Genomic DNA, 40,749 nt, shown 5'->3' on the forward strand with positions numbered 1-40,749 from the left:
GCGGTATCCTTGAAAAAAGGAACAGCATGAGAGTTGTTGTAACAGGATGCGAAGACTGGAAAGCGCCCGCTTGGGAACAGTCGACCAAGTCAACGGTCAAAAGACTCCTGCAATTGAGCTAATGCCTTACGCAGAGATCACGAAGGCAAGCTCAAGGCTTCTTGAGCTTGCTTTAATCCCCATCGAAGCAGTTCTTCGGCGCGGCTGTCGTTGGATGCCTCTGCGTAACAGCGCAGTTCCGGTGCATTGCCAGACGCACGATAGTGGACCACTTCGCCGGTCGAGAGCACCACGCGCACGCCGTCAATCGCGTCACTTGCCCTAATCGTGCCAACCTGCGCGAAGAAGGCATCGCGTCGCGCACTATCAAGCAAGCCTTGCAGAAACGGATCGCTGGCCGTTGATGAGATATGTTCCAGACGACCACTGCGGGTAAAGCGGGACGGCAGGTCGTGTAGCAGCGCGGATATTGGAACGTCTTTGCTGGCCGCCATCCCGAGAACACTCAGGATGGGAAGCATCGCGTCGCGCGTTGGTAATGCATCCAATGTTCCCCCTTCAGTAGTCACAGGAGAGCCCAACAGAACTCCGCCATTGGCTTCAAAGCCAACAATTCGCTTCAATCCGTCCGCCCGGGCCTGTTCCATGCCCTCGATCACATAGGGTGATCCGACGCGCGTCCGATAGACTTTTGTAAAGAGATTGCTCAGTTCAATGGCAGTATTCGAGGTTACCGGTGTAACGACGGCATCTGCGTTGAGAAAATGTGCGGTCAACAGGCCAACACTGTCACCGCGGATGAAAACGCCATTCTCATCAGCGACAAGCGGCCGATCGGCATCGCCATCAGTCGAAACCAGCGCATCAAGCTTGTACTTTTTACACGCATCTTCAGCGAAGGCGACATCCTCGGGACGAAGAGCTTCGGTATCAACAGGCACGAATATGTCGGAGTGACCAAGCGCAATAGCGTCAGCTCCCAAGTTTTGCAGAATGGTGACGATCAAATCGCCTGCAACTGAGCTATGCTGATAAACGCCGATCCTCTTTCCGGCCAGCGCCCTTGGCTTGAGCACGGCAATGCTTCGATTGATATAATTTTGCAAGGCATCTGGCATGATCGTGGTCGGTTCATCCGGCGTGATCGGATGTTCCATGGCGAGATCAAGAACCGCCAGAATACCGGCTTCGTCAATCTTGTCGATTTCGCCATCCGGGCGATAGAATTTCAAGCCATTTCGATCTGCAGGAATATGGCTGCCTGTGACCATAATTGCCGGGGCCTTCAAGGTAAGGGCCCTCAATGCCAGCGCCGGTGTTGGCAAAGGACCACAATTTTCCACCTTCATGCCGAAAGCTTGCGCTGCAGAAATACAAGCTGCGGCTATGCGCGGACTGCTTGAACGCAGATCGTAACCGAGGAGCAAAGTGCTGTCCGATGTAACACCGGTCACCTTCTGCATATGTGTGAGGAACGCGAGAGTATAGGCTTTGCAGACACCGTCGGGTAGTTCTGTCACCAGACCACGCAGGCCGCTTGTTCCGAATTTCAGACTGCTCATTGCAATGTCACAACCATTGAAGCTGATGCTACGAAATGCTGTCGTAAGGTGTCAGCCGCGCAATGTCGAAAGTCAATAACGATCGACGCGGCGGTGTTAAATGAGGTGGTTTACTGATGTGAAAAAATGGCTGGGGAACCTGGATTCGAACCAGGACTAACGGAGTCAGAGTCCGTGGGTCTACCGTTAACCTATTCCCCAACAACCGCTTTGAAATGCGGTGGCTGATTAAGCCGGTGGGGGGTCATATAGTCCAATTCATTCAGGAAGAAAACCCCTGTTCGGACGGTTTTTGCACCGCACCCCATTTTATCTTCCAGCGATCATTTGAATGCGCGCAAATGACGGATCATTGCCGGATTTTGTTATCAGGCTATCGAAAATGCGTTTCAAAGCTATTTGACCGCTGGCAATCCGGTCTGCCAGGCCTATAAATGTTTAGAGCAGTGATTTGCACTTCACGCCAAAGAGAAAGTAGACGCGGTGGCGGATCGATCATCACCACTGGCCCCGTTTAGGCACGACATATTCCGCACCATCTGGATCGCGAGTCTGGTCTCCAATTTTGGCTCGCTGATTCAGGCGGTCGGTGCTGCCTGGATGATGACGTCGATTACCGATTCGGTGAATATGGTGGCCCTTGTTCAGGCTTCCACGGCGCTGCCCATCATGATTTTTTCGCTTGTATCAGGAGCGCTTGCCGACAATTTTGACCGGCGTAAAGTGATGCTCGTGGCGCAATGGTTCATGCTGATTGTGTCAGCGCTGTTGACGGTATTTGCCTATCTCGGCCTTATAACGCCGTGGCTTCTGCTGGCCTTCACATTTCTTCTGGGCTGCGGAACAGCATTGAACAACCCGTCCTGGCAAGCCTCCGTGGGGGATATGGTCCCCCGCGAAGACCTTCCCAATGCCGTGGCGCTGAACAGTATGGGGTTCAACATTACGCGCAGCGTCGGTCCGGCCATCGGCGGTCTTATCGTTGCCATAGCCGGTGCAGCTGCAACCTTTGCGGTGAATGCGGTCAGCTATTTTGCAGTTATCTACGCATTGATGCGGTGGCAGCCGAAAATTGACCCCAGCCCCTTGCCGCGCGAATCGTTGGGGCGAGCCATATCGGCGGGCCTGCGTTATGTGGCGATGTCACCCAATATAGGCAAAGTGGTGATTCGTGGTTTTGTGTTTGGTCTTTCGGCAAGCGCCATTCTGGCACTGTTGCCGCTTGTCGCGCGTGATCTCGTTCATGGCGGGCCTCTGACATATGGCGTCATGCTCGGTTCATTCGGTATTGGAGCTATTGGCGGCGCTTTGCTTAGCGCACGCTTGCGTGAGTCTCTCTCAAGCGAAGCTATTGTGCGTGTTGCATTTGCAGGATTTGCCGTGAGTGCGGTCATTACAGCGATAAGCACGTCTGTCTGGCCAACCAATATTGCTTTGTTGCTGGCCGGGGCGTGCTGGGTGCTCGCCCTTTCCCTGTTCAATGTAACGGTACAACTGTCGACGCCGCGCTGGGTTGTCGGACGCGCCTTGTCGCTCTATCAGACGACGACATTTGCAGGCATCGCCGCAGGAAGCTGGGTCTGGGGTGCGGCAGCGGAGCAATATGGGGCGGACAAGGCGCTGATCGCATCGGGTGCCTTGATGCTTGTGGGGGCTGTGATTGGACTTCGCTATGCCCTGCCCGAATTCAAATCGCTCAATCTTGATCCGCTCAACCGGTTCAGCGAGCCGCTTCTGGCACTTGATCTGAAGCCACGCAGCGGTCCGATTGTTATCATGATCGATTATGTGATTGCCGAAGAAGACATTCCCGAATTCCTCGCATTGATGTCAGACCGTCGCCGTGTGCGGATTCGCGATGGAGCAGGGCAGTGGGCGCTGATGCGCGATCTGGAAAAGCCGGAAATCTGGACGGAAAGTTATCACACGCCCACTTGGATTGAATATGTTCGCCATAATCAACGGCGAACACAGGCCGATGCGGCGATTGGTGACCGCATTCGCGAGCTACATCGCGGTGGCGAAATCCACGTTCACCGCATGATCGAGCGGCAAACAATTTTGCCGCACGATATTGCTGCTCACAAGACGCCGCTGGATATGCATTAAAACCGTTACTTCTTGCGCAAGGCATCCGCGAGTGCAGCGCCAAAAGCGCCCTGCGGTGATGAAGTCTGCGGCTTGTTCGGTGCGGCTGGCTTTGGTCTGTAGCTGTTATTGTCAGCCTTTTGCTCTTTTGGCACAGGTGCGCCACCATCCTTGCGCATGGTCAGGCTGATGCGGTTGCGTTTTACGTCTATATCAACGACTCGAACCTTCACCACATCCCCCGCCTTGACGACTTCGTGCGCGTCCTTGACGAAACGATCTGCCAGCTGCGAGAGATGGACCAGACCGTCCTGATGGACGCCGATATCGACAAAGGCGCCGAAGGCCGCCACGTTGGTGACAGTTCCTTCAAGCATCATTCCCGGTTTCAGGTCCTTGATATTGTCGATGCCGTCGGCAAAGGCAGCCGTCTTGAATTGTGGGCGAGGATCGCGGCCGGGTTTTTCAAGCTCGGCAATGATATCGCGAACCGTAGGCAGACCAAAACGCTCATCAACGAAAAGACGCGGGTCGAGCGCCTTCAAAGCAGAGCCATCATTCATCAGCGAGCGTACATCGCGGCCACAGGCGCTGACGATTTTCTTGGCGACGCCATAAGCTTCCGGATGGACGGCGGATGCGTCCAGCGGCTCTGTGCCGTCAGCAATGCGCAGGAATCCTGCGCATTGCTCGAAGGCACGCGGTCCTAGCCGTGCGACTTTCAGAAGATCGCGCCGGGTTTTGAACGGACCAACCTCATTGCGGTAAGCGATCACCGCTTCCGCCAGCGAGCTGCCCAGGCCTGAAATGCGAGCGAGCAGCGGTGCCGATGCGGTGTTGAGGTCAACGCCCACCGCATTCACAGCATCTTCGACAACGCCGTCGAGCGAGCGGGCCAAGCGATACTGGTCAACATCATGCTGGTACTGGCCGACGCCGATGGATTTTGGCTCGATCTTGACGAGTTCTGCCAGCGGGTCCTGCAGGCGCCGGGCAATGGAAACAGCGCCTCTAAGCGAAACATCGAGATCGGGGAATTCCGCCGCTGCTGTTGCAGATGCTGAGTAAACCGACGCACCGGCTTCGCTAACGATCACCTTCAACGGCTTCGGCGACGGCATATCGCCAAGCATATCTGCAACGAGGCGCTCGGTCTCGCGACTGCCAGTCCCGTTGCCGATCGCGATCAGCTCAATTTTGTGTTTAACAATCAGGCGGGCCAGTTCGGCTTGCGTCCCGCGGACATCATTGCGCGGTGGAAAAGGATAGACTGTTGTGGTGTCGAGTACCTTGCCTGTGCCATCGACAATGGCGACTTTGACGCCGGTACGAATGCCCGGATCAAGTCCCATCGTTGCACGCGATCCCGCCGGTGCTGCCAAAAGCAAATCCTTCAGGTTGCGGGCAAAAACGTGAATGGCCTCTTCTTCGGCTTTTTCGCGCATCTGCGTCATCAGATCGATGGACAGGTTGAGAGACAGTCGCGCACGCCAGGCCCAGCGGACAACCTCCATCAACCAGCGATCGGCGGCTGTCCCGTTCGAAGAGATTGAGTAGGCGCTGGCGACCATACGCTCAACAGGTTTGACGGGCGACGTGTCGTCAGCATCAACCTCAATGTCGAGCGACAGCACATCTTCATTGCGCCCGCGCAGCATGGCGAGTGCGCGATGGCTGGGGATCGTTGCCCAGCGCTCGAAATGGTTGAAATAGTCAGAAAATTTCGCGCCCGCTTCCTGTTTGCCATCGGCAACCTTGGCCCGTAGAACGGCCTTATCCTTCATATGGTTGCGCAGACAGCCGACAAGATCGGCATTTTCCGAGAAAGTCTCGACCAGAATATCGCGAGCGCCGTCGAGAGCCGTTTTTACGTCAGGTACATCTGCCGTCAGAAAGGTCTGAGCAAGTTCGGATGGAACAGTGCGGCGGTCAGATAGAATTGTTTCGGCGAGTGGACCCAACCCGCGCTCGCGGGCAATTTCAGCCCGTGTTCGCCGCTTGGGTTTGTAGGGTAGATAGATGTCTTCAAGTTCAGCTTTGGTGACTGATGACAGGATTTTATTTTCCAACTCATCGGTCAGTTTACCCTGACTGCGGATCGACTCGATGATCGTATCGCGGCGCGCATCGAGTTCGCGCAAATACACCAGCCTCTCATCCAACAGTCGCAACTGTGTATCATCAAGCCCCCCGGTTACCTCCTTGCGGTAACGGGCAATGAACGGAACTGTCGCGCCGCCATCCAGTAGATCAATGGCAGCATTGGCCTGTTCAGGTCTGGCGTTGATCTCGGTGGCAATGATACGCGCAATACGGGCAGTTGTGGCAGTCATACTGGTCTCATCAATCATAATCGGAGGGTGACCATAGGGCTGCCAGTGCCAATCGGCAATCATTTGATCCTGCCACGCACAAAGCGTTCCACGGAAAATTCGAAGGTCTGCCCTTGGCTTGACGGATCAGATGAAACGTTTCCTTATCGCTGCACATCTCTGCTGATTCAGCCAAAATGGGTAATATGACTATGCAGGCAAATACGAAGCCAAGGATTCTGTGTGTTGGTGCGCTGACGATGGACACGATCTTTCGGTTGGATATGTTGCCGCCCGGTCCCGGTAAATTCATCCCGCAGGAGGCTGTGGAGATTGCGGCTGGAATGGCATCAAGTCAGGCGGCCAGCATTGCGAGACTCGGTGGTGCAGCATTTCTTTGGGCCTCAGCCGGGTTAGACCATATCGGTGATCGCGTGGTTGCCGAGTTGACAGATGAAGGTGTCAACTGCTCGTTCGTCCGGCGCATCGAGGGAGCACGTTCGGCCTTCTCGTCGATTTTCGTCGACAGAGTGGGCGAGCGCATGATTGTGCCGTTTTATGACAAGACTCTTTTGAGCGCGCCGGAGCAAATCCCGCCTATTGAAAGCGGCGCATTCGATGTGGTGATGACGGATGTCCGCTGGCCGCTGGCCGCAGCACCTGCGCTCAAGGCGGCGCGGGAGGCAGGCGTTCCCGGCGTCCTCGATGCGGACGTTGCGCCGCTTGAGACACTTGAACGGCTGTTGCCTTTAGCCTCGCACATTGTCGCCTCGGAACCGGCGGCGGAAATCGTCACGGGTGAAACGGATATCGAGCATGCAGTGATTGCTTTGGCGGTACGCTATCGCGGTTTTGTCGCTGTAACCGGTGGGAATAAGGGCTGCTTCTGGTCGGAAGGTGAAGCGGGCATCGTGAACCATATGCCTGCTTTTCCAGTAGATGTCGTGGACACGCTTGCGGCTGGGGATGTCTTTCATGGAGCCTTTGCGCTTGGTTTGGCCGAAGGGCGGCCCATGGAAGAGATCATGCAGTTTGCCAGCGCTGCCGCCGCAATCAAGTGCGCACGGTTTGGTGGACGCGCCGGTGCGCCAACGCGAAATGAAGTTGAACAGTTTCTCCTAGGTTAGCAACATCTGTATTCACAATGATAAAAAAGTGCGTGACAACTTATTGACTCATAACTAACATGTTAGTAGTCTTTATTTATTGAGAGAGTGGGAGGAAAATCATTGTCTCGGGTTGAACGGTTTGGACTTTCTGCGGCGTTGACGATGCCGTTTGATGCAGCATTGGCAATTGATCTGCGTGCCGCGATCGATCATGCAAAGTCCTGTTTGCAGCGTGGTTGCAGCAGTGTGACGTTGTTTGGAACAACGGGTGAGGGCTCGTCTATCGGTGCTCTGGAGCGTCAGGCGGTCATCAAGGAATTCATTGCGGCAGGAATTGAACCATCGCAAATCGTTGTCGGCATCATGGCAAATTCCCACGTCGATGCTGCTGAGCAGGCGCGGTTTGCACTTGATGCGGGATGCAGGGGCATTCTTCTTGCGCCGCCATCCTACTTCAAGAATGTCAGTGATGACGGATTGTTTGACTGGCATTCGGCAACATTCAGGGCAGTCGGACCAGATGTGCGTGGAGTTATTCTTTATAATCTCCCGTCTGTTACGGCGGTTGAGATTTCCATTGATCTTGTCACGCGCTTGCGGGAGGCCTTCCCCAACGCCATTGCAGGAGTAAAGGACTCCTCCGGCAACTGGAACTATACGGAAAAAATGCTGGCGCGGCACAATGATCTTGCCATTCTGATTGGTGACGAGCGAAGCCTTGCAGGCGGCGTGCGGCTTGGCGGGCAGGGCGCGATTTCAGGGCTGGCCAATCTTTATCCCGAACGTCTTCTGCGCATGATTGATGAAGGGCGTGACGATGAAGAGGTGGTTGCAGCTGTCAACGAACTGGTGAAGTATCCGGTGATTCCTGCGGTCAAGGCGATGGTTGCGCATCATCGTGGTGAAGACGGTTGGCGGCGCACACGCGGCCCGCTGGAAGCTTTGCCAGAGGGTGATTTCAAGCATCTGACGACGATCTTTGATCGTTTGTTCGTAGCGGCAGCGGCCTGACGGGGAATCGTAAAGGCGTCCTGAGGAGGAACAGGCATGGATGATAGTGGCGAGCCGGTAAGACTGCGTGAAAAAGCCTATGCCAGTTTCACAGAGCATCTTCTGGCCCGTGATTTTCATCCGGGACAGTTCGTATCGCAGCGCCAGCTCGTGGCCATGACCGGTATGCCTCTCGGCGCGATCCGCGAAGTTGTCCCGAGGCTTGAAGCCGAAGGGTTGGTGAAGACGGTTCCGCAGCGCGGGATACAGATTGCACATATAGATATCAACCTGATCCGCGAGGCGTTCCAGTTTCGCGTGTTTATGGAAAAGGAGGCGATAGCGCTGTTTTGCGTTTCCGCATCTGATGATCTGTTGGCAAAGCTGCGGCGCGAACACGAAGAGACATTGGAAATGGCTTTGAGGGATGGTGAAACACCGGAACTTGAGCTGCACGCACAGGCAATTGACTGGTCACTGCACGATACGATCATTGATTCCCTTGGTAACGGGATCATTTCGAAAGCCTATCGGATCAATGCCATCAAGATGCGGCTGATCAACCAGGAGCGGTTTCGCATTACAGGCCGGGTCATTCCGGTGATGCGTGAGCATCTGGCGGTAATAGCAGCCATCGAGTCACGCGAACCACAGGCGGCGATGGATGCCATCGCTGAACACATAAACAATGCAAGGAACCTTGCTCTGAAAGTCTGAATGCGCCAGTGCCGGAAATGGGAGTTACGGCACTGAAATAATCATGGGAGGATGATAAGCATGCAACGGATTCAACCGACACGCCGGCAATTTCTGGCCGGATCAGCAGCACTAGGCGCTGCCAGCTTTGCCGGATTAAAACCGGCATTCGCCAATGTCGACTGGAAGAAATATGCGGGCACGACGCTTGAGGTGAACCTGATCAAGAGTCCGCGTGGCGATATCCTGCAAAAGTATCAGAAAGAATTCGAAGAACTCACCGGGATCAAGGTCAATTCCGAGCAGACACCCGAACAGCAGCAGCGCCAGAAAGCCGTGATTGAACTGACATCCGGCAAGCCGAGCTTTGACGTCATCCATATCAGCTATCATGTGCAGAAACGGCAGTTCGAAAAGGGCGGCTGGCTTGCCGACCTGACGCCATTTCTGAAGGACCCAAGCCTCACCGAACCTTCACTCGTGGAAAGCGATTTCGCTGAAGCCGGGCTAGCTTTTGCCAAGGACAAGAATGGTCGTTTCGGCGGTCTTCCTTTCTCAGTGGATTACTGGATACTCTATTGGAACAAGGAACTCTTTGCTGCCAAGGGCGTCGAATATCCAAAATCCTTTGACGAGCTTGTAAACGCAGCAGAGAAACTTACCGATACAAGCAAGGGCACTTACGGCTTCGTCGCGCGCGGCATGAAGAACGCCAATACGCCTGTCTGGGCCAGTCTCATGCTTGGTTATGGCAAGAGCACGATTGATGACGGTAATCTCCAGACCGACACGCCTGAGGCTATCGAAGCGGCAACGCTCTACCAGCGGCTGATGACGAAATCCGCGCCTCCGGGCGTGACCGGTTTCAACTGGGCCGAATGCCAATCAAACTTCCTGCAGGGCAAGGTTGCCATGTGGCTTGACGGTATCGGCTTTGCACCCCCACTGGAAAACCCGGAGAAATCACGGGTCGTTGGCAAGGTCGGCTATGGTGTTATGCCGAAGGGACCAGCCACGCAGGCTGCGCCAACATTTGGTGATGGCATCGGGGTGACGGAAGGGTCATCAAAGAAGGAAGCGGCCTATCTCTATTGCCAGTGGGCAATCTCCAAGGAGATGGGCGCACGCCTGCTGCAAACCGGTTCGGGTGTACCGTTCCGCAATTCAATCCTCAACGATCCCGAAGTCCGCAAAGGTGTAACCATGCCGTCCGAATGGGTTGATGTGTTGACGGCATCGGCCAAGGTCAGCCAGCTATGCCTGCCTGTTATCGTCCCGGTCACAGAGTTCCGCGATGTGATGGGTGTCGGGCTGACCAATCTTCTCGGCGGTGCTGATCCTGCAACGGAAATGAAACGGGCAACCGAAGAGTTCCGTCCCATCCTTGCGCGCAGCGAGGGCAAATGACAATCGCCGCTCCGACCATGACCAGTGAAGCACAAAACACCAAGGCCAGAACGGGCAAACGCCGGCTCAAGCCAAGCTATTGGCCGTTTGTTATTCCGGCGCTGGTTATTGTCGGGGCGGTTATTCTATTCCCGTGGGCATTCACGCTGTGGATGAGTGTCAATGAATGGCATCTCGGCGGCGAACAGAGTTTTGTCGGGCTCGCTAATTTTACCCGCTTGGCCAGTGATGTCCGCTTCTGGCAATCCATGGGGCACACGGTGCTCTATACGCTTCTCTCGGTTATAGCTCCGTTGTTTTTCGGAACAATTGCAGCTCTGATCTTTGACAGCAAACTGCCGATGCGCGGGCTGCTCCGCGGAATCTTCGTCATGCCCATGATGGCAACGCCCGTGGCGATAGCGCTTGTCTGGACCATGATGTACCACCCGCAGCTTGGAGTTCTCAATTATCTGTTGTCGCTGGTTGGTATCGGTCCGCAGGAATGGATATTCAATCAGAAGACCGTCATACCGTCACTCGTGCTCGTTGAAACGTGGCAATGGACGCCGCTGGTCATGCTGATTGTGCTTGGTGGCCTTGCTTCCATGCCGCGTGATCCATTTGAAAGTGCAGAAATTGACGGCGCCAATGGTTGGCAGAAATTTCGCTATATCACACTGCCGATGATCCTGCCGTTCATGATGGTTGCCGTAATCATCCGCTCTATCGACGCATTGAAGAGTTTTGACATCATCTTCGCCATGACCCAGGGCGGCCCCGGAACGGCATCCGAAACGATCAATATCTATCTCTATAACGTCGCTTTTTCCTACTACGACATTGGCTATGGCTCGGCGATTGCCGTGGTCTTCTTCATTGTCATCATCACCATGTCTCTGGCGCTGCTTTATCTGCGCCAGCGGACCAAGTGGAACAGTTGAGGGAGACGCTGATGGCCCGCCGTAGTCCGCTGAAATCACTGGGCACAGCCTTTGTTGTGTTCGTGATTGTTTCGCCCGCCATTTTCTTCTTTCTCTGGATGCTGTCGCTTTCGTTGAAATACGAGATTGACAATGGCGCCTATCCGCCGATCTTCATTCCCGAGCGTTTCGCCTGGTCGAACTATACCCAGATTTTTGCAACCAATGATTTCCTCCACTACTTCTGGAACAGCCTCATCGTAACAGGCATATCGACACTGCTTGCATTGCTTGTCGGCGTGCCTGCCGGCTACGGTATTGCGCGTTTGCGTGCTGATAAGGCGGCCATCGTGGTTATGATCGCGCGTATGACGCCCGGCCTTTCCTACCTCATTCCCCTGTTTCTGCTTTTCCAGACAATGGGATTGTTGGGAACGCTGTGGCCGCAGATCATCATCCATCTGGTTGTAACAGTGCCCATCGTGATCTGGATCATGATCGGCTATTTCGAGACGACGCCGATGGAACTGGAAGAGGCAGCGATGATTGACGGTGCAACCTCGTGGCAGGTTTTTGTCAAGGTGGCGCTGCCGATTGCCAAACCGGGTATTGTTGTGTCGCTGATACTGGCGGTGATCTTTTCCTGGAATAATTTCGTCTTTGGCATTGTGCTTGCCAGTCGCGAGACCCGGACGCTGCCGGTTGCCGTTTATAATATGCTGTCCTTTGAACAGGTCAGTTGGGGTCCACTGGCCGCTGCCGCGCTGGTCGTCACGCTGCCTGTACTGTTGCTGACAGTCTTCGCGCAGCGCCAGATCATCGCGGGTCTCACCGCCGGTGCCGTCAAGGGCGGCTAGTATAATATTAGGGAACAGGGAGAACGTGATGGCTTCGGTCTCGATCAAGGATGTCACCAAGAAATATGGTACTGTCAATGTAATGCACGGTGTCTCCGTCGATATTGAAGATGGCGAATTCGTTATTCTCGTTGGACCCTCGGGCTGCGGAAAATCGACGTTGCTGCGCATGATCGCAGGGCTTGAAGAGATCACCACAGGCGAGATTGCGATTGGCAGTCGCGTGGTCAACGATCTGCCCGCCAAGGAACGCGACATTGCCATGGTATTCCAGAATTATGCGCTCTATCCGCATATGACTGTTGCCGACAATATGGGCTTCGCGCTCATGCTCAAGAATGCGCCGAAGCAGGAAAAGGAAAGCAGGGTTGGCCGGGCGGCGGAAATCCTTGGTCTTGAAAAACTGCTCGACCGGTTTCCCCGGCAATTGTCAGGCGGTCAGCGGCAGCGTGTTGCCATGGGCCGTGCCATTGTCCGCGATCCGCAGGTCTTCCTGTTTGATGAGCCACTTTCCAATCTTGATGCCAAACTGCGGGTGCAGATGCGCAGCGAAATCAAGGGACTGCACCAGCGGCTCGGGACGACTATTGTCTACGTGACCCACGATCAGATCGAAGCCATGACCATGGCGGACAAGATCGTTGTGATGAAGGATGGTCTGGTTGAACAGATCGGTACGCCGCTCGACCTCTATGACTATCCGGCCAATCTGTTTGTTGCCGGGTTTATCGGATCACCGTCGATGAATTTCATCCGGGGCAGTCTGGCCGGAGCAAGCCAATTTCAAACGGTGGAGGGGATCAAGCTGCCTGTACCGCAAACGATTCAGTCGGCAGGATCGAGTGAAGTGATCTATGGCGTACGTCCCGAACACATAAAAATTGCGGAAGGTGGCATTCCCGTCGACGTCAGTGTTGTCGAACCAACTGGATCGGAAATCATGGTGGTCGGCAAATTGGGCGATCAGGAGATCATGTGCCTCTTCCGCGAGCGGCTCTCGATAAAATCAGGCGACAGAATTCATATAGGGATTGATCCTGCTCACAGCCATCTGTTTGATGGCGCGAGTGGAAAGCGTCTCGCCAGTAAAACTGCCACGCATTGATCACCATAATACCAAGACTTCCAGGAGCATTGCCCGTGACCACATCGACAGAGACTTTCAAGACCGGAACATTTGCTGGCCGTGTCTGGCGCCCTGATGTGCAGGGTCCCTCAATCGTTGTGATCCGGGACGGAGTTCTGTTCGATATTACATCCAAGGAGGTTGCAACCATGCGCGATCTTCTGGAACTGGATGACCCGGCTGCTTATGCGAAAGCACAGGGTGGTGCAAAACTGGGATCGCTGGACGAGATTTTCGGGGCATCTGTTGAAAGTGAGGGGGATGCATCGCGGCTTCGGCTGCTCGCGCCCTGCGATCTTCAGGCAGTGAAAGCCTGCGGTGTCACTTTTGCCCGCTCCATGATCGAACGCGTTATTGAGGAAAAGGCGGCGGGCAATCCCACGCTTGCGCTCAAGATTCGCGAACGCGTGATGCCGATCATTGGCGATAGTTTGAGGGACCTCAAAGCCGGTTCGCCGGAGGCTGCCAAAGTCAAGGCTGCCTTGATAGAGGAGGGTGTCTGGTCGCAATATCTGGAAGTCGGTATCGGCCCGGATGCGGAAGTGTTTTCCAAAGCGCAGGTGCTCTCATCGGTCGGCTGGGGCGCGGCGGTTGGCCTGCATCCCATATCGAGCTGGAACAATCCGGAGCCGGAGATCGTCCTTGCCGTCAACAGCAAGGGTAAGGTGAAGGGTGCAACACTTGGCAATGATGTGAATCTGCGCGATGTCGAAGGTCGTTCTGCCCTGCTGCTTGGCAAGGCCAAGGACAACAATGCCTCATCCTCCATTGGCCCATTCATCCGGCTTTTTGACGAGACCTATTCCATAGATGATGTACGCAATGCCGATCTTGATCTCATGGTTGAGGGCAAGGATGGTTATGTCCTCAGGGGCAGCAGCACCATGCGGGAGATCAGCCGCGATCCATTGGATCTGGTTGCGCAAACCACCGGTCGCCATCATCAGTATCCCGATGGGTTCATGCTGTTCATGGGAACGCTCTTTGCACCGGTTGAAGACCGTGACACACCGGGGCAGGGGTTCACCCATAAGATCGGCGATGTCGTGACCATATCGAACCCGCAATTGGGTGCGCTTACCAATACGGTGCGGTTGTCAACCGAATGTCCCGAATGGACCTTTGGCACGTCGGCGCTTATGCGCAATCTTGCGGCGCGTGGCTTGCTGTAGCCAGCGACTTCTCGCCCGCCATTCAATCTGGCCCACACGGCCAGGCTGAACAATTGTCATAATAGTTTCGTCTAAGTTCGATCAAACTTTCACACAGCCCGTTCAGAGTTGAATGCGAGCGAGGCAGCTGGAATTGTCCAGAACTGCCCCGAGATCATTTTCTCAATTGCCGTATTCAGGGGGCTTTAATGCAGGGTTTTGGTGCGAAAATAGGGTTGGCCGCAGGGCTGTTGGTCGCTGGCTTTAGCGCGACGCCGGCGATGGCCGAAAAGGTCAAGTTTGAATTCTGGTATGGCCTTAGTGGTGATCTCGGCGAACGCGTGCAGGACGCCTGCAAGAAGTTCAATGACTCGCAGGCCAATTTTGAAATCGTCTGCACCAGCCAGAATGGCTATCCTGAAACCGTCCAGAATGCCATTGCCGCCTACCGCGCCAAGAAGCACCCAGCTGTCGTGCAGGTATTCGATGGCGGCACGTTGGACCTGATGCTGTCAGGCGCTTTCGTCCCAGCCAAGAAGCTGATGGAAGACAATGGCTACAAGATCGACTGGAGCAATTATTTTCCGGGCATCGCCAATTATTACGCCACTGCAAAGGGCGAGTTGAACTCATTCCCGTTCAATTCCTCCACTGCAATGTTCTATTACAATGTTGACGCCTTCACCAAAGCAGGCATCCAGAATGCGCCGGAAACGTGGGAAGATGTTGAAGCGGCTGCACGCAAGTTGAAGGCTGCCGGTTATGCTTGTCCGCTTGGCTTCAGCTTTGACAGCTGGGCGACCGTCGAACAGTTTTCTGCCATTCACAACCAGCCTATTGCCACCAAGAACAATGGGTACGACGGGCTTGATACAGAGCTTATGCTGAACAAGACCAAGCTGGTCGACCATCTGACATTCTTCAAGAAGATGACCGATGAAGGTCTGTTTGTGGTCAAGACAAAGCAGCTCGGCATGGATGTTGTTCCGGCCTTCACATCCGAAACCTGCCAGATGATCCAGTCCTCGATTGCCGATCACGGCACAATCGGCAAGACGATCAAGCAGGGTGCAAAGTGGGACGTCACCATGCTTCCGGTCTGGAAGGGCACAGCCCGCCAGAACTCAATGGTTGGCGGCGCATCGCTTTGGGTTCTGAACAACCGTCCGGAAGCTGAATATAAGGGCGCTGCCGCGTTCCTGAACTTCATCGCCCAGCCTGACATGGTTGAATGGTGGTCGACAGTGACAGGCTATATTCCTGTTACCAAGACAGGTTTTGAAGCCATGAAAGCCAAGGGCTTTTATGACCAGCCAGCCTTTAAGGGCCGTGAAAAGGCGATTGCCAGCCTGACATTCACGCCAACATCAGCCAATACCCGTGGCATCCGTCTTGGTGGCTTCCCGCAGATCCGCAAGGAAATCTCCGATGCAATGGAAGGCATCTTCTTTGGCAAGCTGACTGTTCAGGCTGGTCTCGACCAGGCAGTTGAGCGTGGCAATGTCATTCTGCGCCGTTTTGAAAAGACCTATGCCGGTAAAGCACTGAACTAATTACAGGCTTTCAAATGGTCCGGAGCATCGCTGCACCGGGCCATTTCATTTTCGCCCATAGGCAGAATTGATTAATCTCATGAACAAGCGCGCTGTTTTCAAAAGCTGGTGGTTGCCCCTCCTTTTTGCCTTGCCGCAACTCCTGCTCATTTTGTTCTTTTTTTACTGGCCGGCCATATCGGTTTTCAACTGGGCATTTACGCTGGAACCCGCCTTTGGTGGTGCTGGCGAACGTCTCTTTGTTGGCCTCGACAATTTCCGCGATGTTTTTGCCGATAGTGAATATTGGCGTTCCGTTTCACTCAGCCTGTTCTTTGCATTCACCGCAACCGGGTTGTCGATGCTGATTGCCTTTGTTCTGGCGATCTGCGTTGACCGCCAGTTGAAGGGATCGGGTCTTTTTCGCTTTTTCTACATCTGGCCCTATGCAATTGCCGCGCCCGCCGTGGGTTTGGCTTTCCGCTTCATCTTTGCGCCGGAAAGCGGGCTGATTGCAGTGGTGAATACGTGGTCGCCCGATCTTTGGAATCCCGCTAAATATGGCAGCCACGCGATGATCCTCATCATCATCTGTTTTGCGTGGAAATGGATCGGCTACAATTTCATTTTCATGACCGCCGGGTTGCAATCCATACCGCGCAGTCTGCTCGAAGCCTCGTCCATGGATGGCTCAGGACCGCTTCGCCGCGCGCTTGATATCCAGATTCCGCTGCTGGCCCCGACCCTGTTCTTTCTTCTCGTCCTTAATCTGACCGAGAGTTTCGTTGGCCCCGATACGTTCGGTATTGTCGATTTGACCACGGAAGGCGGGCCGAACAAGGCGACTGACGTCATGGTCTACCGCATCGTCAGCGAGGCCTTTCGCGGCCTGAACTATTCCGGTGCGGCGGCGCAGAGCCTCGTCCTCATCGCGCTCATCATGGTGTTTACGTTCATCCAGTTCCGCTTTGTCGAGCGGCGCGTGCATTACAAGTAGGACTACGGCGATGATCGAACGCACCCCCATACTCAACGCCATCACCTACCTCATCATGATATTGGGATTGGTCCTTATTCTTGGGCCATTCTGGATGATCTTCACGGCCGCGACGCAGTCCCTGCAAGAGGTCACGGCTGTGCCGTTCAACATGACACCCGGCGGTGACTTTCTCAAAAATGTTCACGCCGCATGGGATCGTGCCAATCTCGGTCCGGCATTGCTCAACAGTCTCATTACATCCCTGCTCGTCATGACAGGCAAAATAGCTTTGGCAGCGTTGAGTGCCTTTGCCATCGTGTATTTCAAGAGCCCGCTGCGTCACGTCTTCTTCTGGATGGTTTTCATGACGCTGATGCTGCCGCTCGAAGTGCGCGTGATCCCCACCTACAACATCGCTGCTGATGTGTTTGAACCGGTTCGCTGGATCATCCAGACTGTCACCGGCATTGAACTGTCGTTGCAGTGGAATCTCCTGAACTCCTATTCCGGTCTGGTCCTTCCGCTGATTGCAACAGCGACAGGCACATTCCTTTACCGGCAATTCTACATGACGCTTCCCGATGAACTGGCGGAAGCCGCCAAGATGGATGGTGCGCGGCCTCTGCGCTTCTTCATCGATATTCTGCTGCCACTCTCGCGCACCAATATGCTGGCATTGGCAACGATCATGTTCGTCTATGCGTGGAACCAGTATCTCTGGCCCAAGCTGATGACCACTGATGTCAGCTACCAGACGGCCATGGTTGCCATGCGTGCGCTTGTACCATCCGTCAACGCCTTGCCCGAATGGAATGTCTCCATGGCAGGCGCTCTTATTATCATGCTGCCGCCCCTTATCGTCGTCGCCGTCCTGCAACGCTGGTTTGTTCGTGGTCTGGTCTCGACAGAGAAATAAAGGAAAAAGCAATGGCCGAAATTGGCATCAAAGAAGTGCGCAAGACCTATGGAAGCACGCCGATTCTGCACGGCGTTGATCTGAACTTCAAATCCGGTGAATTCGTTGTCATTCTCGGGCCATCCGGTTGCGGCAAGTCCACGCTGCTGCGCATGATTGCTGGTCTTGAAGAGATTACCTCGGGCGAGATTTCGATCGATGGCAAAGTGGTCAATAATCTTGAGCCGAGAGATCGCGGCTGTTCGATGGTTTTCCAGAATTATGCGCTCTACCCGCATATGAATGTTGCTGCCAATATCGGCTATGCGTTGAAGGTTGCTGGCGTTCCGCGTGCCGAACGCGACCGGCGCATTGCGGAAACAGCCAAGATTGTCGGCCTTGAAGAACTGCTTGATCGCAAACCGGCGCAGCTGTCAGGTGGCCAGCGCCAGCGCGTTGCCATGGGGCGCGCCATCATTCGCGAGCCGAAAGTATTCCTGTTCGACGAACCATTGTCCAATCTTGATGCAAAACTGCGTGTCCAGATGCGGGTGGAAATCCGACGGCTGCACAAGCGGCTTTCGGCGACATCAGTCTTTGTCACGCACGATCAGGTAGAGGCCATGACGCTTGCCGACAAACTGATCGTCATGAACAAGGGCCATGTGGAACAGGTCGGCACACCGCTTGAAATTTATCATCGGCCACGCACGCGCTTTGTCGGAACGTTTATCGGTTCGCCTGCCATGAACTTCTTCGACACGATAATTGCACCGAGTGGTGATCATGTACTGCTTGATGGTATCAAGCAGGCGATTGATCCGGTTCTGGGTGGTAAGAATGTGGGTGCCGCTGTTTCTGTCGGTATCCGTCCTGAACATTGCCGTCTCGTTCCGGCTGGTACAGTCAACAGCGTTCCCGCAAATGTCGATTTTGTTGAAGAGCTTGGCTCCGGCCGTATCGTGCATGTCGAAATTGACGGAATGAGCTTTGCGGTCTCTGTTGAGGAAGACCAATTCTTCGAGCAGGGCGCGGTTGCAGGCCTGCAATTGCCCTCTGAACATATTCATCTGTTTTCGTTGGAAAGCGGTTTGCGTCTTGATGACGCCGCGATCACAATACGCCAACCCGCAGCGAAAACGGTAGCCGCTTAACCCGTCTTGAAAGGACCAGACATGAGCTTGGACTCAACCATTTCTGCCGTTGGCTTTTGCACCTACACCGGTAACGGTAATTTTGACACGCTTGAGAAAGCTTTGCGCACGATCGCTGATCTGGGCGCCAATGCTGCCGAACTGTCGCTTTATGGCGAAGAGATCATTTCCGGTGGCCGGATTATTCCGGGTCGCGCCGAACGCCTGACTGAAATTACAAGCAAGTTTGATCTACGTTACAGCGTGCATGGCCAGATCGTGTCCAACTTCATGGACCGCGAGCATCTGGAATACCAGAAGGCCGTTGTTCGCGCGATGCTGGAACTCTGCAACCGCGTTGAAGCTGGAATCCTCGTGCATCATAGTGGCAATGCCAAAATGCCAGCCCAGTCGCGGATCGCCGATCTCGACAAGATGGAGCGTGATACGCTTGCGGAAATGGCTGAGATCGCCAAGGGATATGGTGTACGGATCGCACTCGAAAACATCTTTGCTGTCACCGATGCAGAATATCGCCAGACGCCCGCACAGGTTGGTGAGACGGTGCGGTCAATCGGCAGCGCCAATGTCTGCGGCCTGATTGATTTCAGCCATGCCTATATTGAAAGTACACGACTTGGTCTTGACTGGCGCGACCAGATCAAAGCCATGGCGCCTGTTACGGGTCATCTGCATGTGCATGACAGCTTTGGCCGCCCCTACAGCATGACCAAGTTCTATCACCCAGCCGAAGCAACGGCACTTGGCATCGGCGATCTGCATCTGCCGATTGGGTGGGGTGACATTCCGTGGGAAGAAATCTTTGAAGAGCTGACCTTCTTGCCGGATACGATGCTGATTATGGAAATCACCGGAGAACGGTCTGCAAACGAACAGGCCGAGTGCCTCGAACGCGCTTTGAAACTGGCCGAGATCGCCAATAGCCGCCGTCTGGCAGCATAATAACAGTGGCGCGGTCGATATGCTTGACCGCGCCGCTTCCCTCCGTTCACAATGTCGACTAAACCGAGATACGACTTTTGGTCGATGTGTTGATGTTGGGAACTATGCGAATGGCTGACGATATTCTGTTTGTTTCAAAAGACGCTTCTGAATGGACGAAGACTGAGCCCGGTGTCAGCCGCCGGATTATGGCCTACCTGCCCGAAATGATGCTGGTTGAAGTGCAGTTTGAAAAGGACGCCGTTGGGTCGCTCCATTCCCATCCGCATATTCAGGCGAGTTATGTTGCCGAAGGACGCTTTGAAGTCACCATTGACGGCGTCAGCCAGGTGCTGGAGCAGGGCGGTAGCTTCATTGTTCCATCCAATCTTATTCATGGGGTCAAGGCGCTCGAAAAGGGACGGCTGATCGACAGCTTCTCACCACACCGCGCCGAGTTTCTCTCCTAACAATCAATCCTTCTACGAGCGTATACCCGCTTGACAGCTTTCTCTTGATGGGCAAAAATGAAACCGGTTTCACTTTGCGCTGGACTAATGTTTGACCTTTGATCTGACCATACTGGCTCCGCATATTCCTTTTCTGCTGAAAGGTGCGGTTCTGACGGCCGAAGCCTGCGTTCTGGCGCTGGCTGGCAGCCTGTGCATTGGTATGATCGTTGCAGCGCTCGTTACATCAGCTTCGCCGATCCTTTCCCGTATCGCCTATATCTATGTGGATCTGTTCCGGAACATACCGTTTATCGTCCAGCTGTTCTTTTTCTTCTATGGCCTGCCGGAAATAGGCATTTATCTTGATGCTTTTGCCACCGGCGTCATTGCCCTCTCCATAGCGGGCGGTGCTTTTACGTCGGATGTGATCCGTTCGGGCATTCTTTCGATTGATACGGGCATTCTGGAAGCCGCCGAGGTTAGCGGGCTTTCAAAACCGACCATCTTCCGCAAGATCGTGATGCCGATTGCCTTGAGGACATCAGTACGTCCGCTTGGCTCGGTCTTCATCAACCTTATCCTGACATCGTCGATCCTTTCGACCATCACACTCAATGAATTGACGGGTTCAGCAAAGATTGTCGCCTCGGATACATTCCGGCCTTTCGAGATCTATGCGGTGCTACTCGTCGCCTATGCCAGCCTGACCTATCTGGTTTCGCTCGCCATCGGCGCATTGCATCGCTATCTCAATCGTGATCAGAGCGGGGTCGCGTGATGCGTTATACATCGTTCACCTCCTACGACATTGTTCTGCTGGTGCAGGGCCTCGGAGTTTCCCTCGCGCTCTTTCTGGCGACGACAATCATCGGTCTTTTGCTTGGTTCTCTCTGGGCGGTTATCCGGTTTTATCGTGTGCCTGTACTCACACAGATCGTGACGGTATTCGCCGAGCTTTTGAAAAACTCACCGGTTCTGGTTCAGCTGTTTCTCGTGTTCTTTGGGTTGCCGGCTTTCGCCAAAATGAACGTTACCCCAGTTGAGGCTGCCGTCATCACGCTCTCCGGCAATACCGCCGCTTTTGTCTATGTCATTGCAGTGTCTGCCATTGAGTCCATTGGCCGTGACCAGATCGAGGCTGCCCGTGTTTTTGGTCTGTCACGCTGGCAGGTGCTTCGTCACATTATCGCACCGCAGGCTATGGCCTTTGCCATTGGGCCGCTGACTGGCCTTCTGGTCAACCAGTTGCAGGTGACATCGTTGATATCGGTGATCGGTGTGGTCGACCTGACAAAGATCGGCAACATCCTCAATCTGCGTACGCTCAAGCCCTTCATTGTCTGGGCAATTGTCGGCGCACTTTACTACGTCATGGCCAAGCTCGTCGCCTATGGCGGCGCAACACTGGAAAAGCGGCTGAGGGCGCATACCGCATGGAAAGGTCTGTGAAATGATCAGCGTGAGAGGCGTGCGCAAAGCTTTCGGCGCTGCAACCGTACTCGATGGAATAGACCTCGATGTCCATGGCGGTGAGGTCGTGTCCATCCTCGGTTCCAGCGGCTCGGGCAAATCGACCCTGATCCGTTGCATGAACGGTCTGGAAAAGCTTGATGGCGGCCGCATCACTATTGATGATTTTGATGTGTCCCGCCCGAAGGAACTGACCGAAGCGCGCAAGCGGTCTGCTACTGTCTTCCAGCTTTTCAATCTTTATCCGCACATGACAGCCGTTCAGAACATCGCGCTGGCTCCGGTTGAGGTGTTGAAAATCCCGCGCAAACAGGCGGAAGCGGACGCACGCGCGCTGTTGGAATCCGTGGGTCTGAGCGCGCGGGCTGACGCGTTTCCGTCGCAATTGTCCGGCGGTCAACGGCAGCGCGTTGGTATCTGCCGGGCCCTTGCCATGAAGCCGCGCTATCTGCTGCTCGACGAAATCACCAGCGCGCTTGATCCGGAGATGACATCGGACGTCCTGGCCATTCTTGCCAAACTCGCGCGTGACGGAACGACCATGGTTTTCGTGACCCACGAAATCGAGTTTGCCCGAACGATCTCATCGCGGGTTGTTTTTCTCGATAAAGGGCAACTTGTCGTTGATCTGCCAACAGCTGAGTTCTTTGCCGCCGATGGCGGTATGGCCAAGCCGCGTATCGCCCAGTTCCTCTCCAAAATGCGTAAAGACTGACAATGATCCTGATAGCAAATACGGAAGCCTGGCCGGGTTTCGCCAAGAGTATCGAACTCCTCAAGCAGCAGGCGCATGGCATCGACGCCATGGTGGCTGGTATCAGCGAGGTGGAGCGCGAAGTGAAGGTTCGCAGTGTCGGCTATGGTGGCTGGCCGAATATGCTTGGGCGTATGGAATTTGACGCTGGCGTGATGGATGGCACGACGCGGGATGTTGGAGCCGTCGGCGCCGTTCCCGATACACTCCCCGTAGCGGCATTGGCCCACGAGGTGATGAAACGTTTACCGCATGTGATGCTGACGGGCGACGGCGCCCGCCGCTTTGCCACGGAAATCGGGTTTCCCGTTGATGAAACGTTATATGAAGAGAGTCAGCGCGTCTGGTGGGAGCGGCTTCAAAAGGAATTGACGCCGGAAGAACTGACCGCTTTTCCCGATATCCCTTTGGCCCCTCTCAGCCGTACAATTACCGATCCGGAGCGGGTGCGCGATACGACGGTGTTTCTGTCAAAAGATTCTGCAAATGGTATTCATGCGGTAACTTCCACCTCAGGTTGGGCGTGGAAATATCCGGGGCGTTTGGGCGACTCGCCTATAGCAGGGGCGGGGTTCTATGCGGATAGCCGTTATGGCGCGGCCGCTTGCACGCATACTGGGGAAATGACAATCCGCTGTGGTACCGCACGCAGTATCGTGCTTGCCATGCGTTTCGGCCATTCATTACGCGAAGCCGTCGATATGGCGATGGAGGATCTCGCGCAATTGACCACCGGATTTCTGGCTGGTGTGGTCATTCATGCGATTGACGCCAAGGGCAATCATGAAGTGGCCAGTTTCCGTTGCCACGAAGAAATCAAATACTGGTTCTGGGAAGCAGGAATGAATGCAGCCGAGCACCGGCTAGCAAGACAATTTGAGATGCAATAAACAACATAAAGGGGAAATTCATGAGAGTACAAATCGGAAAATTGGCAGCACTGGCGCTGACCGCCGCACTTGCCTTTACAGGCGCAGCCCAAGCCGGGAAGATTGACGACATTCGCGCTGCCGGAACAGTCCGTATTGGTGTTTCGCTTGGCGGCGAGCCCATCGGTTTCCGCGACGACAAGAACAATCCCGTTGGCTATGACGTTGATGTGGCAACGATGCTGGCGGCCAAGCTCGGTGTTCCCGTTGAATTTACTGATGTCTCCGGTGATGCGCGCGTTTCCATGCTCGTTTCCGGACAGCTCGATATTGTGGTTGCCAATACATCGGCAACGCTTGAGCGCGCTAAGACTGTCAATTTCTCGATCCCTTACAACCGTGCTGGCCTGCGGGTTATCGTGCAAAAGGATGCTGGTATTACCAAGCTCGAAGATCTGGCTGGCAAGAAAGTGGTTGTCGGTCGCGGTACGACAGGCGAGAGCTTTTTGAAGAAGAGTGTGCCAACGGCTGAGCTTGTCTACACCGACAATTTCTCACCAGATGGCGTACTGCTCTTGCAGCAGAAGCGCGTTGATGCGGCTATCGAAGATTCATCCTTGCTCGATTATCTCGCCACCAAGAATGATGGCCTTGTCACCTTGCCGGGCCTCTATTCCAACGATCCGATTGGCATTGCAGTTGCCAAAGGTGATCCGGAATTCGTCCGCTGGCTGGATATGTTCGTCTCAGACTATATTCAGTCAGGCGCTTATGATGCGAATTACAAGAAGTGGTGGGGCGAAAAGTCCAATCCACCGGCACTAACGCCGCTTTGGTAATTTGATTGATAAGGCCGGGTATATCCCGGCCTTTTCTCTTCCGGTCAGGAACTGGACCGCGAAACGAAATAGGTTGGTACCTGTATCAGTTTCTCTCCTGAACTGAACAAGGCAGGTTCCTTTAAGAACTTCAGTATTTCGTTGATATAGGCAGTTTTGTCATAGCCTATCGAGGAGATGGGATAGGCCTCATATTCGGTCAGGGTTACGTCATCGAAACCATAAAGCCGAAACAATTCAGATTTGTTGGCCGGGAAGTCTCGTCGATGGATATCGAGGATGCCCATGGCCATGGCATCGGATGTGCAGAAAACGGCGTCGGCTGCTTGCCAGTTGGTTGATGATGCGACCTGACGTCCACTTTGATAGGAATAGTCGCCCGGCAGTTCTGCAACCAGCTTAATTTCTTGGCGCATCAGCTCCGATTTATAGATTGCAATGCGGGCTTGTTCGACAGGGGAGGCAGAGCGACCGGTAACAAGGATTGCACTGCGCACGCCTTTGACAGCAGCATCCACTACCGCCGCGGCAATACCGATCTGCTCATCGGGTATAATGGCGGGTGAGCTTGCATCACGCATTCCATTCAGCATCAGAACGCTGTCATTGCGGAACATTTTTCGCACAGTCTCTGCATCGGCGAAGTCTGAAAATACAAGGGCTGCGTCCACATGATAGGCAATGCCATTGCGTAGGAATTCGTCTATGCGCTCGGCTGAGCCAACACGAACAAAAATCACCTGCTTGCCGATGGACTGAATCTGGCTGATCAAAAGATCGAAGAGGTCAAGATCGGAAAGATCGTGGATGTGATTGACGATAACAGCAACAAGATTGACTGTTTTGGTGGTCAAGCTTCGTGCGAGAAGGTTGGGTTTGAAGCCAAGTTTCGCCGCGGCTGCCAGCACCCGTTCCCGTTTGTCCGCAGACACTGGCCGCGGTTCAGTCGAGAGTGCCCGCGATGCGATAGCGCGGGAAACACCGGCGAGTTCCGCGACGTCTGCGATGGTCGGCAGGGTGTGGCGTTTGCGGGGCTCGGTCATGGATATCGGCATCCTTCATGTCTGATCCGCTATCCCGCCTTGTTGCACATGAATGATTGCGACGTACTGACGTGAAGTGCGGATCATGTCCTGCTTACCTGCTTAACTATTGACACTTCAATAGCAAAACGCCGTTCTAGGGCCCTTCTGGCAGAACGATTCTATTTAAGCCGGAAGGCTTTAGCGTGAGCCGAGCGACCGGAATGTTGTCTCAAGACTGGATTTGGTGCCAGCCGTTGGTCTGTATTCCAGTCCGATAAAGCCGTCATAGCCATTATCGAACAACCAGTTCAGAGATTTTGACAATTCCAGTGTCCCGCTACCCGGTTCGTTGCGGCCGGGATGGTCGGCAACGTGAACATGCGCAACACGATCAATCCGTCCGTTGAGCACTTTTGCGGTCTCTTCCCCCATCACGAGGGAATGATAGATATCGTAGACAATCCGGATTTCTGGCCTGTTCACTTCATCGATAATATCAAGACCTTCAACCGTTGAGTGAAGGAAATAGCCCTTGTGGTCGATCAGGGTGTTGAGCGGCTCAAGCCCCAGCACGACGCCTGTTCCCGCAAGCACATCGGCGGCCTGCGTCATGCAATCGACCAAAGCCTGATGCTGCTCGGCGCGGGTGTGGCCGGGAAGATCGTCCCCGGCCTGCGCGATGAGCACCTTGGCACCCAGCCGATTTGCCATATGAGCGCTGGCCCGCAGGCCTATCAGAAAGGCGTCATGGTTGGCAGGATCAGTCAGTGGAATCATCGGTTCCGCAACGAGGCTGGACAATGCGAGCTTTGTTTCAGCCAACGCTTTTTCGACAGCAGGAATGTCCTTTTCGGTCCATTTCCAGAACTCGACCGCACCCAGACCGGCCTCCTTGGCCAAGCGGATACGGTTGGCGAAATCAGGCGACTCTTCAGCAAACAACCACTCGATACATGCCGAATACTTCATCACTACATCCTCGCCAAACCAGTATCCCTGCTTGCCACATCCAAGCCTAGCCTTCCAGCCATTTCACCTGATCTGGCGTAAGATTGATGTTGAGTGCCGAGAGGCTGTCCTCAAGCTCACTAAGTGTGCGTGGTCCGATCAGCGGAATGACGGGAGAGGGTTGGGCCAGCACATAGGCCAGAGCTATGTGAATGGGATTGCGGCCAAGTTTCCCTGCAAGCTCGATCGCCCGGTCACGACGTCCGAAATTCTTCTCTGAATACCAGACCCGTACCAATTCTTCATCATCCCGCTTGTCGCGACCGGCGCGATCCGTGAAGAAGCCGCGGCCCTGACTGGACCATGCGAAGTTGGGCATTTGCTTTTTATTGAGCCATGTTTTCCATGCATCGTCAGAGGCGGCAACGCAACCCGCCCAGATTGGGTCCAGCATCTCAGCCAGTGAGAAATTATTCGATAGGGCGCCGGGCTTTGTCTTGCCGTTCTTTTCGGCGTAAGCAATGGCCTCGTCCATCCGCTCCCGTGTCCAGTTTGATCCGCCAAATGGACCGCGAATGCGACCAGCTTTGACTTCAGCATCCATTGCGTCAACGAATTCACCCACGGGGATGTCAGGATTATCACGATGCATGAAATAGACGTCGACATAATCGGTTTTCAAGCGCTCCAGCGATCGTGAGAGCTGCTTGGCGATGACGTCAGGGTAGCAAAGCGGTGAGTGGACCCCCTTGCCAATCAGGACCACATCCTCACGCGGAACATTACGGCTTGTATGCCAATCACCGAATATCTCTTCGGTTTTCCCGTTTGCATAGATATAGGCCGTGTCGAACAGATTGCCGCCCGCCTCGTAATAGGCATCGAGTGTCAGGGAAGCAGCAGCGAAGTTTGGAAAGAATTCAAAGCCGAGCGCGACGGATGAAGCGTGCTTTGCAAGACCGGGGATCGCCCGCTTTGGTACGTTCTTGCCCGGCACTGGCTTGGCGCCGGAAATCGTCGTCGTCCGCTTTGCGGCGGTCTCGATGCTGTATTCAAGCCCTATCGCGGCACGCCACTGATCCAGCACCCGCAAATTGCCGATAGAGTCAGCCCAGCTCATGCCAGGCGCGGCAAATTCCTGCCGCTTCTGATGGATGGCTTCGCCTGCTGCGTCCACTTCGAAGGAATAGAGCCAACGGCTCTCCTCAAATTCGATTGTTTCTTGCGGTTTGTTGTGCCGGTGAATCTCGATCTTGCCGACGCCGCCCTGTTGTCCCGATGCGTACCAGAAATCCTTGACCTCGATACGGCCTGTTGAGCCGATGATGCGCAGGGTATTATCCTGATCTGCCATGATTGAGCAGGATACTTCAGCAATAATTCCGTTCGGAAATTTCAACAGAGCAGACGCCCATTGATCAACGCCGGTTTCGCCGAGATGACCAACGCCCGATACGAATTCAGGATCAAGGAACGGCTTGCCTTCAACACTGCCTGCGATCAATCGTGTCATCGATACGGGATAGCAGCCGACATCGAGGATACCGCCGCCTGCCGTCTCATTGGCAAACAGGCGGTGTTCGGGTTTGACGCTGCCCATGTTAAAGCCGAAGCTTGACCTGATAATACGCACATCGCCGATGGTTCCGCTTTTGACCAGTTCGATGAGCTTGATGGTTTGCGGGTGAACGCGATACATGAATGCTTCACCTGCGAAGACGCCTGATTTGCGGGCTTCGTGGAAGATCGCATCGGCATCGTAAGCACTAAGGGCAATCGGCTTTTCCACCAGCACATGTTTTCCCGCGCGAATGGCCTTGATTGCCCACTCGGCATGTCCGGTATGGGGCGTTGAGACATAAATGGCGTCAATCTCAGGGTCAGTAAGCAGGGCGTCATAGCCGTTGACAATGCGCGCGCCGGGAAAATGATGTGCCAGTTCCGGCTTATCCGGATTGCGCGAAGCAATGGCGACGAGCTTGCCTGTCGTGGAATGGGCAACGCCGTCAGCAAAGGTGCGGGCAATTGTGCCGGGGCCGATAATGCCCCAACGGATCGATGGTGTGTCAGTCATGCTATGTCCTCTTTGGATTGATTGCGGCCACCGGGAACGTGGCCATAAGGTCGAAGGTCGGTTTATCGAAGTCTGTTTCCTGCATTGTCGAACAACAGGGCATGGCTGGATTTGATGGCGACGGTCAGTGTGTCAGTCTTGAGTTCCGTGCGGGATTCTTCACGTTCGATGATCAGCTGTTCGCCGCCCGCAACATTGGCGTAGATGTAACTGGTGTTACCGAGGTGTTCGGCAACATCCACTGTGATTGTAAGGTCTGCATCACCGTGGCCTGCTTTGGCGAAATGCTCTGGACGCACGCCCAGCGTGACCCGTTCGCCAAGAGCAGGCGGCGTGTTTTTTATGGGCAGGGTGAGTTGGACCTTGCCCTGATTCAAGAGCGCAATGGTGACGCTTGCGCGATCTGCAGCAACAACCTCTGTACTCATGAAGTTCATCTTGGGAGAGCCGACAAAACCGGCAACAAACTGGTTGGCTGGATTGTCATAGAGATCAAGCGGTGCGCCGATCTGTTCGATATTGCCGCCTCGAAGCACCACGATCTTGTCAGCGAGGGTCATGGCTTCTGTCTGGTCATGGGTGACATAAATCATGGTTGTACCCAGCTCCTTGTGCAGCCGGGAAATCTCGACGCGCATCTGGACCCGCAGTTCCGCATCAAGATTGGAAAGAGGTTCGTCAAACAGGAAAACCTGCGGCTCGCGCACGATGGCGCGGCCGATGGCAACGCGCTGACGCTGCCCGCCCGAAAGTTGTTTCGGACGGCGCCGCATGAGTTCCTTGATCTGCAGAATATCCGCCACGCGCTGAACCCGGCGATCCGTATCGGCTTTCGGATTGCCGGTCATGCGCAGGCCGAATGCCAGATTTTCTTCGACAGTCATGTGCGGATAAAGAGCATAGGACTGGAACACCATGGCGATGCCTCGATCGGCCGGCTCGACGTCATTGACGAGTTTATCGCCAATGTGAATTTCGCCGTCGGTTATGTGTTCAAGTCCGGCAATCATCCGGAGCAGAGTGGATTTGCCACAACCGGATGGGCCGACAAAAACCACGAATTCTCCATCTGCCACATCAAGGCTGGCGTTGCGGATGATCTCGTAGGAGCCGAAGCGTTTGATGACATTCTTGAGTGAAAGTTCAGCCATGCGGCGGTTCCCTATTTGATTGCGCCAGCAGCGATGCCGGCGATGAAGTGACGCTGCAACAGAATGAAAATGACGAGGATGGGTGCGGTGAGCATCACAGCACCTGCCATGATCCCACCCCACGATACCTTTGTGAGACCGATCAATGTTCCCAGCGCAACGGGAGCGGTCAGCATGCCGGGCCGTGAATTGATCAGCAGTGGCCAGAGGTAGTTGTTCCAGGAAGCGAGAAAGAGAATGATTGCCAACGCCGCCATGGTTGGCCGTGCAAGCGGCAGGGCAATACGCAAGAATATCTGCCATTCCTTGACGCCTTCGACCCGTGCTGCATCAAAGAGTTCGGTGGGCATCATCGAAAACGCCTGCCGCATGAACAGAACGCCAAGCGAATTAAAGAGCGGCGGTACGATGAGCGCAATCCATGTGTTGGCCATCTTGAACTCACGCGCCACCATGATGAATTGCGGGATCACCACAACAAAATAGGGAAGGGTAATTGTGCCGAGGATAATCGCGACGACGAGCGACTTACCGATGAAATGGTAACGCGCCAGCGCCCAGCCAGCCATTGAGGTGAGGAGAACCGACAGGATGGTGTAAACAATCGCAACGCTGATCGAAATCATCAATGCCCGGATGAAATCCGTGTCCGCCTGCAGGTTGCTTAGGTTCTCGAAAAAATGGGTTGATGGCATGAGTTCGATCTGCGGGCTGAAAATGCCGTAATCCGGCATGGTCGCGAAGACGAACATCATCCACAGCGGAAACAGCCAGATAATCGCCAATGGGATCAGAACGGCGTGCAGGGACAGCGACCGGATGAGCGTTGATCGTGATTGGGAACTCATTTCTCGTCCCTCCCGACCCAGAGATTGAGCAGTGAAATCAGGATTGCCAGTGCCGCCATGGTGTAGGCGATGGCTGAGGCGTAACCGAAGTTGAGCGAGGTAAAGCCTTGCCGGTACAGGAACAGACCAAGAGTTTCCGTTCCGCCGCCGGGTCCGCCACGATTGGTAATCAGAAATGGCTCGGTGAAAAGCTGCATCGACCCGATGATCGACAGGATCACACAGAAAAGAATAATCGGTTTGAGAAGCGGCAACGTGATGTAGATGAATTGCCTGATTTTGCTGACGCGATCCAGCGTTGCCGCCTCGTAAACATCACCGGGAATGGATTGAAGGCCGGCCAGAATGATGATTGCGTTATATCCAGCCCATCGCCAGGTCACGGCAATGATCAGCAGCGCCATGGCTGCCGGAGCTTCGGCAAACCACGATATCGATGCCACGCCAATGCTGTTCAGCAACTTGTTGATGATGCCGAAATCAAGATTGAACATGAGGCGAAACACGGCAGCATAGGCAACCTCGCCAACCACGACAGGTGCAAAAAATGCAAAGCGGAAAAGGCCGCGCGCTTTCAAAAGCGGGGAATTGAGCAGCACAGCCATAACTGTCGCCAGCGTGATCATCACCGGAACCTGAATAATCAGGATGATCATGGTATTCTTCAGCGCATTGTAGAATGCCGGGTCGTTAAAGAGTCGGCCCCAATTGGCGCCGAAGCTGAAAACCCACGGGTTCACGCGGGTATTCTGGAACGACATCAGAAACGAGCTGATGATCGGCCATATCCAGAACGCCGCGAAGATCAGAAGGTAGGGGGCGAGAAACCCATAGGCGGCCCGGTTGCGCAGTTGCATCAATTATCCTCCACGACGATCAAGCCAGTCAGGTCTTCCACCTGAATGCCGGATATGCGCTCCATGCGTATCCGGCATTGAGCTTATTGAGCGATTGGCAGTCCTGTCGCCGATGCGATCTGGTTTGCCGCGTCATCGAGTGCCGCTTTGGCGTCTGGATATCCTCCGGCGAAATATTTGGTTTGAGTCGCCTTGTAGATACCGTCTGCGTCGCTCTGGAATGCAGTGCCACGGCTTGCTACGACCTTTGGCAATGTGCCGAGGATGTCAGCCCAAACAGCCTGACCACCCCAATAGGGCTGTGGCTCGGAAACGAAGGGTTGCTTCTCCGCACTGAGAAGCGATGGCACCAGGCCGAAACTCTTGAGCATCGCGATCTGCCCTTCATCTGTACCAAGTGCGTAATTCAGATAGGTCCAGGCCGCTTCCTTGTGCTGGGAGCCGTTGCTGATTGCCAGTGACGAGCCACCAAGATTGGCCGCATGCGGGCCATCGGCGGTGAGACTTGGCATAAGATAGACGCCCCATTTGCCCGCAAGTTTGGGGGAATTGGTGCGGACAGTACCTTCATACCAGCCACCATAAACCTGACTTGCAACCGTACCCGCTGTGTTGGATTGTACCTTTTCGTCCCAATTGGCTGCCGTCAGGGTTCCGGCATCTTTCATCTGCTTGATCTTATCCAGCGTGGCAACGCACGCGGGTTGGTTGATCGTGATGGTCTGGCCATCGGTCGAAAAGTATCCGCACCCCTGTTCATTGGAGATCATGCGGAACCATTCGCTGTCGCCGTTAAAATCTGCCTGCGCCATGACAACGCCCGGATTGGCGGCTGCGATTTTCTTGCCGGCAGCTATGAAATCATCCCATGATTTTACGCTTTTAGGGTCAATGCCTGCCTTCTCGTAAAAGTCACGCCGGTAGAAAACGGCAACGGGGCCGGAGTCCCATGGCATGGCATAGGCAACATCGCCGACCTCAAGTTCAGTGCGCTTGAATTCCGGGAATTTGGACTGAATTTCACTGGTGTAACCAAGATCCTTCAGATTGGCGAAACAATCGGGAAAACGGTTCCAGAAAATCTCGGCCTCGAAGTTCTCGATTGTCACGATATCGGGCAAACCGTCGCCGCCCGCAGCGCATGCCGCAAGCGTCTTGTCGAAGACCTGCTGATTACCCAGATCCTGTACATTCACCTTTATGTCAGGAAACTGCTTGTTGAAGCCCTCGACTGTTGACTTCAGCGAAGACGCCGCAACATTCCAGCTCCAGATGGTGATTTCGGTAGGCTGGGCCAGTGCCGGTGCAGAACCCAAAGCCCATGCTGCGACAAGTGCCGTCGCGCCAAGAAATTTACAGCCCATTGAAAATCCTCCCTTTTCAATTGCCCGTTCTTTGCGAACATGGCTACACTAGCGACAAGGGAGCGTGTGTCTCCCATAAAGGGAATATGAATTGGGCGGAAAGTAAGATGGGAGACAGGCCGATCTATCAGCCGGGCGCGAGCAGTGTCGAAGGCCTGCCGACGGCTCTGCAAATGTTTCACAATCACCCGCCTGTTATGGCTATGCCCCATTGGCATGCACAGGTCGAAATCAACTATATTATACGCGGTTCAGTACATTATCGGATGAATGATCACGCAATCCAACTTAATGCGGGAGATATGTGCCTGTTCTGGGGCGGTCAGCCACACCAGATGGATGATTCATCTGACGATTCAATTTATGCAGGTGCGCACCTGCCCCTCGTGCATTTCTTTCGTATGCGTTTGCCGGAAAGCGTTCCCAGCCAATTGATGCAGGGAGCAACATTGGTGACATCTGCGACCGACGCTGCAGACAAGGAGAATTTTGCGCGTTGGTATAGCTATGCCCGGTCAGGCGATCCTGTGAAGGCGGAACATGCGGTCAATGAATTATTACTGCGGATCGAACGTGTCGGGTTCGAACCATATAAGATGTTGCCGGATTGCCGGGCGCATTCTTCTGGCGAACAGTCGAGCCAGCAGTCGTCCCGCGTGGTCGCGAGGATGTGTGATTTCATTGCGGGTAACTTCATGCACGATATTGACTCAGTCGATATCGCCACTTCGGCGGGCGTTCATCCCAAATATGCGATGAATGTTTTCAAAAAATCTACCGGGATGACACTGAACAATTATGTCAGCTTGCTACGGCTGTCCTATGCACAGGCGATGCTGCTACGGGACGGGGCGAATGTCCTGCAGGTCGCGATGGATAGCGGGTTTGGCTCGCTTAGCGCCTTCAACAAATCCTTCCGTAATATCGCAGGCATGTCTCCATCAGATTTTCGCCGCGATATGCGCAGTGGGGGGCAATTAAGCAGTACTCTATCCGGAATACAGAATCTGCCATAAGGCCAGCCGGAGCGTGGCTAGTTAATAATGAGAATTGTTATTGATCATATAATATTATAAATGATGTGAAGGGAGGGACTGGCGAAGTAGATTGTGTCCGCCTATTAAGTGGATTGACCAATATTTGCTTCTGCAATGAGAAGCAACCACCAGTCGCAGGGATACACTTGGTAGAAAACAAACTCAGCAATTATGATTTTCGCACTGCGGGCCATTCGCGCACGCATCATGGGCATGTCATGCGTGATCTTGGCCTGCGGATCGTCAATGGTTCCTATCCCGAAAACAGCATTCTGCCGGGAGATGCGGAACTGCTTGAACGCTTCGGCGTATCCAGAACTGTCCTGCGCGAGGCGTTAAAAACATTGGCGGCGAAAGGGCTCATTCAACCCAAGGCCAAGATTGGCACACGGGTATTGGAGCGGTCGAACTGGAACCTCTTTGACCCAGATATTCTTGTCTGGCATTTCGAAGCTGGAGCCAGTGCCAATTTTTTGTCCAGCATTGTCGAAATGCGGTTGGCGCTGGAGCCCGAGGCCGCCGGTCTTGCCTGTTTACGGCGAACCGATGCACAACTCCAAAAACTCTACGAATGGGTTGATGAAATGGGCAGCGCACGGGAAACGCCTGCTCATTTTGTTCATAGTGATCTGCAGTTTCATATTGCCATTGCTGAAGCCTCCGGTAATCCGTTCATGCGGTCCATCAGCGCCCTGATCGAAGTGGCTCTGGTGACAACGTTCACGATCAGCTCCCCCATACCAAATTCCGAACGCCACATGCATTCCGTTGCGCGACACAAAGCCATAGCCGACGCCATCAGGGACCGGAATGTTGTGGCTGCCAAAGAAGCCATGCGCGGTGTCATTCAGGATGGTGCCGAGCGGGTACTTGCTGCTTCAAGCCCGGATTAATCTGAGATCAGACCCAGCCACCATCGACGATAAAATTCTGCGCCGAGCACATTTTCGAATCATCTGAGGCAAGGAAGAGAGCCATGCGGGCTATGTCTTCAGGCAGGACGCGCCCGGCAAGACACTGGCTGCGGTCGATCAATTCATTCGCTGCATCGTCAACCCATAGATCAAGCTGACGCCTGGTCATCACCCAGCCTGGCACCAACGTATTGACCCGGATACCATGCTTGCCCAAGTCACGGGCGAAGGAGCGGGTCATGCCGTGGACGGCCGACTTGGCTGAGGCATAACCGGGATATCCGCCGGAGGCCATCATCCAGCCCACGGAGCCGAAATTGATAATCGAACCACCACCAGACTTGATCATTGCGGGTGCAACTGCCTGAATGGCGAAGAACATATGGCGCAGGTTTACAGCAATACGCTGGTCGAAATAATCCGGTGTTACCTCGCGCCAGTCATGCCGTGTATCGTTGGCCGCATTGTTGATAAGCACGGTTGCAGCGCCCTGTATCTCCTCGATTTCCCGGATGATCTTTTGGTAGGCGCTGATATCCGTAATGTCGACAGCACGAAACGTTACCTTGCCTCCGTATGTGTTCAGCTCCTCCGCCAGCGTCTTACCTTCCGCCTCGGCAAGATCGACAAATCCCACCTTGGCACCTTCCGCCGCAAAGGCACGCACAATCATCTCGCCAATTCCTGTTGCGCCGCCTGATACAAAGACGGGCTTGTCGACAAGGCCGGGATAGCGTGCGAAAACGGGTGATGTATCTGTCATAGCTGACACCATTGTTACGATGGTAAAAAGGGAAACTGGCTGGCAGCTTGATCGCTTAAAGTGTTGTCACCTTTACCTTGACTGGCTTTTCCACCTTCAGCGGATTGCGTAAAGGCAAACCAAACGCGGGCGCTTCGATTTCAAAAACATCGCCATTCTCCGTCTTGATACCATCAGCGAAAGACAGTGTAGCAGTCCCGAACATGTGAACATGGACGTCGCCGGGCTGCCGGAATAGCGAATATTTGAAATGATGATGCTCGAGATTGGCTATTGTGTGGGACATGTTGTCTTCACCCGATAGAAATGGCTTTTCCCAGATAACCTTACCCTTGCGTAGAATACGCGAACTGCCACGGATATCTGCAGGCAAATCACCCACGATCAATTCCGGTCCAAGCGAGCAGGGACGCAGTTTGGAATGGGCGAGAAAGAGATAATTGACGCGTTCGGTGACATGATCGGAGAATTCATTTGCCAGCGCAAAGCCAATGCGAAAAGGCGACCCGTCAGGACCGATAACATAAACGCCGGCAATCTCAGGTTCTTCCCCGGCATCCTCAGCAAAGGCTGGAGATAAAAGCGGCTGGCCGGGACCTGCGAGCACTGTACCATTACCCTTGTAGAACCATTCAGGCTGCACACCGGTCTGACCTTTTTTGGGTTTGCCGCCTTCAAGGCCCATGCGGAACATCTTCATCGAGTCCGTCAGGGCCTCTTCCTTGGCGTCGTCGATCTTGCGATGCATGGCATCGCGCGTTGCAGCCGAGCCAAGATGCGTGAGACCTGTTCCGGTCAAATGGATGTGCGCTGGATCGTGCGTATCAATGGGTGAAAGCAGGCGTCCTTCGGCATAGGCTGCCTCAACGTCGAGCACCTTGCCCAGTCCGCGTTCTTCAACGATCTTGGCAAGACTGGATTTCGCTTCGATTGCGGCGTGAGCCAACTCCAGAATGGATTTCGTCCGCTTTACGTGCCGGAATGTGCCGTCCACGCGCGCGGCAACCTGCCTCTTTCCATTGGCATTGAGCAACTGAACCAGATTCACGTCTATCCTCCCGGGAAACATCGAGTGAAGCAGGTAACTTCACTTCATTCTTGACCTTTTGCCAATAATTTCGAAAAATAGTATAATACTATTATATTGATGTAAACGGTGGAAAATGGCGTTTTAGCTGTGCCACCAATCACTGGAAAAAGACTTTTCAGCTCGCCTTGAAAGAGCTATTCCAAAAGTCATACTTTTCAGTTAAGTGTTGTAAGGATCGTGCTCTGGGAGGAGCTGGCGGCATAAGCAAAAAAGATTCCGCCCGGAAAACATGCTCGAATAACGTTGCGTCCATTAGGGAAATTGGGAGGATACCAGTGAAAATGCTTAAAGTAGTTGCTGCAGGCCTGATCGCGCTTTGCGCGATGGGTACGCAAGGGTTTGCCCAGGACAAGGGCTCGGTTGGTATTTCAATGCCAACGAAATCCTCCGCACGCTGGATTGCTGACGGAGACAATATGGTGAAGGCGCTGAAAGAACGCGGCTACACCACTGACCTGCAATATGCAGAAGATGACATTCCAAACCAGCTTGCTCAGATCGAGAACATGGTCACCAAAGGTGTAAAAGTTCTGGTCATTGCAGCAATCGACGGCACCACGCTGTCCAATGTGCTGCAGCAGGCCCATGATGCGAATATCAAGGTCATTTCCTATGATCGTCTCATCCGCGATTCCGGCAATGTCGACTATTATACGACATTCGACAATTTCCAGGTTGGCGTTCTGCAGGCCGGATCACTCGTGAAGGCTCTTGGCCTTCCCGAGGCAAAGGGACCATTCAATATCGAGCTTTTCGGTGGTTCGCCTGACGATAACAATGCGTTCTTCTTTTATAATGGCGCAATGTCCGTGCTTCAGCCTTTGATTGACAGCGGCAAGCTCGTTGTCCAATCCGGCCAGACCGGCATGGACAAGGTTGGTACCTTGCGTTGGGACGGTGCTGTGGCTCAGTCCCGGATGGATAACCTTCTTTCCGCCTATTACACGGACAAGAAAGTCAATGCGGTTCTGTCACCCTATGACGGTCTGTCGATCGGCATCCTGTCATCGCTGCGTGGCGTCGGATACGGAACAAAGGACCAGCCATTCCCGTTCGTTTCAGGACAGGATGCGGAAGTTCCTTCAGTAAAGTCGATCATCGCAGGCGAGCAGTACTCGACGATCTACAAGGATACGCGCGAACTGGCGAAGGTTACATCCAACCTCATCGACAAGGTGCTGAAGGGTGAACAGCCTGAAATCAATGACACCAAAACCTACAATAACGGTGTCAAGATTGTTCCGTCCTATCTTCTGAAGCCGGTTGAAGTGGACAAGACCAACTGGAAAGAAATCCTGATCGGCGGCGGTTATTATACCGAAGCACAGATCAAGTAGGCCGCTTAAGCCTGGCAAACCCTGCGCCTGATCGCGCAGGGTTTGTTTGTATCGACAAGGCCCCTGCGGATGAACATTCCGGTAGTACCAAACTGCGGCGCCTTTTATAAATTGCAAAGAGAAACGCCATGAGGCGTCGATGAGGGTCCCGATGGAAACCATCCTCGAAATGCGCGGTATCACCAAGACCTTTCCGGGGGTGAAAGCGCTCGACAATGTCAATCTCAACGTGCGCAAGGGTGAAATTCACGCGCTTGTTGGCGAGAATGGCGCCGGAAAATCAACCCTGATGAAAGTGCTGAGCGGGGTCTATCCGCATGGCAGCTATGAAGGCGAGATTCACTATAACGGGGAAGAGCAGCATTTTCGCGATATTAGTGACAGCGAAGAAAAGGGCATTATTATCATTCATCAGGAGCTGGCACTGGTTCCTCTCCTGTCAATTGCCGAGAATATCTTTCTGGGCAATGAGCCAGCACGGTTCGGGATCATCGATTGGCATGTTGCGGAAACCCGCACGCGCGAACTTCTGGCCAAAGTTGGCCTGAAGGAAGATCCGCAAACCTTGATCACCAATCTCGGTGTCGGCAAACAGCAGTTGGTGGAGATTGCCAAGGCATTGTCGAAAGAGGTCGAGCTTCTCATTCTTGATGAGCCGACAGCAAGCCTCAACGAAAAAGACAGCGATGCATTGCTTGAGCTGCTTCTCGAGTTCAAAGCACAGGGCATTTCATCGATCTTGATTTCCCACAAGCTCAACGAGGTTGGCAAAGTTGCCGATCGCATCACGGTCCTGCGCGACGGCGCCACCATTGAAACGCTCGACAAGGAAGCCATTTCCGAAGATCGGATTGTGACGTCCATGGTCGGACGTCAACTCGCCGATCGCTTTCCGCAGCGCGAGCCGAATATTGGCGAAGTTGTCTTTGAAGTGAAGGACTGGGTCGTCCACCATCATGTTCACAGTGACAGAACAGTCATCAATGGCATTAATCTGAACGTCCGCAAGGGCGAGGTTGTCGGTATCGCCGGGCTGATGGGCGCGGGGCGAACGGAATTTGCCATGAGTGTCTTTGGCAAGGCCTATGGCCGCAAGATCAGCGGCGAGGTTTTCATCAATGGCAAGAAGGTCGATGTCTCGACCATTGGCAAAGCTGTCGATAACGGCATTGCCTATGTCACGGAAGATCGCAAGACTTATGGGCTCAATCTGATCGACCACATCAAGCACAATACGACGATCGTCAATCTCGAAGGCGTATCCCATGGCGGTGTGCTGGATGATATGGCCGAATTGAAAGTGGCCAATGAATACCGTCGCAAGACCAATATCCGTTCATCCAGCATCTACCAGAAAACCGGCAATCTTTCCGGTGGCAACCAGCAGAAGGTCGTCCTGTCAAAGTGGTTGTTTGCCAACCCTGATCTCTTGATACTCGATGAGCCAACGCGCGGTATTGATGTCGGCGCAAAATATGAGATTTATTCGATCATCAACCAGTTGGTGAGTGAAGGCAAAAGTGTCCTGATGATCTCATCGGAAATGCCAGAGCTGCTCGGCGTCTGTGATCGGATTTATGTGATGAACCAGGGCCGGATCGTCGGTGAAATGCCCGCTAAAGAAGCGAGCCAGGACAAAATCATGCGCGCCATTATTCGTGCTGAAGGGAAAGCATCATGACTATAGAAAACACGGCGACCCCGGCTAAGACCGAAGCTAAAACGGACGGATCGCCGATGAAGGGCAATCTGCGCGAATACGGGCTGGTGTTGGCGTTGATCCTGATCATGTTGTTCTTTCAGTTCACCACCAATGGGACATTGTTCAAACCGGTTAACCTGACCAACCTCGTGCTGCAGAACAGTTATATTATCGTCATGGCGCTTGGCATGTTGTTGGTCATCGTTGCGGGCCATATCGATCTTTCCGTCGGATCTGTGTCGGGTTTCATCGGCGGATTGGCCGCAGTGATGATGGTTCAGTGGCATATCCATTATATTCCAGCGACGATTCTCTGTCTGATCATGGGCGGGATCATTGGTGCGGCGCAGGGTTATTGGGTCGCCTATCACAAAATCCCGTCCTTCATCGTTACTCTTGCAGGCATGCTCGTGTTCCGTGGATTGACGTTGTGGCTTCTGGGCGGTCAGTCGATTGGTCCGTTCCCACCGCAGTTCCAGCTTTTGAGTTCGGGTTTTATCCCGGATGTGCTCGGCGCGGGTGGCTTCAATGTCACGTCCATGCTTGTTGGTATCGCTATCGTTGCGCTGATGATCTATTTCAGCATCCGTGGACGGGCCAAGCGCGAGAGCCACGGGTATCAGGGGGAACCTTTTGTACTCTTCGTGGCAAAGAACCTCATCATTGGCGGCATCATCCTTTTCCTTACCTATCTTCTTTCTTCCTATAAGGGCTTGCCGAACGTTCTGGTCGTTATGTCCCTGCTGATTGCGCTCTTTGTTTTCGCAACCAAACGCATGACCATTGGACGGCGCATTTATGCCATGGGGGGTAATGAGAAAGCGGCAAAGCTATCGGGCATCAAGACCGAACGGCTGACATTCTTCACCTTTGTCAATATGGGTGTGCTGGCCGCTCTTGCTGGTCTGATTTTCGCCGCTCGTCTCAATACAGCGCAGCCAAAGGCGGGGCAGGGCTTCGAACTTGATGTGATTGCGGCTGTCTTTATCGGTGGAGCATCGGCGATGGGCGGTGTGGGGCAGGTGATGGGAGCTGTCATCGGCGCTTTCATCATGGGCGTCATGAACAATGGCATGTCGATCATGGGGATCAATATTGACTGGCAGCAGGTGATCAAGGGTCTTGTCCTGCTCGCAGCTGTGGTGTTCGACGTTTACAACAAAAACAAGGGCTAAATCAGCCGCCTCTTTTAAAACCTTATCAGCCCGGCTTTTAAGCCGGGCTGATTGCTTCCGGGGGTATGAGTCGCTCATTTGGTTAGCCGAGGCAGCATTAATCGCCGAAAAATGCGATGCTTTCGGTCAGTGATAACCGGGATATTGCTTATGGTTAACGATTTATAACTGTCATGATTTTCAGATTTGTCGGCAAACCGCCCGTATTTGTTGATGGTTTGTTGTGTTTGGCTTTGAGTTATCCCCAGGGCTGGTTGAGGTTGGTTGAGAAAGTTAGGATTTGTGCGTTTTTTTGGAAATGGCGTGTTGACAGTTTTGGGATGTGGGGTCTATATACCGACACAACGAGGGCGGGGCGCCGCTGGCGGTTGCTGAATGCGCCCTAAAGGAAGCTCTCTG

At 54.0% G+C, this 40,749-nt stretch carries 36 protein-coding genes, 1 tRNA gene and 1 pseudogene (1 of these 38 running past the window's edge); 26 read left to right on the forward strand and 12 right to left on the reverse strand.

The window, feature by feature from the left end:
• Positions 1 to 30 carry the 3' portion of a dTDP-glucose 4,6-dehydratase gene (gene rfbB / locus FHW17_RS20930; RefSeq protein ID WP_112522340.1) on the forward strand. It extends 1,047 nt beyond the left edge of the window, so 30 of the gene's 1,077 nt are visible here — the last part of the coding sequence; its start codon lies beyond the left edge, outside the window; the stop codon is at positions 28 to 30.
• A 107-nt stretch (positions 31 to 137) separates the two neighbouring features.
• Here the strand turns inward: rfbB and FHW17_RS20935 are convergent, their stop codons facing one another.
• On the reverse strand, positions 138 to 1,568 hold the full coding sequence (locus FHW17_RS20935; RefSeq protein ID WP_182510758.1) for a phosphomannomutase: 1,431 nt from the start codon (positions 1,566 to 1,568) through the stop codon (positions 138 to 140).
• A 121-nt stretch (positions 1,569 to 1,689) separates the two neighbouring features.
• Positions 1,690 to 1,763, reverse strand: a tRNA-Gln gene (locus FHW17_RS20940).
• A gap of 282 nt (positions 1,764 to 2,045) precedes the next feature.
• On the opposite strand from FHW17_RS20940, the gene FHW17_RS20945 reads away from it, so the two are divergent.
• Positions 2,046 to 3,671, forward strand: a complete 1,626-nt coding sequence (locus FHW17_RS20945; protein ID WP_182510734.1) for an MFS transporter — start codon at positions 2,046 to 2,048, stop codon at positions 3,669 to 3,671.
• Between the two features lie 5 nt (positions 3,672 to 3,676).
• Here FHW17_RS20945 and FHW17_RS20950 read toward each other — a convergent pair whose 3' ends face one another.
• The gene (locus FHW17_RS20950; protein ID WP_281410758.1) at positions 3,677 to 5,983 is read right to left on the reverse strand and encodes a Tex family protein; all 2,307 of its coding nucleotides are present in this window, start codon (positions 5,981 to 5,983) and stop codon (positions 3,677 to 3,679) included.
• A 191-nt stretch (positions 5,984 to 6,174) separates the two neighbouring features.
• On the opposite strand from FHW17_RS20950, the gene FHW17_RS20955 reads away from it, so the two are divergent.
• The 19 genes from FHW17_RS20955 (at position 6,175) to FHW17_RS21045 (ending at position 24,065) form a co-directional block, all read left to right on the forward strand.
• A complete protein-coding gene (locus FHW17_RS20955; RefSeq protein WP_182510735.1) occupies positions 6,175 to 7,089 on the forward strand; it encodes a sugar kinase in 915 nt (304 codons plus the stop codon).
• Positions 7,090 to 7,191: 102 nt separating this feature from the next.
• Positions 7,192 to 8,082, forward strand: a complete 891-nt coding sequence (locus FHW17_RS20960; protein WP_182510736.1) for a dihydrodipicolinate synthase family protein — start codon at positions 7,192 to 7,194, stop codon at positions 8,080 to 8,082.
• A gap of 36 nt (positions 8,083 to 8,118) precedes the next feature.
• Positions 8,119 to 8,778, forward strand: coding sequence for a GntR family transcriptional regulator (locus FHW17_RS20965; RefSeq protein WP_182510737.1), 660 nt, complete (start codon positions 8,119 to 8,121; stop codon positions 8,776 to 8,778).
• A gap of 60 nt (positions 8,779 to 8,838) precedes the next feature.
• On the forward strand, positions 8,839 to 10,164 hold the full coding sequence (locus FHW17_RS20970) for a sugar ABC transporter substrate-binding protein (protein WP_182510738.1): 1,326 nt from the start codon (positions 8,839 to 8,841) through the stop codon (positions 10,162 to 10,164).
• Between the two features lie 17 nt (positions 10,165 to 10,181).
• The gene (locus FHW17_RS20975; protein ID WP_182510760.1) at positions 10,182 to 11,087 is read left to right on the forward strand and encodes a sugar ABC transporter permease; all 906 of its coding nucleotides are present in this window, start codon (positions 10,182 to 10,184) and stop codon (positions 11,085 to 11,087) included.
• A gap of 11 nt (positions 11,088 to 11,098) precedes the next feature.
• Entirely contained in the window at positions 11,099 to 11,923 is an 825-nt protein-coding gene (locus tag FHW17_RS20980; protein WP_112522346.1) for a carbohydrate ABC transporter permease, read from the forward strand.
• A 28-nt stretch (positions 11,924 to 11,951) separates the two neighbouring features.
• Positions 11,952 to 13,028 (forward strand): sn-glycerol-3-phosphate ABC transporter ATP-binding protein UgpC, encoded by a 1,077-nt coding sequence (gene ugpC, locus FHW17_RS20985; protein WP_182510739.1) that lies wholly within the window; start codon positions 11,952 to 11,954, stop codon positions 13,026 to 13,028.
• A gap of 35 nt (positions 13,029 to 13,063) precedes the next feature.
• Positions 13,064 to 14,221, forward strand: a complete 1,158-nt coding sequence (locus FHW17_RS20990) for a fumarylacetoacetate hydrolase family protein (RefSeq protein ID WP_112522348.1) — start codon at positions 13,064 to 13,066, stop codon at positions 14,219 to 14,221.
• 188 nt (positions 14,222 to 14,409) lie between these two features.
• On the forward strand, positions 14,410 to 15,753 hold the full coding sequence (locus FHW17_RS20995) for an extracellular solute-binding protein (protein ID WP_112522349.1): 1,344 nt from the start codon (positions 14,410 to 14,412) through the stop codon (positions 15,751 to 15,753).
• 79 nt (positions 15,754 to 15,832) lie between these two features.
• Complete coding sequence (locus tag FHW17_RS21000) at positions 15,833 to 16,729, forward strand: sugar ABC transporter permease (RefSeq protein ID WP_182510740.1); 897 nt, start codon at positions 15,833 to 15,835, stop codon at positions 16,727 to 16,729.
• A gap of 10 nt (positions 16,730 to 16,739) precedes the next feature.
• On the forward strand, positions 16,740 to 17,627 hold the full coding sequence (locus tag FHW17_RS21005; RefSeq protein WP_112522351.1) for an ABC transporter permease subunit: 888 nt from the start codon (positions 16,740 to 16,742) through the stop codon (positions 17,625 to 17,627).
• 11 nt (positions 17,628 to 17,638) lie between these two features.
• Positions 17,639 to 18,760, forward strand: a complete 1,122-nt coding sequence (gene ugpC / locus FHW17_RS21010; RefSeq protein WP_112522352.1) for a sn-glycerol-3-phosphate ABC transporter ATP-binding protein UgpC — start codon at positions 17,639 to 17,641, stop codon at positions 18,758 to 18,760.
• A gap of 21 nt (positions 18,761 to 18,781) precedes the next feature.
• Positions 18,782 to 19,702, forward strand: a complete 921-nt coding sequence (locus FHW17_RS21015; RefSeq protein WP_182510741.1) for a sugar phosphate isomerase/epimerase — start codon at positions 18,782 to 18,784, stop codon at positions 19,700 to 19,702.
• A gap of 110 nt (positions 19,703 to 19,812) precedes the next feature.
• Positions 19,813 to 20,151 (forward strand): cupin domain-containing protein, encoded by a 339-nt coding sequence (locus FHW17_RS21020; RefSeq protein WP_112522354.1) that lies wholly within the window; start codon positions 19,813 to 19,815, stop codon positions 20,149 to 20,151.
• 91 nt (positions 20,152 to 20,242) lie between these two features.
• Complete coding sequence (locus tag FHW17_RS21025; RefSeq protein ID WP_112522355.1) at positions 20,243 to 20,911, forward strand: amino acid ABC transporter permease; 669 nt, start codon at positions 20,243 to 20,245, stop codon at positions 20,909 to 20,911.
• On the forward strand, positions 20,911 to 21,582 hold the full coding sequence (locus FHW17_RS21030) for an amino acid ABC transporter permease (protein WP_182510742.1): 672 nt from the start codon (positions 20,911 to 20,913) through the stop codon (positions 21,580 to 21,582). The genes FHW17_RS21025 and FHW17_RS21030 overlap by 1 nt, the downstream gene beginning before the upstream one ends.
• A 1-nt stretch (position 21,583) precedes the next feature.
• The gene (locus FHW17_RS21035; RefSeq protein ID WP_182510743.1) at positions 21,584 to 22,318 is read left to right on the forward strand and encodes an amino acid ABC transporter ATP-binding protein; all 735 of its coding nucleotides are present in this window, start codon (positions 21,584 to 21,586) and stop codon (positions 22,316 to 22,318) included.
• 2 nt (positions 22,319 to 22,320) lie between these two features.
• Complete coding sequence (locus tag FHW17_RS21040; RefSeq protein ID WP_182510744.1) at positions 22,321 to 23,247, forward strand: isoaspartyl peptidase/L-asparaginase; 927 nt, start codon at positions 22,321 to 22,323, stop codon at positions 23,245 to 23,247.
• A gap of 20 nt (positions 23,248 to 23,267) precedes the next feature.
• Positions 23,268 to 24,065: a transporter substrate-binding domain-containing protein gene (locus FHW17_RS21045; protein ID WP_182510745.1), complete on the forward strand. Its 798-nt coding sequence runs from the start codon at positions 23,268 to 23,270 to the stop codon at positions 24,063 to 24,065.
• 44 nt (positions 24,066 to 24,109) lie between these two features.
• On the opposite strand, the gene FHW17_RS21050 is transcribed toward FHW17_RS21045, so the two are convergent.
• The 7 genes from FHW17_RS21050 to FHW17_RS21080 form a co-directional block, all read right to left on the reverse strand.
• Positions 24,110 to 25,108, reverse strand: coding sequence for a LacI family DNA-binding transcriptional regulator (locus tag FHW17_RS21050; RefSeq protein ID WP_112522360.1), 999 nt, complete (start codon positions 25,106 to 25,108; stop codon positions 24,110 to 24,112).
• A 180-nt stretch (positions 25,109 to 25,288) separates the two neighbouring features.
• The gene (locus tag FHW17_RS21055; protein WP_182510746.1) at positions 25,289 to 26,062 is read right to left on the reverse strand and encodes a TIM barrel protein; all 774 of its coding nucleotides are present in this window, start codon (positions 26,060 to 26,062) and stop codon (positions 25,289 to 25,291) included.
• Positions 26,063 to 26,105: 43 nt separating this feature from the next.
• Positions 26,106 to 28,112: an aldo/keto reductase gene (locus FHW17_RS21060; RefSeq protein WP_182510747.1), complete on the reverse strand. Its 2,007-nt coding sequence runs from the start codon at positions 28,110 to 28,112 to the stop codon at positions 26,106 to 26,108.
• 62 nt (positions 28,113 to 28,174) lie between these two features.
• Entirely contained in the window at positions 28,175 to 29,263 is a 1,089-nt protein-coding gene (gene ugpC / locus FHW17_RS21065; RefSeq protein ID WP_182510748.1) for a sn-glycerol-3-phosphate ABC transporter ATP-binding protein UgpC, read from the reverse strand.
• 11 nt (positions 29,264 to 29,274) lie between these two features.
• A complete protein-coding gene (locus tag FHW17_RS21070) occupies positions 29,275 to 30,111 on the reverse strand; it encodes a carbohydrate ABC transporter permease (protein WP_112522364.1) in 837 nt (278 codons plus the stop codon).
• The gene (locus tag FHW17_RS21075) at positions 30,108 to 30,968 is read right to left on the reverse strand and encodes a sugar ABC transporter permease (protein ID WP_112522365.1); all 861 of its coding nucleotides are present in this window, start codon (positions 30,966 to 30,968) and stop codon (positions 30,108 to 30,110) included. The genes FHW17_RS21070 and FHW17_RS21075 overlap by 4 nt, the downstream gene beginning before the upstream one ends.
• 83 nt (positions 30,969 to 31,051) lie before the next feature.
• On the reverse strand, positions 31,052 to 32,332 hold the full coding sequence (locus FHW17_RS21080) for an ABC transporter substrate-binding protein (RefSeq protein WP_112522366.1): 1,281 nt from the start codon (positions 32,330 to 32,332) through the stop codon (positions 31,052 to 31,054).
• A gap of 86 nt (positions 32,333 to 32,418) precedes the next feature.
• On the opposite strand from FHW17_RS21080, the gene FHW17_RS21085 reads away from it, so the two are divergent.
• Together FHW17_RS21085 and FHW17_RS21090 are read left to right on the forward strand one after the other, a co-directional pair.
• Positions 32,419 to 33,348, forward strand: a complete 930-nt coding sequence (locus FHW17_RS21085) for a helix-turn-helix domain-containing protein (RefSeq protein ID WP_182510761.1) — start codon at positions 32,419 to 32,421, stop codon at positions 33,346 to 33,348.
• Between the two features lie 239 nt (positions 33,349 to 33,587).
• Positions 33,588 to 34,262, forward strand: a complete 675-nt coding sequence (locus FHW17_RS21090; RefSeq protein ID WP_113094764.1) for a FadR/GntR family transcriptional regulator — start codon at positions 33,588 to 33,590, stop codon at positions 34,260 to 34,262.
• Between the two features lie 7 nt (positions 34,263 to 34,269).
• Here FHW17_RS21090 and FHW17_RS21095 read toward each other — a convergent pair whose 3' ends face one another.
• Together FHW17_RS21095 and araD1 are read right to left on the reverse strand one after the other, a co-directional pair.
• Positions 34,270 to 35,046 (reverse strand): SDR family oxidoreductase, encoded by a 777-nt coding sequence (locus tag FHW17_RS21095; RefSeq protein ID WP_112522392.1) that lies wholly within the window; start codon positions 35,044 to 35,046, stop codon positions 34,270 to 34,272.
• Positions 35,047 to 35,101: 55 nt separating this feature from the next.
• Positions 35,102 to 36,094: an AraD1 family protein gene (gene araD1, locus FHW17_RS21100; RefSeq protein ID WP_112522368.1), complete on the reverse strand. Its 993-nt coding sequence runs from the start codon at positions 36,092 to 36,094 to the stop codon at positions 35,102 to 35,104.
• A 383-nt stretch (positions 36,095 to 36,477) separates the two neighbouring features.
• On the opposite strand from araD1, the pseudogene chvE reads away from it, so the two are divergent.
• From chvE to mmsB, 3 genes and pseudogenes are all read left to right on the forward strand, one after another.
• Positions 36,478 to 37,473: pseudogene (chvE, locus tag FHW17_RS21105) on the forward strand (multiple monosaccharide ABC transporter substrate-binding protein); the annotation flags it as partial.
• A 151-nt stretch (positions 37,474 to 37,624) separates the two neighbouring features.
• Positions 37,625 to 39,154 (forward strand): multiple monosaccharide ABC transporter ATP-binding protein, encoded by a 1,530-nt coding sequence (gene mmsA / locus FHW17_RS21110; protein ID WP_113094747.1) that lies wholly within the window; start codon positions 37,625 to 37,627, stop codon positions 39,152 to 39,154.
• A complete protein-coding gene (mmsB, locus tag FHW17_RS21115; RefSeq protein WP_113094748.1) occupies positions 39,151 to 40,350 on the forward strand; it encodes a multiple monosaccharide ABC transporter permease in 1,200 nt (399 codons plus the stop codon). Before mmsA ends, mmsB begins: the two co-directional genes overlap by 4 nt.
• The last annotated feature ends 399 nt before the right edge of the window (positions 40,351 to 40,749 follow it).

Origin of the sequence: Phyllobacterium sp. P30BS-XVII, assembly GCF_014138335.1 — a bacterium.
In the GTDB taxonomy this organism is placed as follows: domain Bacteria; phylum Pseudomonadota; class Alphaproteobacteria; order Rhizobiales; family Rhizobiaceae; genus Phyllobacterium; species Phyllobacterium meliloti.

Excerpts from the sequence above, each read along its gene's own strand:
- FHW17_RS20950 (WP_281410758.1), bottom strand. The coding sequence starts at position 5,983 with ATGACTGCCACAACTGCCCGTATTGCGCGTATCATTGCCACCGAGATC.
- FHW17_RS20955 (WP_182510735.1), top strand. The coding sequence starts at position 6,175 with ATGCAGGCAAATACGAAGCCAAGGATTCTGTGTGTTGGTGCGCTGACG.
- FHW17_RS20965 (WP_182510737.1), top strand. The coding sequence starts at position 8,119 with ATGGATGATAGTGGCGAGCCGGTAAGACTGCGTGAAAAAGCCTATGCC.
- FHW17_RS20970 (WP_182510738.1), top strand. The coding sequence starts at position 8,839 with ATGCAACGGATTCAACCGACACGCCGGCAATTTCTGGCCGGATCAGCA.
- FHW17_RS20975 (WP_182510760.1), top strand. The coding sequence starts at position 10,182 with ATGACCAGTGAAGCACAAAACACCAAGGCCAGAACGGGCAAACGCCGG.
- FHW17_RS20980 (WP_112522346.1), top strand. The coding sequence starts at position 11,099 with ATGGCCCGCCGTAGTCCGCTGAAATCACTGGGCACAGCCTTTGTTGTG.
- ugpC (WP_182510739.1), top strand. The coding sequence starts at position 11,952 with ATGGCTTCGGTCTCGATCAAGGATGTCACCAAGAAATATGGTACTGTC.
- FHW17_RS20995 (WP_112522349.1), top strand. The coding sequence starts at position 14,410 with ATGCAGGGTTTTGGTGCGAAAATAGGGTTGGCCGCAGGGCTGTTGGTC.
- FHW17_RS21000 (WP_182510740.1), top strand. The coding sequence starts at position 15,833 with ATGAACAAGCGCGCTGTTTTCAAAAGCTGGTGGTTGCCCCTCCTTTTT.
- FHW17_RS21005 (WP_112522351.1), top strand. The coding sequence starts at position 16,740 with ATGATCGAACGCACCCCCATACTCAACGCCATCACCTACCTCATCATG.
- ugpC (WP_112522352.1), top strand. The coding sequence starts at position 17,639 with ATGGCCGAAATTGGCATCAAAGAAGTGCGCAAGACCTATGGAAGCACG.
- FHW17_RS21015 (WP_182510741.1), top strand. The coding sequence starts at position 18,782 with ATGAGCTTGGACTCAACCATTTCTGCCGTTGGCTTTTGCACCTACACC.
- FHW17_RS21020 (WP_112522354.1), top strand. The coding sequence starts at position 19,813 with ATGGCTGACGATATTCTGTTTGTTTCAAAAGACGCTTCTGAATGGACG.
- FHW17_RS21030 (WP_182510742.1), top strand. The coding sequence starts at position 20,911 with ATGCGTTATACATCGTTCACCTCCTACGACATTGTTCTGCTGGTGCAG.
- FHW17_RS21035 (WP_182510743.1), top strand. The coding sequence starts at position 21,584 with ATGATCAGCGTGAGAGGCGTGCGCAAAGCTTTCGGCGCTGCAACCGTA.
- FHW17_RS21040 (WP_182510744.1), top strand. The coding sequence starts at position 22,321 with ATGATCCTGATAGCAAATACGGAAGCCTGGCCGGGTTTCGCCAAGAGT.
- FHW17_RS21045 (WP_182510745.1), top strand. The coding sequence starts at position 23,268 with ATGAGAGTACAAATCGGAAAATTGGCAGCACTGGCGCTGACCGCCGCA.
- FHW17_RS21050 (WP_112522360.1), bottom strand. The coding sequence starts at position 25,108 with ATGACCGAGCCCCGCAAACGCCACACCCTGCCGACCATCGCAGACGTC.
- FHW17_RS21060 (WP_182510747.1), bottom strand. The coding sequence starts at position 28,112 with ATGACTGACACACCATCGATCCGTTGGGGCATTATCGGCCCCGGCACA.
- ugpC (WP_182510748.1), bottom strand. The coding sequence starts at position 29,263 with ATGGCTGAACTTTCACTCAAGAATGTCATCAAACGCTTCGGCTCCTAC.
- FHW17_RS21070 (WP_112522364.1), bottom strand. The coding sequence starts at position 30,111 with ATGAGTTCCCAATCACGATCAACGCTCATCCGGTCGCTGTCCCTGCAC.
- FHW17_RS21075 (WP_112522365.1), bottom strand. The coding sequence starts at position 30,968 with ATGCAACTGCGCAACCGGGCCGCCTATGGGTTTCTCGCCCCCTACCTT.
- FHW17_RS21080 (WP_112522366.1), bottom strand. The coding sequence starts at position 32,332 with ATGGGCTGTAAATTTCTTGGCGCGACGGCACTTGTCGCAGCATGGGCT.
- FHW17_RS21085 (WP_182510761.1), top strand. The coding sequence starts at position 32,419 with ATGAATTGGGCGGAAAGTAAGATGGGAGACAGGCCGATCTATCAGCCG.
- FHW17_RS21090 (WP_113094764.1), top strand. The coding sequence starts at position 33,588 with ATGCGTGATCTTGGCCTGCGGATCGTCAATGGTTCCTATCCCGAAAAC.
- FHW17_RS21095 (WP_112522392.1), bottom strand. The coding sequence starts at position 35,046 with ATGACAGATACATCACCCGTTTTCGCACGCTATCCCGGCCTTGTCGAC.
- mmsA (WP_113094747.1), top strand. The coding sequence starts at position 37,625 with ATGGAAACCATCCTCGAAATGCGCGGTATCACCAAGACCTTTCCGGGG.
- mmsB (WP_113094748.1), top strand. The coding sequence starts at position 39,151 with ATGACTATAGAAAACACGGCGACCCCGGCTAAGACCGAAGCTAAAACG.